This is a genomic window from Microvirga sp. Mcv34, from assembly GCF_024519725.1.
In the GTDB taxonomy this organism is placed as follows: Bacteria; Pseudomonadota; Alphaproteobacteria; order Rhizobiales; family Beijerinckiaceae; genus Microvirga.
On record NZ_JALJRK010000044.1, the window covers coordinates 1 to 42,577 of the forward strand.

Sequence of the window (42,577 nt, forward strand, 5' to 3'; positions counted from 1 at the left end):
GCGCTCTACGATCTCATCGATCCCGCCACGACCTTCGTGCTGCTCGGGGCCATCGCGGTCCTGACCATGGTGGCCGCGACGCTCCACGGCCCTGTTCTGGCGGCGCTCGGCCTCGTCGGCGCCATGGGAAGCCCGCTTCTGGTTTCCTCGACCGACCCGCAGCCCTGGGCGCTGGTGGTCTATCTCGGCTTCGTGGTGCTTCCCGCCTACGGGGTGGCCCGTCTCCGCCTGTGGCGCTGGCTGGCCCTGGCCGCCGCCGTGGGAGCCCTGGCCTGGACCCTGCCGATTTTCTTCCTCGACGCCGCCAACACGCTGCCCGCCATGGTGCATCTCGTGCTCCAGGCCGGGCTTGCCGCCTTCTTCCTCGGGGTCGATCCCTACCGCCATGTGCCAGACGAGGAGGCGCGGACGGACTGGGCGGCGAGCGCCGTCCTCGCCGCCTTCGCCCTGGCCGGGATCATCGTAACGAGCTCCGTCGCCACGGGGGACGGGCGCCCGGTGTTCATTGTGGCCTTGGCTCTCGTGCTGCTGGCGGCAGGGTTTCGTGCCGCTTCCGTCGCCTCGGCCACGGCGAGCGCGGCCCTGCTGGCGGCAGGTGCCCTCCTGGTTTGGCCCCTGGCGAGCGACATCGGGGATGCGCCGGAGAACCTGTTCTACCAATCCGGCGACGCCTTCGCTGTCCGGCCCTATGCTTTGACTACTTATCTGATCCTGGCCGCGCTCCTTCCGACGGCGATCGCCGCAGTCTCCCTGCTCCGGCTCGCGATGTCGCGGGGCCTGCGCCTGCCCATCGCCGCCTGGTATGCCGGTGCGGCGAGCGCCGGGCCGCTGCTGGCCCTGGTCGCCGCCTATTGGCGGGTCACGAGTTTCGAACCCAGCCTGTCCTTCGCTGTCGTGGCGGGGTCGCTCGGCCTCGCCTTCGTGCTGGCCACCCAATGGCTGATGCATCGGAGCGGGAACGGCGCCGTTCGCCTCGGCCTCGGCGCGACCGCCTCGGCGGCCCTGGGAGCACTCGCCCTGGGCCTCACCTTCGCCCTCGACAAGGGCATGCTCACGGTCGCATTCGCCCTGGCGGCCCTGGGTACGGCCTGGATTTCGGAAAGAACCGCCATTCCCGCCCTACGCTATGCCGTCGGGGCCGTCGGGCTGATCATCTTAGGCAGGCTGGTCTGGAATCCGACCATGGTGGGCGGAGACCCGGGCCCGATTCTGGTGAACTGGCTTCTGTGGGGCTATGGGGTTCCCGCCGTCTCGTTCCTGCTGGCGAGCCGCCTCCTGGAGCGCTCCGGGCGCGACCGCATCGTCCAGCTCACCGAGAGCTTGGGATTCGTCTTCGCGACCTTCCTGGTGTTTTTCGAGATCCGCCATGCACTCTATGCAGGCAATCCAGTGGCTGCCGATTTCAGCCTCATGGAGGCCGGCTTGCTTGCGACAGAAAGCCTCGCTTTCGCGATTCTGCTGACGCGTCTCGACGTGAGACGGGCCGATCCGGTCTACCGCTGGGGTTCCCTAATCTTCAAAGTCGCATCGTTCGGACTCGCCGCAATCGGGCTGCTCATGATCGCGAACCCACTCATCACCAACGACCTGATTACAGGCGGGATCGTCTTCAACAGCCTGCTGATCGCCTATCTCCTGCCTTCCATCCTGGCCGGAGCCTTGGCCTTGGCTGAGCGGAATGTTCGTCCGCGCTTCTATTCTCTGGCCTCCGCGATCCTGGCACTCATCCTGCAGTGGGCTTATGTGGCTCTGGAAATTCGCCTCGTTTTTCAGGGCCGGCACCTGGGCATCTGGCGAGGCTTCACTCAGGGCGAGCAATGGAGCTATTCGGTCGCTCTACTCCTTATCGGCATGGCCCTGCTCGGCTTCGGGCTCCTGCGGGACAACCGCTTCGCCCGCTTGGCTTCAGCCGCTTATCTGGTTCTGGCGGTCCTGAAAGTCTTCATCGTCGACCTCGCCAATCTGGAAGGCGTGATGCGCGCCCTGTCATTTATCGGGCTCGGCCTTGTTCTCATTGGCATCGGTCTCGTCTATCAGAGACTCCTCGCGCGCCGACCAAGCGATGCCGCAATTCCATCGTGAGATCGAGCAAGAACAGACACGGATACCCGCATGACCGACACCGCCTCCATCAAGACCCTCCCCTTCGAGAAGGCCCTGGCCGAGCTTGAGGACATCGTCCGCCGCCTCGAGCGCGGCGACGTGCCCCTGGAGGATTCGATTGCGATCTACGAGCGCGGCGAGGCCCTGAAGAAGCACTGCGAGCAGCTCCTCAAGAAGGCCGAGGCCCGCATCGAAAAGATCACCATCGGGCCCGACGGAGCCGCCTCCGGCACGGCTCCGCTGGACGTCGCGGAATAGCCCGGTCCGGCGAAGAAGCCTTGTGTCGCGTTTGACCAAGGCCCTCCGCGACCTTATCTCCTGGAGATGGCCTCCGGCTTAAAGCTTGGCGAGTAAAACGTTGTCCACACCCCTCCTCGACACCATCAAGACCCCGGACGACCTGCGTCATCTGCCCGAGAACCAGCTCCGGCAGGTCGCGGACGAGCTGCGGACGGAGACGATCAGTGCCGTGTCCGTGACCGGCGGGCACCTGGGCGCGGGCCTGGGGGTCGTCGAGCTGACGGTGGCGTTGCATTACGTGTTCGACACGCCCCGCGACCGGCTGATCTGGGACGTGGGCCACCAGGCCTACCCGCATAAGATCCTCACCGGGCGCCGGGACCGGATCAGAACCCTGCGCCAGGCGGACGGGCTGTCGGGCTTCACCAAGCGGTCCGAGAGCGAATACGATCCCTTCGGGGCGGCGCATTCCTCCACGTCAATCTCGGCCGGCCTCGGCATGGCGGTGGCGCGGGATCTGGAGGGTAATAAGAACAACGTGATCGCCGTGATCGGCGACGGGGCCATGTCGGCCGGCATGGCCTATGAGGCCATGAACAATGCCGGCGCCATGCATTCGCGCCTCATCGTGATCCTGAACGACAACGACATGTCCATCGCGCCGCCCACCGGCGCCATGTCGTCCTATCTCGCGCGCCTCGTGTCCGGCGGGACCTATCGCGGTATCCGCGAGACGGCCAAGCAGCTGGCGAAGAAGCTGCCGAAATTCATCTACGACAAGGCCGCCAAGGCGGAAGAATTCGCCCGCGGCTTCTGGACCGGCGGCACCATGTTCGAGGAGCTCGGCTTCTACTATGTGGGCCCCATCGACGGTCACAACCTCGACCACCTGCTGCCGATTCTGAAGAACGTCCGCGACAGCGAGACCGGGCCCATTCTCGTCCATGTGGTGACCAAGAAGGGCAAGGGCTACGCCCCCGCCGAGGCCGCCGCCGACAAGTATCACGGGGTCGTCACCTTCGACGTGGTGACGGGCGCGCAGACCAAGGCCAAGGCCAATGCGCCCGCCTACACCAAGGTGTTCGGCGAGAGCCTGATCAAGGAAGCGCAGGCCGACGACAAGATCGTGGCCGTCACGGCCGCCATGCCGTCGGGGACCGGGATCGACCTCTTCGGCAAGGAATTCCCCGCCCGCACCTTCGACGTGGGCATCGCCGAGCAGCACGCGGTGACGTTTGCGGCCGGCATGGCCACGGAGGGCTACAAGCCGTTCTGCGCCATCTATTCCACCTTCCTGCAGCGCGCCTACGACCAGGTGGTGCACGACGTGGCGATCCAGAACCTGCCCGTGCGCTTCGCCCTCGACCGGGCAGGCCTCGTGGGCGCCGACGGGGCAACCCATGCGGGATCCTTCGACGTGGCCTATCTCGGCTGCCTGCCCAACATGGTCGTGATGGCCGCCGCCGACGAGGCCGAACTGGTCCACATGGTGGCGACCGCCGCGGCCCATGATTCGGGCCCCATCGCCTTCCGCTATCCGCGCGGCGAGGGCGTGGGCGTCGACATGCCCGAGAAGGGCATCCCGCTCGCCATCGGCAAGGGTCGGATCGTCAAGGAAGGCAGCCGCATCGCGCTCCTGTCCCTCGGCACCCGCCTGTCGGAAGCCTTGAAGGCCGCCGAGGAGCTGGAGGCGCGGGGCCTGTCCACCACCGTGGCGGATGCCCGCTTCGCCAAGCCCCTGGACGAGGAGCTGATCTTGGCTCTCGCTCGCGACCACGAGGTCCTCGTGACCGTCGAGGAAGGCTCCATCGGCGGCTTCGGCTCCTATGTGCTGCAGCTCCTCGCCGACAAGGGCGCCCTCGACCGGGGCACCCTGAAGGTCCGCTCCATGGTCCTGCCCGACATCTACCAGGACCAGGACAAGCCCGAGCGCATGTACGCCAAGGCCGGCCTCGATGCCGCCGGCATCGTCACCCGGGTGTTCGAGGCCCTTGGCCAGGAAGGCGCCCGCAAGGTCAGGGCTTAAACCGTCAGCGTTCCCGCCTTGGCGGCGGCATACCGTTCCCCGATGCGGTTCCAGTCGAGCACGTTCCACCAGGCCTTGAGGTAATCCGGCCGGCGGTTCTGGTATTTCAGGTAATAGGCGTGCTCCCACACGTCGTTGCCCATGAGGACCCGTTGCCCGTCCATCAGGGGCGTGTCCTGGTTGGGCCGCGTCGTCAGGGCGAGCTTGCCCTCGCGGGACACGGTCACGAAGACCCAGCCGGAGCCGAACTGCTTCTCGCCGGCGGTGTTGAAATCCATCTGGAACTTCTGGAACCCGCCGAGATCCCGGTCGATGGCAGCCTTAAGGTCACCCGAGGGCTGGCCGCCCTGGCCGCCCATGATCTGCCAGAACATGGTGTGGTTGGCGTGCCCGCCGCCGTTGTTGCGGACCGCCGTGCGGATCGACTCCGGCACCTTGCTCAGATTCGCCAGCATGTCCTGGAGAGGCATCTTGGCCGCCTCGGCATTCTGGCCCAGCGCCGCATTGAGGTTGTTGACATAGGCCGCATGGTGCTTGTCATGGTGGATCTCCATGGTCTGCGCATCGATATGCGGCTCGTTCTTGGAGGGCGCATAGGGCAACGGATCGAGCTTGAACGGTCCCGCCGGGGCTTGCGCCCAAGCGCGGGGGATGGCAGCGCTGGCGGCCAGCAAGGTTGCACCGGTCAGAAGATGGCGACGGCTCAGCATGGGACCTCCGTTGGCCTGTTTGGATTGTGGACGAAAGATGTTGTAGGGCGGAACTTGGTTCCGGCACCTGAAGGGATCGTGATCCAGATGAGTTCGAGGCTTCCATGACCCGCAAGCGCGCCGATGTGGTTCTCGTCGAGCGCGGCTTCTTCGCGAGCCGGGCCCGGGCGCAGGAGGCCATCGCGGCCGGCCTCGTGACCGTGAACGGGGCCGTCATCCGCAAGGCGTCCGACGGGGTGCCGGACAATGCCGTCATCACGGCCGAGCAGCCGCACCCTTACGTGTCGCGCGGCGGCGTGAAGCTGGCGGCGGCGCTCGATGCCTTCCACATCGACCCGAGGGACAAGATCTGCCTCGATATCGGGGCCTCCACGGGAGGTTTCACGGAAGTGCTGCTGAAGCGCGGCGCCGCCCATGTCTACGCGGTGGATGTGGGACACGCCCAACTCCACCCCACCATCGTGGGCAATGCGCGGGTGACCAATCTCGAAGGCACGGACGCCCGCTCCCTGAACGCCGACCTCATTCCGCAGCCAGCCGATCTCCTCGTGTCGGACGTGAGCTTCATCTCGTTGAAGCTCGTCCTGCCTCCCGCCATCGCGTTCCTGAAACCCCGAGCGGACCTCGCCGTTCTCGTGAAGCCGCAATTCGAGGCCGGGCGCGATCACGTGAAGAAGGGCATCGTGCGCGATGAGGCGGTGCATCGCGCCGTCTGCGATGACCTGTCATCCTTCGTGACTTCCCTCGGCTTTGAGGTTATCGGGCTCATCCCGTCCCCCATCGAAGGTGGCGACGGCAATCGTGAATTTTTGTTGGGAGCCCGCCGTGGCTGAACAGGTCATCATCAGGCGCCTCGGCGCGAAAGCCGACGGCATCGCCGAGACGCCGTCCGGTCCCGTCTTCGTGCCCAAGGTGCTGCCGGGCGAGACCGTCACCATCGAGCGCGACGGGTCGCATGCGCGCCTCGTCAGCGTCGACGTCGCATCGCCCGAGCGCGAGACGCCGTTCTGCCCCTATTTCGACGATTGCGGCGGCTGCGCCACGCAGCACATGAAGCACGGTTTCTATCAGGCCTGGAAACAGGAAACGCTCGTCCACACCCTCAAGCAGGCGCGGATCGAAGCGCCCGTCGAGCCGCTCATCGACGCCCATGGCGAAGGACGGCGGCGCGTGACGCTGCATGTGCGCTTTCCCGACCGCGCCATGCATGTGGGCTTCATGGCCCCACGCAGCCACCAGATCGTCGAGATCGCCTTCTGCCCCATCACGGTGCCTGCCTTGAAGGACCGGGCGCCCGCCATCGCGCGCGCCATCGGCGAGCACCTGAAAGGCCCGCGCAAGCCCCTCGACATCCAGATCACCGCGACGCAGACCGGCTTCGACGTGGACGTGCGTGGTTACGGCCCCCTGAAGGATCAGGACCGCATCCGCCTCATCGATCTCGCAGCGAGCCTCGACCTGTCGCGCCTGTCGATCCACGGCGACGTGATCGTGGAGCGGCGTCCGCCCGCGATCACGATGGGCCCTGCCGCTGTCGTGCCGCCCGCGGGCTCGTTCCTGCAAGCGACGCAACTCGGCGAGGAGACGCTCGCCCGCCTCGTGACCGAGGCCTGCACCCGCGCCAAGCGCGTGGCCGATCTCTTCGCCGGAGCGGGCCCCTTCGCGCTGCGGCTGGCGGAGAAGGCCGACGTTCACGCGGTGGAATTCGACAAGGGCGCGATGGTGGCGCTAGAGAAGGCTGCCCGCGCGACGCCCGGCCTGCGCCGCGTCACGACGGAAGCGCGCGACCTCTTCCGCCGTCCGCTGCTGACGCCGGAACTCAGCGCCTTCGACGCCGTGGTGCTCGATCCGCCCCGCGCGGGTGCGGAGGCGCAGGCGAAGCAGCTCGCAGTTTCGAAAGTCCCCCTCGTGGTCAGCGTCTCCTGCGACGCCGCCACCTTCGCGCGCGACGCCGCGATCCTGATGGCAAGCGGCTTCCGCCTCGAACGTGTCATTCCGGTCGACCAGTTCAAGCATTCGCCGCATCTGGAAGTCGTGGGAATCCTACGGCGGGACGTGGTGAAGAAGCGACGGTAAAAAAGCCGTCATCCCGGCTCGGCTGACGCCGTCCGGGATGACGGCATTGAAATAATTCAAAACAAGCTCCCCTGCTCGTCCTCATCGCTGGAGAGCGGCTTCTTCGCCTTGGGCTTCTTCTCCTTCACCGGCGCGGGCTCCGGTCGGGCGAGCGGCTCCAACAGGCCCGGATCGTCGTTCTCGACCTTGTTCACGCGGCTTGAGACCGGCACCAGGTCGAGCCAGTCGTCGGGACAAGGACGCACGAGACGCATCACGTCGGCGCGCTCATCGCGGACATCGAGCCATGCGGCGATGTCGTCCTCGGAGAGGATCACGGGCATGCGGTCATGCACGGCGGAGAGCGTGCCGTTGGCATCCGTGGTGACGATGGCGGCCGTGTCGATCTCCGCCCCATCCGGGCTCATATAGGTCTCCCACAGGCCCGCCATTGGCATGGGCTTGCGGCTGCGCGGGCGGATCAGGAACGGGGTCTTCTCGCGTCCCTCGCGCCGCCATTCATAGAAGCCGTCGGCGAGGAAGATGCAGCGCCGGCGCTTGAGCGCGGCCTTGAAGGTCGGCTTCGTCTCCAGCGTTTCGCCGCGCGCATTGATGACGAGGGGAAAATCCTTCGGGTCCTTCACCCAGGATGGCAGGAAGCCCCAGCGCACCAGCATGAAATGCCGCTCGCCGCGGTCCTCCAGCACGATGGGGACCGGCTGCGTGGGAGCCACGTTGTAGCGCGGAGGAAAGTTCGGCTGCTCGGGATAGCCGAAGAAATCCCGATAGGTCTCGGGAGGAAGCGTGATCGCATAGCGCCCGCACATGGTGGTTTCCTCTCGTTCCTGCCCGTCATGGCCAGCCTTGTGCCGGCCATCTCGACTATTTGAGGCAGTGCGCTTTTCCTTATCGGGATCACCGGCACAAGGCAGGTGATGACGACCGTGGAGCCTCTCTCCTCCCTCATCCTGAGGAGCCTGCGCAGCAGGCGTCTCGAAGGAGGTTCCAGAGAGCATTGAAACCGCCCTCGTCCTTCGAGACGCTTCGCTCCTCAGGATGAGGGCTTAAGTGGGACTTGCTCCCAATGCTAAAGCCACCGCTTCCAGCGGAAGTAGAGATAGGGCAGCACGGCGGCGAGCACCATCAGCATGATGGCCCATGGATAGCCGAACTGCCAGTCGAGTTCCGGCATGATCTTGAAGTTCATGCCGTAGAGCGACGAAACCAAAGTCGGCGGCAGAAAGATGACCGACATGACCGAGAAGATCTTGATGATATCGTTCTGCTCGATGGTGACGAGGCCGAGCGTGGCGTCGAGCAGGAACTGGATCTTGTTGGACAGGAACGTTGCGTGCTCCTCGATGGATTGCACGTCGCGCAACGCCGTGCGCCATTCGGTCTTGTAGCCCGCCGTCTTCTGCGGCCGCGGCATGCTGGCCGACAGGAACAGCAGCATGCGCTCCACCGACACCATGCTCTCGCGCACGTTGGAGATGACGTCACCCTTGCGGCCGATGGATTTCAGCGCGACCCGGTAGGAGGCGGCGCGGCGCGCGCCCTGCTTCTCGTTCTCGAAGATCGATTGCGACAGGCGATCGATGCGCGTTCCCACGGTGCCCAGGATCTCGGCCGCGCGGTCGATGATGGTCTCGAGCAATCCGTCGAGCACCGCCTCGGGCTGGTGCCGGCAGCCGCCTGGCTTGACGGCGCGGGCCATGAACATGCTGAAGGATCGCGGCTCGCCGTAGCGCACCGTCACGAGCGCCCGCTCGGTGAGGATGAACGACACGTCGATCAGCTTCGGGTTGTCCGTGTCGGAACTGCACAGGACGCGGGCCGTCATGTAGCGCGCGTTGTTCTCGTGGTAGAGGATCTCGGAGGGCTCGATATCGGCCATCTCCTCCTTGGTCGGGATCTCGATGCTGAGGTGGGCCTCGACGAGCCGGTCCTCATCCTTGGTTGGATCGACCAGGTCGATCCAGAGGGCATCCTGGGGGATCGGATCGCCCGGCGGGAGCACCTGTCGGTCGAGGGACTCGCCCATAGGGCCCTTCACCTGCGCCGGCCTGTGGATCACAATCATACGCGTACTTGCCCTTTGGAAGCCATGTCATGTCCGATCGACGAGGGCTTTGTACTCCCGTGAGATCGCCCTGTCATTCCCGGCCAACGTCGCGGGGAATGGCACCCTCCCCGTCATGGCCGTCCCGGATTTGATCCGGGGACCAGTGCCTGCCAGCCCGATTGGAGGAGCACGGCGCTTCAGGCGATCGAGATCACCGGGACAAGCCCGGTGATGACGTGGGAGAGTATCCACCGACCGAAATAATACGGATCAACCTAACCCAACGATGACAACGGCGGCGTGTCGTCCGGCACAAAGAAATCGGGCGCAAGAGGTTGGCTTGGATCGACCCGGTATTTCTCGAAATCGGCCACGCCCTCACCGTGCAGGAACACGTCGTCGATGAGGAAATGGCCCGAGAAGCCGCGCGCGGGCTTCAGGAAGATCGCATGGGCCGCATCGGCCAGGATCTCCGGCGTGCGGCTCGCCTGTACGAGAGCATCGCCGCCGAGCAGGTTCCTGATGGCGCTCGTGGCGATGGTCGTGCGAGGCCAGAGCGCGTTGACGGCGATTCCTTTGGCCCGCAGTTCTCCCGCCAGCCCGAGCACGCACAGGCTCATGCCGTATTTGGCGAGCGAATAGGCCAAGTGCGGCGCAAACCATTTCTCGCTCATGTCGAGGGGCGGCGAGAGCATGAGGATGTGCGGGTTCTCGGCCTTTTCCAAATGCGGGATCGCGTATTTCGACACCATGTAGGTGCCGCGCGTGTTGATCTGGTGCATCAGATCGAAGCGCTTCATGTCGGTCTGGGGCGTCGGCGTGAGGCTGATGGCGCTCGCGTTGTTGACCACGATGTCGAGGCCGCCGAAGGTCTCGACCGTTGCCGCGATGGCGCCCTTCACGGCCTCCTCGTCGCGGACATCGACCAAGAGCGGCAGGGCCTTGCCGCCCGCCGCCTCGATCTCCTCCGCGGCTGTGAAGATGGTGCCGGGAAGCTTCGGATGGGGCTCGGCGGTCTTGGCCGCGATGACCACGTTCGCGCCGTCACGGGCGGCGCGAAGGCCGATGGCAAGGCCGATGCCGCGCGAGGCGCCGGTGATGAACAGGGTTTTTCCGTTGAGGCTCATGGGATCAGCCCGCCAGCGCGAGGTTTGCATCGTTGAGGAAGCCGGCGCCGGCCATCACCGTCTCCTCCAGGCCCCGGGCCCCGACGGCGATGTTCTCGGCGAAGAACCGGCACAGCGCGATGCGGCCCGCATGCGCTGGATCCGTGTCGCCGGCCTTGGCCTGCGCCTGCGCGGCGAGCGCCATCTCGGCCAAGGCCGTGCCACCCTGCGCCAGCGCAAACAGACGCAGATACGGCGTCGCCCCGGCCAGCGCCTCGCCCTGGGCATTCGACGCGACCGCCTCAAGCAGGTAACCCGTGGCCCGGTCCAGGCTCTCGACCGCATCGCGCAGGCGCGCCGCCGTGGCCCCGAAGGCGGGCGTGCCCTCCTTCAGGAGCCGCGCCACCGTGGCGCGCATGGAGGCGATCTGCCCGCGCACCGTCTCGCCGCGGGCGAGCGGCAGCTTGCGGGTGACCAGATCGATGGCCTGGATGCCGTTGGTGCCCTCGTAGATCGGCGCGATGCGCGCATCGCGCAAATGCTGGGCCGCGCCGGTCTCTTCGATGAAGCCCATGCCGCCATGCACCTGCACGCCGAGCGATGCCACCTCCATGCCGATATCCGTCGAGAACGCCTTCGCCACCGGCGTGAGCAGGGAAGCGCGCTCGTTCGCCTTCTTGCGGCGTGCCGGATCCTGTTCGAGATGCGCCCGGTCGATGGCCTCGGCGGTCATGTAGCAGATCGCCCGCGCGGCGGCGGTGAGCGCCTTCATGGTGAGCAGGTTGCGCTGCACGTCCGGATGCCCGGCGATCGGGCTCATGCCCTCCGCGGCCCCGATGGCGCGGCCCTGCCGGCGCTCTTTCGCATAGCCCAGCGCCTGCTGATAGGCGCGCTCGGCGATGGCCACTCCCTGCAGGCCCACGGCGAGGCGGGCGTTGTTCATCATCGTGAACATGCAGGCGAGGCCCCGGTTCTCCTCGCCGACGAGCCAGCCGATGGCGCCGCCCTCATCGCCGAAGATCATCGTGCAGGTGGGCGAGGCATGGATGCCGAGCTTGTGCTCGATGGAATGGCAGCGCACGTCGTTGCGCGTCCCGTCGGGCAGAAATTTCGGTACCAGGAAGAGCGAGATCCCGCGGGTGCCGGCCGGCGCATCGGGCAGGCGCGCGAGCACGAGGTGGACGATGTTGTCGGTGAGGTCGTGCTCGCCGTAGGTGATGAAGATCTTCTGGCCGGTGATGCGGTAGGTGCCGTCGCCTACGGGCTCGGCCCGGGAGCGCAGGGCCGCGAGATCGGAGCCGGCCTGCGGCTCCGTGAGGTTCATGGTCGCGGTCCACTCGCCTGAGACGAGCTTGTCGAGGTAGCGGCGCTTCAGGTCGTCCGAGGCATGGGCGGCGAGAGCCTCGATGGCCCCCATGGTCAGCACGGGCCCGATGCCGAAGGCCATGGAGGCGGCGTTCCACATCTCGACGCAGGCCGAGTTGAGCAGGGTTGGCAGGCCCTGCCCGCCATAGGCCACCGGCCCCGGCAGGGCATTCCAGCCGGCTTCCGCCCAGGCCCGGTAGGCCTGCGTCCAGCCGGGCGCGGTGGTCACCTGGCCGTCCTTGAAGGTCGCGCCGACCCGGTCGCCCTCACGGTTGAGGGGGGCGATCACGTCGTTGGCGAAGCGGCCGGCCTCGTCCAGGATGGTCTCGGCCAGATCGACGGACAGGTCGCCGTAGATGCCGTCGGCCACGGCCCGGTCGAGGCCCGCCACATGCTGCATGGTGAAGACAATGTCCGGTACAGGCGCGCGGTAGGTCATAAAGGTTTCCTCTCAAACACGGGGCTTTTCATATTGACGCGTGTTCTCGCGCCGTTAAACCCGCCCGGCAAGGGCAAAGGCCCCGTCGGAAAAGGATAGTTTAGACGTGAACGATCACGGGTCAATGCGCCAAACGGAGCGTCTGGCGGCCGATGCGGCGGGTCTGGCCCGGGCGGCGGACATCCTGCGGGACGGCGGCCTCGTGGCCTTCCCGACGGAAACGGTCTATGGCCTCGGTGCCGACGCGACCGACGCGGAGGCGGTGGCCGGGATCTATGCCGCCAAGGAGCGCCCGAGCTTCAACCCGCTGATCTCCCATCTGGACAGCTTCGAATCCGCCCGAAGCCAGGGCTGGTTCGACGAGACGGCCACCCGTCTGGCAGAGGCCTTCTGGCCCGGCCCCCTGACCCTGGTGGTGCCGGTCGCCCCCAGCTGCACCGTCTCGGACCTCGCCCGCGCCGGACTCGACAGCGTGGGCTTGAGAGTGCCGGCCCATCCCCTCGCCCATGCGCTTCTGGAACGGACGGGCCGCCCGGTAGCCGCGCCCTCGGCGAACCGCTCGGGCCGGGTCAGCCCCACCGATGCGGATCATGTGTTGGGGGATCTCGACGGACGGATCGACGCGGTTCTCGACGGCGGCGCCGCACAGGTCGGCGTGGAATCGACCATCGTCTCCTGCCTCGGCGGCACCCCGCGCCTGCTCCGTCCGGGAGGCGTTCCCCGCGAGGCCATCGAGGCCTTGATCGGCATGAAGCTGGAGGAGGGCGGCGAGGCAGGCTCCGGCCCGCTCGCGCCCGGCATGCTGGCCTCGCACTATGCCCCGCGGGCGCAGGTGCGCCTGAACGCGACAAGCATCCAGCCGGGAGAAGCCGCGCTGCTGTTCGGCCCCGGAGCGCCTCAAGGCGTCGAGGCGGCACAAGCCACCCTGAACCTCAGCAAAAACGGCGACCTCGTGGAGGCCGCCGCTCATCTGTTTTCCTATCTCAGGCAACTCGACGCCTCGGACGCCACGACCATCGCGGTGGGTCCCATCCCGGAGACCGGCCTGGGCGAAGCCATCAATGACCGTCTGAGACGCGCCGCGGCGGACCGGTAGACGCTCCAGACCGCAAACATGTCATCCCCGGCCTCGTGCCGGTGATCCCAATCGCATGAAACGCTGAGGCTCACCGTATCGAGATGGCCGGGACGGATCCCCGGATCAAGTCCGGGGACGGCCATGACGGAGCAGGATCTTACTTCGCAGCGAGCTTGGCAGCGATCTGGGCGACGTGGCGGCCCTGGAAGCGGGCGCCGTCGAGATCGATCTCGGTCGGCTGGCGCGAGCCGTCGGCGGCCGCGATCGTGGATGCGCCGTAGGGCGAACCGCCACGGATCTGGTCGACGCCCGACTGGCCCTGGAAGGAGTACGGCAGGCCGACGACCACCATGCCGTGGTGCAGGAGCACCGGCAACGTGGTGAGGATCGTGGCTTCCTGGCCGCCGTGCTGGGTGGCCGTCGAGGTGAAGACCGATCCGACCTTGCCGATGAGCTTGCCCTGTGCCCAAAGGCCACCGGTCTGGTCGAGGAAGTTCTTCATCTGCGCAGTCATGGTGCCGTAGCGGGTCGGCGTACCGATGATGATGGCATCGTACTCGGGCAGTTCCTCGACGGTCGCGATGGGAGCCTTCTGGTCGGTCTTGTAATGAGCCGCCTGCGCCACCTCCGCCGGGACGAGTTCCGGCACACGCTTGACCGCGACCTCGGCGCCGGCTTCGCGTGCGCCTTCCGCAGCAGCATAAGCCATCTGCTCGATATGTCCCCAGGACGAATAGTACAGAACCAGGACCTTGGTCATGTGAACTCCGATCGGTTGAGATGGGTGTGCGGAACGCCCGGCTTCCGACGCGATGTCTGGGCTGGAAGCGGGTCGCCGGCTGTTGTTGACGCTGGGGAGGATAATCTTTCCACGCTGCAAAACCAGTGTTAGATTTGCAGGAGCTCTCTTGCGGGAATGCAAACCAATGACCAAGCAGCAGCATCTCGACTGGGACGATTTCAAGCTCGTGAAGATCATCGCCGAGGCCGGCGGCCTCGGCGGTGCGGCGGAGCGGCTCGGCGTCAACCACTCGACGGTTTTCCGCAGGCTCGGTCAGATGGAGGAGAATCTCGGGGTCAAGCTCTTCGAGCGCCACCGCACCGGATACGTCCTCACCCCGGCCGGGGAGGAAATGTCGGCGCTGGCCGAGCAGATGGACGAGAACGTCACCGCCTTCACGCGCAAGCTCGCGGGCCAGGCCGTGGCCCCGACCGGTGAGTTGCGGGTCACGACCAACGACACGCTCCTCGTCCACCTCCTGACCCCGATCTTCGCCCGCTTCATCACCGCCTGTCCGGAGATGCGGCTCGACGTGGTGCTCGCCAACCAGGCGCTCAACCTGTCCAAGCGCGACGCGGACGTGGCGATCCGCGCCACCGACGATCCGCCGGAGACGCTGGTGGGACGCCGCGTGGCGACGATCGCCTGGGCGATCTACGGGCGGACGGCTGATTTCCCCGACGTTCAGGGCCCCGAAGACGTGAACCTCGCCGATCTGTTCGACCGTCACTGGGTCGCGCTCGGCGATAACCTGGCGGCCCTGAAGGCCGCCCGTTTCGTGCGCGACCACGTGGCGCCGGACAACATCGTCTACAAGGTCAACACGGTGCTCGGCCTCGCGGAATCGGTCCAGGCCGGAGCGGGCATCGGTCCCCTGCCCTGCTTCATCGCGGATGCGAAACCCGAACTCGTCCGCCTGTCGGAGGTCAAGCCGGATTTCTCCGCGGGCCTGTGGCTCCTGACCCATCCCGACCTGCGCCAATCGGCCCGCGTGCGCGCTTTCTTGGATTTCACGGCCGCCGAGATCGCCAAGCAGAAGAAATGGATCGAGGGGGCGGGGAAAAGGGCGCCGAGTCCCGCTCCGGTGGCTTAGCCGTTGATTTGAAACCCTTCCACGTCATGGCTGGGCCTGTCCCGGCGATGACGTGGAGAGGGAAGGCACCGTGACGTTGCGGGCTAGCCGATAACCACCACCACGCGCCCCTTGATCCTACCCTCGACGATTGCGCTTCCCGCCTCCAGCACCTGATCGAGCGGGATCGTCGAGGTCATGGCGGCGAGCTTGCCGTGGTCGAGGTCGCGGGCGATCCGGTTCCAGGCCTCGATCCGCAACGCCTTCGGGGCCATGACCGAATCGACTCCCAGCAGCGCAACGTTGCGCAGGATGAACGGCGCGACGGTCGTGGGAAGGTCCATCCCGCCCGCGAGACCGCAGGCCGCAATCGCGCCGCCGTATTTCGTCATCGACAGGACATTGGCGAGCGTCGTCGAACCGACCGTATCGATCCCTGCCGCCCAGCGTTCCTTGGAGAGCGGACGCCCAGAACCGGAGAGCTCGCTGCGGTCGAGGATCTCGGCGGCGCCGAGACCTTTCAGGTAGTCGGCCTCCTCGGGCCGTCCGGTGGAGGCGATCACATGCCATCCGGCTTTCGCAAGCAGCGCCACGGCCACCGAGCCGACACCACCGACCGCGCCCGTCACGATGGCGGGCCCGCGATCGGGGCTCAGGCCGTGGCGCTCCAGGGCCATCAGGCAGAGCATCGCCGTATAGCCCGCCGTGCCGACCGCCATGGCCTGGAGGGGCGACAGGCCCTGCGGGAGCGGGATCAGCCACTCGCCCCTGACGCGCACCTTCTCCGCATAGGCACCGAGATGGGTTTCGCCCAGGCCCCAGCCGTTGAGCACCACCGCGTCGCCGGGCTTGAAATCGGGATTCGAGGAAGCCTCCACCGTGCCGGCGAGATCGACGCCGGGAATCATGGGAAATCGGCGCACCACCGGGGCCTTGCCGGTGATCGCGAGGCCGTCCTTGTAGTTCAAGGTCGAGTGCGACACGCGCACGGTGACGTCGCCGTCCATGAGATCCGCCTCATCAAAGGCGCGAATTTCGACCCTTTGACCGGCTTCGTTCTTGTCGATGACGATGGCTTTGAACGTGCTCATGGTGCTTCCTCCCCGGACCATTTGTGGCGCGATGGAGGATCGGGGCAAGCAGAAAAGCCTCAGCCCTTCGGAGCAGTCCGAGGCCTACTCCGCCGGCTGAAGGGCCGGCCCGCGCTGCACGGGCTGCTCCTTGATCGGCAGGTTGATCAGGGCGGAGGCGAGACCGAGCAGAACCGAGAGCCACCAGACCGCGCTGTAATTGCCGTTGATCTCGTAGAGCAGGCCGCCGAGCCACACCCCGAGGAAGCCGCCGACCTGGTGCGAGAAGAACGCGAAGCCGTAGAGCATGGCCATGTAGCGCGTGCCGAACATCAACATCACGAGGGAGGATGTGGGCGGCACCGTGGATAGCCAGAGCAAGCCGATCGAGATGCCGAACAGGATCGACGTCACGGGCGTGGCCGGAACCAGGATGAAGGCGGCGATCGCCACCGAGCGGCCGAGATAGATCCAGGCCAGCAGCCAGCGCTTGGACATGCGGGTGGAAAGCCAGCCCGAGCCGAGGGAGCCGACCGCGTTGGCGAGGCCGATTACGGCCAGCGTCCATCCGCCGACCGCAGCGGACAGGCCCGCATCCTTGAGATAGGCCGGCAGGTGGACGGTGATGAAGGCGAGCTGGAAGCCGCAGGTGAAGAAGCCGAGCACCAGCAGCACGTAGGAGCGATGCCGGAAGGCTTCCGTCAGGGCCTGCTTGATCGACTGGTTCGGCACCGCGGCCGCTCCGGTCTGGCCGGCGTCGCCGGTAGGCCGCGTGGCGAGCGCCAGTGCCAGGGGCATGACGAGCAGGACGCTTGCGGCGAAGACGAGCAGGGCCTGGTGCCAGCCGAAAGAATCGATCAGCACGTTGCCGATGGGCGGGAACAGGAACTGGCCGAACGAACCCGCCGCCGTGCCGGCGCCGAAGGCCATGGGCCGCCATTGCTCCGGCAGGAGCTTGCCGAACGCGCCGAGCACCAGATTGAACGAGCAGCCGGACAGGCCGAAGCCGATGAGCACGCCGGCACCGAGTTGCAGCATGCCGGGCGTGGTCGCATAGGCCATCACGACGAGGCCGAGGGCATAGAGCAGCGCACCGAAGCAAAGCACCCGGAGCGCCCCGAACCGATCCGCCACCGCTCCGGCGAAGGGCTGGCCGACGCCCCAGAGCAGGTTCTGGACCGCGATGGCGAGGCCGAACGTGTCGCGACCCCAGCCATACTCCGTAATCATCGGGAGCTGGAACAGGCCGGACGACGCCCGCGGCCCGAAGGTGATCAGGGCGATCAGGCAGCCGCAGACGACGATGAGTTCCGGCGAAATACGGGATGGAGCAGGAGAAGCGGACATGCCCACGGCTCTCGGAAGAGGCAACAAGGCGCGCAGACTATCCCAACTCTGGCATCAGCAACATTGAAAGTTTGTAGGCTTTGGTATGAGAGAACGTGATGGATATCCGGTGGAGAACGGGAGCCCGACTCCTCCTGCGGGCTCCTCCGCCATCAGATCACAAAGAGATCCTGATATCCGAGCTTCAGGGTCTTTCCGAGGGTGGCGATCTTCACCTTAGCCGCAGCACCGGTCCCGTCCGCATCGTACAAGAGCGCGCCGGTTTTCCTGTCGTAAATGATTCGATCCTCACGATCCTGCGCTTTCGAGGCTCGGACGAACATGTCGACGTTGAACATCTTCGGACTGGATGGGCTGCCGGCGCCCAACTTGGTGAAGATCTTGTTGTCGAGCAGGATCGAATCGTAGGTCGGGTTGAAGTCGTAGATCCGGTCGACATTCGCCCCCTTGCCGACCTTGCTGTCGAAAACGAAGCTGTCCCGGCCCGCGCCGCCGTAGAGCTTGTCGTCACCGGCCCCTCCGTAGAGGGTGTCGTTGCCGACATCGCCGAAGAGCGTGTCGATGCCGTCGTTGCCCTTCAGCAGGTTCGCGGCGGCGTTACCCTGGAGCGTGTCGGCGAAGCGTCCGCCGTTGGCATTCTCGATCACGACCCCGTTGGCGATCGTGTAGCCGCCGGCGAACTCATTCTCCCGGGAGATGAAGCCTCCCGCATTCGGATCGCCCTCCCGCAACGTCGCGGCGCGGAGATCGATGACGACGCCACTCTGGGCCTGCGCCGCGGTGATCGTGTCCTTTCCGCCCGAATCCCAGAGGCAGAACCATCCGTGATCGCCCACATCCGCGTTTGAACCCGGCAATGTGTAGACGTCGTTCCCTTGGCCGGTTTTCGTGTTCTTTCCGTAGAGAGCCTGCAAGGCGGCAATGTCGAAAGCGCCGAGTCCCGCCTGGTTGCCGGAGGCCCTCTCATAGCCGGCTTTGTCCCACCCGGGATTGTAGGACATGACCGTCCAGATTCCCTGGTTCAAATCGTTTTCTCCGGTTGAGAAGGCGTCGGTGACGCCCGGAAAGGCCGTTGCGTCCTCGGCTGTTCCACCATCGTGCGGATGAGCCAGACCCATGCCATGGCCCAATTCGTGCAGGATGGTGTCGAGCGCCTCGCTGCCGAAAGAGAAGCCGGTCCATGTCGGCGCCGCGACGTTGAAATATCCCCAGCTTTGCTCGTCATACGGCAACTCGTGGATGCCGAGCGTGCCGCCGCTCAAGTCGGTCTTCCACCAGACGATGTTGGCTTCCGCAACGGTGTTGGCGCGCGCGAAGGTAAGCCCGCAGACGCTTTCGTAGACCCGCATCGCGTAGTCGAAGGCGGCCTTCTCGGGATCGGTCCAATTCCGAGCGGACGCGCCGCTCACGAGGACATCACTGGGGCCGTGGGCGACGTTCGCCGACGTAAAATCCCTGCCTTGCCCGAACCAGACCTTGATCGGACCACCTGCGATGTTCCAAGCCGATCCACCCCAGACGAGGGAATCCACATAGGGATTGCCATACCCTGAACCCGCAACGGAACTTCGGATACTCGCCACGATTTCCCCGCCTTCGACGCTACATCCTATCGTTATATTGATATGCAGTATCTTTGAAAGTGCCGAAGCGCACCCGAGAGGAATTCCTGAGGATCGAACGTAAAACGGGTCCCCGCTTACACGCTCGGTGCTTCAGGTCTGCCCGGGCTTGAGCTTGTAGAAGATATGGCGACCGATCACGTCCATCTTTTTCAGACGGCGGGCCCAGTAGGGCTTGACGTAGTCTGCATGATAATGGGTCGCGCCGCCGACATCGGCCAAGTACGTCTTGCCTTCGAGCACGGCGCTCGCGACGCTCTTGGCGCGTTCCCAGGATTCCGTGTCGCGGATGCGCAGAGCCTTGCCCTCGCAGGCGAAGGTGAACTGGCAGGCGAGATGGCGATGGCGGTTCTGGTAGACGACGCCGCAGATGCTGGACGGATACAGCCCGCTCTTCACCCGGTTGAGCACCACCTGGGCGACCGCCGCCTGCCCTTCGAGGGGTTCGCTGCGGGCCTCGAAGTAGACGGCCTCGGCCAAGCAGCGCTGCTCCTTGTTCATGTTGTCCGGATCGATCAGGTCCGCATAGCGCGGACGATCCGCCTCGTCGCCCTTCGGCAGGATGGTCAGGGCGCCGTAGCCGCTCCGGTCGAGGCGCGGCGATTGCAGGGACACGGGCGCCGCCGCGATCTCGACGGGCGTTGCCTCCATGGGAGCCGGCGTGGCCGAAGAGAGGGCGATGGCGCGCTTCACCATGGGGGTCGTCGGGCTCGCCGCTGCTCCGGTGGAGCCCGCAGCGGCAGCCGCTGGGGATTGGACGGAGGTGGTCTGGCGCGTCGTGGTGTATTCGGGCGTTTCCCAGGGCTCGAAGACCTGTTCGGTTTCCGGCGCTTCGAGCTGGCCCTCCATGAGAACGGTCGGCGGCAGGAGCCGTTCGTCGTGACTATAGAGCAGCCGCGCGCCGGTCGCGTGTTCGAGCGTGGGGCGCAGTTGCTTCGCCCGTCGGGACAGGGTGGCATGCGGCGCCACCAGCGGACTTCCCTTCAGGGCACGGTCCACGATGGGATCGGGCCCCGCATCGGCCTTCCTGTCGGCCTTAAGGGGGGCGGAATCAGTCATCTCATCCGGCAGGTCGTAGCGCGGCATGGAGCGGAGGATGTCGCGATCGATCCCAAGCTTCCCATCGGCGATGGAAGCGCCGGTCGGCGGAATGAGCGCGGTCTCGACGAGGCGGGCGGTGGCGCTGCGTGGCGTGAAGCTGACGCCGGAATGCAGGTCGTTGCTGGCCGAGGCGGTGAACGAGATTAGAAGCCCCGTTGCCAGCGCCCAGGGAGCCGTGGTGGCGCAGATCCATTTCACTCGAGAACGACGATACGGAAGACGCACGCGCAACACCCTGCAAAAACTCATGAACATCCCGGAGCATCCAGCAGGAGGGCTCCGATGCCTTAAAGTTATCGCGGGTTAAGGTTGATGGGTGGTTAAGGCCGGCCTCCCCTCATCCGGCCTTTGCTGCGGCAGCCTGACGCTTCTCGGCGAGGCGGCGCAGGGCCGCGCCGGTTTCGGGATCGGCCGGGAAGAAGGCCTCGATGGCGAGTTCCGAAAGCGTGACATCCACAGGCGTTCCGAAGATCGTCGTGGTGCTGAAGAGCGTCAGCACGCCCTCCTCCGTCTGGAGCTGGAGCGGCACGACGATGCCGGCATAATCGTGGTTCGTCTTAGGCGCCCGTGCGGCGGCATCAGGCGTCGGATAGGAGCGCAGCTCCTCGATCAGACCGGCCAGATCCGCATCGCCCGTCGCATCGACCTGACGATGCAGGCGGTGGACAAGATGATTGCGCCATTCGGTGAAGTTCACGATGCGGCGCGCCAGGCCTGCCGGATGAATGCTCAGACGCAGCACGTTGACGGGCGGTTTCATCAGGGCCGGATCCACCTCGCCGATCAGGGACACGAGGGACTCGTTCGCAGAGATGAGCGACCAGTGCCGGTCGACTGCGAGCGCCGGGTAAGGATCATGGCCCTTCAGGACGAGATCCACCGCCTGACGCATGCCGGCGAGGGCCGGATCGTCGAGGGAACGCTGCGAATAGACCGGCGCGAAGCCCGCCGAGACCAACATGATGTTGCGCTCGCGCAGAGGCATGTCGAGTTTCTCCGCCAGCAGCAGCACCATCTCGCGGCTCGGCTGCGAGCGGCCGGTTTCGAGGAAGCTCAGATGCCGCGTGGAAATCTCGGCTTCGAGCGCGAGATCCATCTGGCTGAGGCGGCGGCGCTGACGCCATTCGCGCAGGTAATCGCCTACATGTCGGTCGGTTGTCACGGGTCGAACGCTCGCTGTTGTCATGAGCGGACCATAACGTGACGCGCATTCATCTTCCATGACCTCGGAGGTAATCGACGGCTTTCGATCCATACGAAATCCTGCATCCACGGTTGAGGCCTTCAGCCGAGTGACGACAGGAGAGAGCCATGATGACGATCCAATCTTCCCCGCTTCTTCGCCAGGCCCTCGTGGCCGACGCCACCACCAGCGCCACCTTCGGCCTCATGCTGCTGATCGGGGCCGGAACCCTGAGCGGCATCTTCGGCCTGCCGGACATGCTCCTGCGCATCGCGGGCTTGGTTCTCCTGCCCTACGCGGCCTTCATCGGCTGGCTCGGTCTGCGGGAGCAGATCCACAAGCCCGTGGCTTGGGCCGTGGTGCTCGGCAACGCCCTCTGGGTCCTCGACAGCGCACTGCTGCTGATGAGCGGCTGGGTCTCCCCGACGAGTGCAGGCTATGCCTTCGTGATCGCCCAGGCGCTCGTGGTGCTGATGTATGCGGAGTTCCAATATGTCGGGCTGCGGCGCTCGACGGAGGCGTTGGCCTGATCATCGATGAACCGCCCTTGGCCAAATGCGATGGACAGACGGCCCTTCCATGTCATCACCGGCCTTGTGCCGGTGATCCCGCTTTCTTCGGAGTGCGGCGCTTCACACAATCGGAATGGCCGTGATGATCCCCGGATCAAGTCCGGGGACGGTCGTGATGGGGAGGGTTTAGCCCCTCGCATCCCGCCCGTTGAACGGGATCGCCTTGATCTCCGCCAGATCCACGGTTTCGAGGCAGCGCACGTTGATGGCGGCCATCGCCTCACCTGTCGGCTGCTTGCCTTCGCCGAAGGTCGCCGAGCCGCAGGTGGAGCAGAAGCGGTGCTGGATGGTGTGCGTGTTGAACGTGTAGGTGGAGAGATCTTCCTCACCACGAACGATGGTCAAGGCGCCGCGCGGCACGAAGGTGAGCAGATAGCCCTTCCGGCTGCAGATGGAGCAGTTGCACTCGATGACCTGCTCGAGATCCGTCTCGACCTCGTACGCCACCTTGCCGCAATGGCATGAGCCCTTGTGCAGCGCCATCTTCCGTCCCCTTGTTCAGTGTTGTCAGCTCAACGCTATCATCAGGGTCACGATCAAACCAGCGCCGATCACCGCCACGAACCGGTCGCCCATGGTGAGGGGCTCCGCCTTGCCCTGGGTCGCGAGCTGGCCGATTGCGAGATCGAGGGCCAGCGACACGGCGAAGGGCCATGCGGCCGGCGGCACGGCCGTCTCCTGCCATGCCGGATTGAGGCGCGCGACGTAGCCGAGGACGATGCCGGATACCAGCACCGTCCCGATATAGATCAGACGAGAGCGAGACAGGACCATTTATGCCTGGCTCGCGGCCTTGTTGCCGAGGGCTGCCTGCGCGGCCGCCAGACGCGCGATCGGCACGCGGTAGGGCGAGCAGGACACGTAGTCGAGCCCGACCGACTGGCAGAAATGGATCGATGCCGGATCGCCGCCATGCTCGCCGCAGATCCCGAGCTTGATGTTTCCGCGGGTCGCCTTGCCGCGCTCGACCGCGAGCTTCACCAGTTCGCCCACGCCCTCCTGGTCGATGGTCACGAACGGATCGGCCGGCAGCAGCCCCTTCTGCGTGTAGGGGCCGAGGAACGAGGCCGCATCGTCGCGCGAGATGCCGAGCGTCGTCTGCGTCAGATCGTTGGTACCGAAGGAGAAGAACTCCGCCGATTCCGCGATCTCGCCGGCGCGCAAAGCGGCGCGCGGCAGCTCGATCATCGTGCCGACCTGGTACTCGACCGCGACGCCGCTTTCCTTCGCCACCGCTTCCGCCATGGCGACGATGCGCGCCTTCACGAGGTCGAGCTCAGCCTTCGTCATGACGAGCGGCACCATGACCTCCGGCACGACCGGCCGGCCCGTCTGCTTGCCGGCTTCCACCGCCGCCTCGAAGATGGCGCGCGCCTGCATCTCGGCGATCTCCGGGTAGGCCACCGCCAGGCGGCAGCCCCGGAAACCGAGCATCGGGTTGAACTCGTGCAGCTCGCGGGCGCGGTGCTTGAGCTTGTCGACGGAGGCGTTCATGGCCTTGGCCACCTCCTCCATCTCCTCTTCCGAATGCGGCAGGAACTCGTGCAGCGGCGGATCGAGCAGGCGGATCGTCACCGGCAGGCCGCTCATGATCGAAAACAGCTCGACGAAATCCTGGCGCTGCATCGGCAGCAGCTTGGCGAGCGCGGCGCGGCGGCCGGCCTCGTCGTCGGACAGGATCATCTCGCGCACGGCCACGATGCGGTCGCCCTCGAAGAACATGTGCTCCGTGCGGCACAGGCCGATGCCTTCGGCGCCGAAGGTGCGGGCGGTCTTGGCATCGAGCGGCGTCTCCGCGTTGGCGCGCACCTTCATGTGGCGCACCTTGTCTGCCCAGCCCATCAGCGTGGCGAACTCACCCGACAGCTCCGGCTCCAGCATCTTCACCTGGCCCAGCAGCACCTGGCCGTTGGAACCGTCGATGGTGAGCACCTCGCCCTTCTTCAGCGTCTGGCCGGCGACGGTGAGCGTCTGCGCGGCATAGTCGACGCGGATCGAGCCTGCGCCCGACACGCAAGGCTTGCCCATGCCGCGCGCGACCACCGCCGCGTGCGAGGTCATGCCGCCGCGCGTGGTGAGAATGCCTTCGGCCGCATGCATGCCGTGGATGTCTTCCGGCGAGGTTTCGACGCGCACGAGGATGACCTTCTGGCCGGCTTTCTTGGCCGCTTCCGCATCGTCCGAGTTGAACACGATCGCCCCCGAGGCGGCGCCGGGCGAGGCCGGCAGGCCGGAGGCCAGGATCTTGCGCTCGGCCTTGGGGTCGATGGTGGGATGCAGCAGCTGGTCGAGAGCCGCCGGCTCGACGCGGGTGATCGCCTCCTCCTGGGTGATCAGGCCCTCAGAAGCCAGCTCGACAGCAATGCGCAGCGCTGCCTTGGCGGTGCGCTTGCCGTTGCGGGTCTGGAGCATCCAGAGCTTGCCGGTCTCGACCGTGAATTCCATGTCCTGCATGTCACGGTAGTGCTTTTCGAGGATGCCGTAGATTCGCACCAGCTCGCGATAGGCGTCCGGCATCGCCTGTTCCATGGAGGGCTTGTCGGAGCCGGAAGCGATGCGGGCCTTCTCGGTGATGTCCTGCGGGGTGCGGATGCCCGCCACCACGTCCTCGCCTTGGGCATTGATCAGGAACTCGCCGTAAAGCTCGCTCTCGCCGGTGGACGGATTGCGGGTGAAAGCCACGCCGGTGGCGGAGGTCTCGCCCATGTTGCCGAACACCATGGCCTGCACGTTCACGGCCGTGCCCCAGCTCGCCGGGATGGCGTGCAGCTCGCGGTATTTGATGGCGCGGTTGTTCATCCAGGAGCCGAACACGGCCCCGATGGCGCCCCAGAGCTGCTCCTCCGGCTCCTGCGGGAAGGGTTTGCCGAGCTCCTTCTCGACCAGCGCCTTGTAGCGCGGAAGGATCGCCTGCCAGTCCGTGGCGGTCATGTCCGTGTCGAGCGTATAGCCCTTGCGGTCCTTGTACTCGTCGAGGATCTCCTCGAAATGGTGGTGCTCGAGGCCGAGGACCACGTTGGAATACATGGTGATGAAACGGCGGTACGAGTCATAGGCGAAGCGCTCGTCGCCCGCGCCCTTGGCCAGAGCCCCGACCGTGACGTCGTTGAGGCCGAGATTGAGCACCGTGTCCATCATGCCCGGCATCGAAGCGCGGGCGCCGGAGCGAACGGAGACGAGGAGCGGGTTCTCGGCATCGCCGAAGGTGCGGCCGGTGAGCTTGCCGACGTAAGCCAGCGCGTTCTCGACTTGGGCTTTCAGCTCCTGCGGATAGGCGCGGCCGTGGTCGTAGTAATAGGTGCAGACCTCGGTCGTGATCGTGAAGCCCGGAGGGACCGGCAGGCCCAGATTGGACATCTCGGCCAGATTGGCCCCCTTGCCACCGAGCAGGTTCTTCATCCCCGCCTGGCCCTCGGCCTTTCCATCCCCGAAGGTATAGACCCACTGCGTCATCGCTCGATCCCCTGGCTCTGAATACGCCCTGCTGCCGCGCAGGTGATGGCTTGAAACATATGGAGCCCAAACGCAAGCTGAACAGCCGAGGTTTCCCTTCCTGCCTTCAGATTCCAGGCCCGGCAACCGGTATCATTTCACTGCTTATTAATTTATGTTATATCGTGCGAAAGAATTTCGCTGGGCCTCACCTTGGTTCTGTGAAGGGGTTCCACCTCGAAGCTTCGGCCTAGCCTCCCAATCCCCTAACGGAATCTAGTCGCCGCATACCACCAGTCTTGACATCCGTTTCCACGAAAGAGGCTTCCCATGCCAGCGCCACTTACCATCAATGATATTCAGACTACGAAGGTAACCTTGACCGAGAACGACTCGGATCTCATCGTCAACGCGGCGATCAATGTCCAGCCGTTCACCACCGCCATCGATCTTTCGGCCGGCGCGGGTGGTGAGCTAAAGCTTTCCGCCGATGTGACAGGATTTATCCTTTCCACGCAGTCGACGGCCTATGTGGTCACGGTCGACGCCGGAGTCACCGCACAGAGGTTTTCTCTCACCGAGGCCAGCATCACCAACCATGGGCGGATCACCGACAGAGTGAGGATCGGCGACCTATCCTCGGATGCCAGCACGCTCAGCAATCTCACGAATACGGGCTTTATCAACGAAGGGGCGGAACTGGGCTACCACACCCAGGTCTTCAATTCTGTCGTCGAAAATTCTGGAACGATTTCCACTTCATCTTCGACAGGCGTCGCCTTGAGCTTCCAAAGCGCCGCGGGCGGGATGGTCAACCTGACCAATTCGGGAACGATCAGTGGAAATATCGGAATCGGGTTCAGCAGTCCGATCAACATCACGATCACCAACACCGGCACGATCAAGGGCACTGGATGGGGGGGAGCCGCGATCTCGGGAGTGAGCGGCGGCATGATCGACAACCGCCACGGCATCATCGAGGGCCTCGTCAGGCTGGTCGACGGGAACAACACCTTCTTGGGTGGCACCGGCGATGAAATGATCGCAAGCGGGCGAGACAACGACATCATCAATGGCGGCGGTGGCATCGACACCGTCAGATTCGACTATGCGGACATGGATCTTACCGTCGATCTTCGCATTACCACGGCCCAGACCATCGACGCGCGGAGCAGCGACACATTGATCGGGATCGAGAACCTGATCGGCTCGTACGGAGCAGACCATTTCACCGGCGACGATAATGCCAATTCTCTGGCCGGCAAAGGGGGCGACGACACCTTGGTGGGCGGCAACGGAGACGACACGCTCGCCGGAGGCTACCAGAACGATCTCCTCCAGGGCGGGGCGGGGGTCGACACGGCGATTTTCGATTTATCAACCGGCGCCCGGATCAACCTCAGCCTAACGACCGCGCAGAACACAGGCCAGGGCAACGACGTGCTGGAGGAGATCGAGAACATCGTCACAGGAAACGGCAACGACACCGTGACGGGCAGCGCCGCAGCCAATGCGCTGACGGGAAATTACGGTGACGACAAACTCAGCGGCGGCGCGGGCGACGATACGCTGAACGGAGGAGACGGGGACGATCTCCTGACCGGCGGTGCCGGCACCGACCTTATCGACGGCGGCGCAGGCGACGACGTGATTTTCGGAAGCGGCCGCGACGTCGCGGTGTTTTCCGTGGCAAGTTCCGCCTATACGAAGGTCGACAACGGGGACGGCAGCGTTACGGTCATCTCGGCCGACGGCACCGACGAGTTGCTGGGCATCCGCTTCGCCAAGTTCACCGACAAGACGGTCGCCCTGATCAATGCCAATCCCGACAGCATCGCCCTGTCGAAAACGAGCGTTGCGGAAAACACGCTGGTCACCACCATCGTCGCGAGGTTGTCGGCGCACGACGCCGATGGGGACGCGTTGACTTACAGTCTGACGGACGATGCCGGCGGCATCTTCGCTCTCGACGACAACAACTTGATCCTAGCAAAAGCGCTTGATTTCGAGACACAGGCCCAGCACACGGTTACCATCACGGCGAAGGATGCATGGGGCGGCGAGACGAGTCAGAGCTTCGTAATCTCCGTCGTCGATATCGACGAATCCGCCACGACAGGCGGGGGCGACAAGCCCCTGACCCTCGTCGGAACGGCCGGCGCCGATACCCTGACGGGAAAATCCCTCAACGATGAGCTGAGAGGCCTTAGCGGCAACGACACGCTGTCTGGCGGTGCCGGCAACGACCTGCTTTTCGGCGGCGTGGGCAAGGATGTACTCACGGGGGGAGAAGGTCAGGATATTTTCGGATTCGACACCAAGCCCAATAAAGCGACCAATATCGACCGCATCACCGATTTTTCGGTTGCCGACGATACGATTCAGCTATCGAAGGCGGCTTTCAGCAAGATCACGAAGAAGGGCGTTCTGGCAAAGAGCGCTTTCTGGTCCGGCGCGAAAGCGCATGATGCAAGCGACCGGATCATCTACGATCCCAAGAAGGGCGCCCTGTTCTATGACAGCGACGGATCCGGAAAGGCCGCAGCCGTGCAGATCGCGATTCTGTCCAAGGCGCTTAAAATCAACGCTCTCGATTTTTTCATCACCTGATGGTGTCCGACCTTCGGGCTCGGCGGCAGGGCGACAAGACGAAAAGCGAAAAGGCCGGGCGATCTGCCCGGCCTCTTTTACTGTCGAACGATGAACAGGTTCAGACCCGGTAGCGTCCATTGCGCTTCACATAGACCGTCGCGCCGACGGGAACGCGCTCGTAGAGGTCGGCCACGTCCTCGTTGAGCATGCGCACGCAGCCCGAGGAGACCTGCTCGCCGATGCTCCAGGGCTCGTTGGTGCCGTGGATGCGGAAGAGGATGTCGCGGCCGTCCTGATAGAGATAGAGGGCGCGGGCGCCGAGCGGGTTGTCGAGTCCGGCCTCCACATAGCGCGGCAGCTCCGGCTTGATGCCGACCATGGTCTTGGTGGGCGACCAGTTGGGCCAGACACCCTTGCGGCCCACGGATGCGATGCCCTTCCAGGAGAAGCCCTGCTTGCCGACGCCGACGCCGTAGCGGATCGCCCTGCCCTCCGGCTGGACGAGGTAGAGCATGCGCTCGTCGATATCGACCACGATGGAGCCCGGCTTCTCGGAGCCTTTGTACTCCACCGTCTGGCGCGCGTATTTCGCGTCCATCCTGCGGCGGTCGACCAGAGGAATGTCGTGCGGCTTGTCCGGCATGGTGCCGATGTACCAGCCGGCATCGTCCGCCGAGGCGGCCTCGTAGGGCTGTTGCTGGGCAGTCTGGCAGGCAGCGAGGGGCGCGCTCAGGAGAGCGGCGATCAGCAGGCGTCGAATCATGGTCACTCAACCAGGTGAATCAGTTGCCGCTTACCTAGGGCGTAGGTGCCGGCTTGGCTGTGCCCCACGCGCAACACCTTAACATGAATTGACCCCGCCGCCCCCTCGGGGAGATGTCTCCAAAGGAGGAGAAACAGCTCTCTTCCGAGGCAGGCGAAGGATTTGCCCCACTTTGAGCTGCTATCCCTCGATGCGGGAGAAATCCGCCACCGTGCGGGTGGCTTCGCGGATATCGTTGAGGAGCCGCAGGCGGTTCGCCCGGAGGCCTGAATCCTCCGCATTGACGGTCACCTTGTCGAAGAACGCATCGACGGGCTGGCGCAGGCGCGAGAGCGCGCGCATCGCCCCCTCGAAATCCTCCGCCTCGATGGCCGCCTTGGCCTCTTCCTTGGCGCCGTGCAGCACCACGGCAAGCGCCTTCTCTTCGATCTGACCCTGGTCGTTCACGATCTGGAGGTCCGGCGCCTCGTTATAGGCGCACCCGTCCTTCTTCTCCTCGATGCGCAGGATGTTGGCGGCGCGGCGATAACCGGCGAGCAGATTCCGGCCGTCCTCCGTATCGAGGAAGCGGCCGAGCGCCTCCACCCGGCGAACAACCATGAGAAGGTCGTCCTGGCCTTCGAGGGCGAAGACCGCATCGATGAGATCGTGACGCGCGCCCTGGTCGCGCAGATAGACTTTCAGGCGGTCGGCGAAGAAGGAGAGGAGGTCGAGCGCCCGCACATACATGATGCGCGCAAGGCTCTCGGAATTCCCCAACTGCCGCTGGCGGAAAATGGATTCGAGATCCGGAAGGGTCGGATGATCGAGCAGCCCAGCAATGGCGCTGTCGTCGATCGCCTCGACGAGCTTCTTGGCCTGCAAGAACTCCTCGAAGAGAACGTCCTTCGCGTCGCGGGCGAAAAGCTTCGCGAACAGGGCAATCAGCGGCAGCTTGAGATTGTTCTCCAGCACCAGCCGGATCACGCCGAGCGCCGCACGGCGCAGCGCATAGGGATCCTTCGATCCCGTCGGCTTCTCGTCGATGGCCCAGAAGCCAACCAGCGTGTCGATCTTGTCGGCGAGCGCCACGGCCACGGAGACCGGATCGGTCGGCACGCGGTCGGACGGACCGAGCGGCTTGTAATGCTCTTCGATGGCCGCCGCGACGGACGGGTGCTCGCCCTGCAGGGTCGCATAATAGCGGCCCATGAGTCCTTGCAGCTCGGGGAACTCGCCGACCATCTCGGTGACGAGATCGGCCTTGGCGAGCCGCGCGGCCCGTTCTGCCAGCGCCGGATCGGCCCCGACAGCAGGCGCCAGTTCCCTGGCCAGCGCCGCGATGCGCTCCACGCGCTCGTATTGCGTGCCGAGCTTCTCGTGGAACACGATGCTCTTGAGCTTTTCGAGCCGGTCTTCGAGCTTCACCTTCTGGTCCGTCTCCCAGAAGAACTTCGCATCGGACAGGCGCGCGCGCACCACGCGCTCGTTGCCGCCCACGATGGTCTTGCCGCCATCGCCGGCGATGAGGTTCGAGGTGAGCAGGAACTTGTTCGCGAGCTTGCCGGTGTTGGGATCGCGCAGCACGAAGCATTTCTGGTTCGCCCGGATCGTGGTGCGGATCACCTCCGGCGGAATGTCGAGGAACGCTTCATCGAATGAGCCCATGAGCACCACGGGCCATTCCACGAGACCCGCGACCTCTTCGAGCAGGCCCTCGTCCTCGACGAGTTCGAGGCCCTGCGCGAAGGCGAGATCCTTCGCGTCGTGCAGGATCATGTCCTTGCGGCGGTCCGTGTCGATCACGACCTTGGCACGCTCCAGCGCCGGCGCGTAATCGTCGAAGCGCTTCACGCGGATCTCGCCGGGGGCGAGGAAGCGGTGGCCCTTCGTGACGTCGCCCGATGCGATCCCGTCGATCTCGAAGCGCACCACTTCCGGATCCTCGGTCTCGGGCCCGAAGGTGCAGATGACGGAATGGAGCGGACGCACCCAGCGCAGGCTCCCAGGCTCGCGCGACGCTGCACCCCAGCGCATGGATTTCGGCCAGGGGAAATTCTTGACGATGCCGGGCAGGATTTCCGCCAGCACGTCCGGGGTCGAGCGGCCGGGTTTCTCGATCACGGCGACGTAGAACTCGCCCTTCTTCGGATCGCTCTCGATTTTCGCCAGGTCGATGGAGGACAGCCCCGCCCCCTTCAGGAAGCCCTGGATCGCCGCATCGGGTGAGCCGACGCGCGGGCCCTTGCGCTCCTCGCGCACATCCTGCCCCTTCACCGGCAGGCCGGCCACATGGAGCGCCAGCCGCCGTGGCGTGGCAAAAGCCTTGGCGCCTTCATAAAGGAAGCCGCGCTCCACGAGCGCATCGGTCACAAGCTTCTTCAGATCCTCCGCCGCACGGCGCTGCATGCGGGCGGGAATTTCTTCGGAAAAGAGTTCGAGGAGAAGATCGGGCATCGGAGAACTTTATGTCTGAGGGAGATCAACGGATCGGGACGGCATTCACGCCGCCACGCCTCCGCCCTCGGTCTTCAGCCAAGCGGCACCGCAGGCCTTCGCCAGCTCGCGGACGCGCAGGATATAGCTCTGGCGCTCGGTGACGGAGATCACCCCGCGGGCGTCGAGCAGATTGAACATGTGGCTGGCCTTGATGCACTGGTCATAGGCCGGCAGCGCCATGAGGTGGCGGTTGTCGTTGAAGCCGGGCTTCGGCTCGCCGTCTTCGAGATATTTGCGGCAGGCGGCCTCGGCATCGCGGAAATGCCGGAACAGCATCTCGGTGTCGGCATATTCGAAATTGTGGCGCGAATATTCCTGCTCGGCCTGGAGGAAGACATCGCCGTAGGTGACCTTCCGGTCGCCGTCGAGCCCGTTGAAGTTGAGGTCGTAGATCGATTCCACGCCCTGCAAATACATGGCGAGACGCTCGAGGCCGTAGGTCAGCTCGCCGGCCACCGGCGAGCATTCGAAGCCGGCCACCTGCTGAAAGTAAGTGAATTGCGACACTTCCATGCCGTCGCACCAGCATTCCCAGCCGAGACCCCAGGCGCCGAGCGTCGGGCTTTCCCAATCGTCCTCGACGAAGCGGATGTCGTGGACGCTCGTGTCGATGCCGATGGCCTTGAGCGAGCCGAGATAGAGCTCCTGCAGGTTCGGCGGGTTCGGCTTCAGGATCACCTGGAACTGGTAGTAGTGCTGGAGCCGGTTCGGGTTCTCGCCGTAGCGCCCGTCCTTCGGGCGGCGGGAGGGCTGCACATAGGCGGCCCGCCAGGGCCGTGGGCCCAGGGCCCTCAGGGTGGTGGCTGGGTGGAAAGTGCCCGCGCCGACTTCCATGTCGTAGGGCTGGAGGATGACGCAGCCCTGCTCGGCCCAGTAGCGCTGGAGGGTGAGGATCAGGCCCTGGAAAGAGCGCGCAGGGTTCATATGCGCGGGTTCGCTCGTCATATCGGCGTCCGGTTCATCTCGAAAATGTCAGGCGAACCCTTGGGATGACGGGCGGCCCAAGTCAAGCGTCGGCGGCTCCTCCCGTCATCGCCGGCCTCACAAGCCCAAGCGCGCCCAGGCGGCCCGCTCCTCGAGGGCTCCGACGATCTCGCCCGGGTCGATCAGGCTGCTCTGCCCGAGGGACCGGCGGCCGAAGAGGCGGCCCAGCAGCGGCGGCCGGGCCGGCTCGATCATGCGGAACTGCACATTCTCGCCGAAGCGCTGGCGCAGGATGGTACGAATGTCCCCGAGCCCATCGATGAGGCCGAGATCGAGCGCCTCCGACCCGACCCAGAAGGCGCCGGAGAAGAGATCGTCATAGGAATCGTTGAGCTTTTCGCCACGGCGGTCACGGACGAGATCCTCGAAGACCTGATGGATCTGGCGCTGGAGCCCCTTCAGGCGCACCACGTCGTCCGGGTTCTCCGGCCGGAAAGGGTCCAGCATCGCCTTGCTCTTGCCCGCCGTATGAACCCGCCGCTCGACCCCGATGCGCTCGATCAGCTCATGAAAGCCGAAGCTCGCGGAGACGACCCCGATGGAACCGACGATGGAGGCCGGGTCGGCATAGATCTCGTCCGCCGCGCAGGCGATCATGTAGCCGCCCGAAGCCGCCGCATCCTCCACGAAGGCGATGACGGGGAGCTTCTTCTCCTCGGCGAAGGCGCGGATGCGCTTGAAGATCAGGTGCGACTGCGCGGCGGACCCGCCCGGCGAGTTGATGACCAGCGCCACCGCCTTCGCGCCCGGAACCGAGAAGGCGCGCTCCAGGAGCGGCGCCACGCTCGCCATGGCGAGCCCGGCCCTGAGAGGCATCACGGCGCCGATGGGGCCGGACAGGCGCACGACGGGCACAATGGGATCGGGATAGACGCGATATTTGCCCGGTAGGAGAAATTGAAGACGTGCCGGAAGCATGGAAGAGAACGATGTTTGAGCCATGGCCGTTATGTAGGGTGCACAGCCCGGCTTCCCAAGATGAACATACCGTTAGGGAAATTGTCGGGCTGCGTTCAGTTAGGTTCGTTTAAATCTTCATCATGGACAACAGCCCGGTCGCAACACCGTTTCATTTCGGTTTGCGGGCGAGGCGAGGAGAAGATGAAATGCGTAAGCTGATGTTCGGCCTTCTTGGTTTTGCAGCCCTGGGCTTCGGGGCCCTGTCGGTCCAGCCGGCGGAGGCGCAGCCCTATTACCCGGGCTATGGCTATCGGGAGCCGTCCGTGACGGTCCAGTACGGGGGACCTCGCTATGGCCGCCCTTATTACGGTCGTCCCTATTACGGACGTCCCTACGGCGCCTATCGCCCGATGCCCGCCGCGCGACGCTGCTGGGTCGAGCCGCGCCGGGTCTGGAACGGCTACCGCTGGGTGCGCCGTCCCATCGAGGTCTGCCGTACGGTGGGGCGCCCCGGCTATCGTTACTGAGTTCGGACAAGGGCGCCGCAAGGCGCCCTTTTCATAGGAGGTCCGCCTCCCCCCGATGCAGGGCGTCGGCCTGTGGGGTGAACCGCCCGTCCGGCCCGTTCAGGATCAGCGGCGGCAGAATGGTCAGGGGTGCCTTGCTGCCCTTGACCCCGGCCAGCAGGAGGCGAATCGCCGGCCGGTCGGCGCTCGGATGCACGAAGCGCAGTTCCAGACCCCCGAACCATCTGTCCACGATCCGAAGGCATTCGGAGGTGCGGTCGGCCCGATGGATGAGGACGAGTCGCCCCTTCGGCTTGAGCAGCCCCGCGCAGGCCTTCAGCCAAGCCTCCAGCCCACCCGCCGGCAGGGCATGAGCGGCCGCGCGAATCCGATTGGGCGAGATCCGGGCCTGCCCCTCCTCCAGGAACGGCGGATTGGTGAGGACGAGATCGGCGCTCTCAGGCATCAGTCCGACCGCAAGTCGCGCGTTCCTGTCCAGCAGGTCGGCGACGGCAATCCGCCCGTCCAGGCCGTTGTCCTGGCAGTTGCGGCGGCACAATTCGGCGAGATCGGGATCCCGCTCCACGAAGACGTAGCAGGCTCCCTTCGCCCGGGTCGCCGCCATGAGCCCGACGGCTCCGGTCGCGGCTCCCACATCCACCACCACATCGCCCGCTTTCACCGGTGCCGAGGCGGCGAGCAGGACCGCATCGGTGCCGGCCCGATGCCCCCTCTCCGGCTGGACGAGGCGGACGCGCCCGCCGAGCAATAAATCTTCCGTGATCTCAACCATGGCGCAGCTCGGCCTCGAGCCCCGCCTCGGAGATCAGCCGGCGCGCCTGGAGCAGATGGTCCTCGGGGACCAGGATCCGGCGCGGAAAGGCGCCCGTCATGCCTTCCAGGGCGCTCATATGCGCGTCCGCGACGAGAACGGGGATATTGGCGTTTTGCAACAGGGATTGTAGGAAACCGACCAGAACGAGATCGTTGGTGCGGACGATTTCGACCATCGGCGTGAGATCCTTCCCATGCGCTAAGCGTTTGCATTGCAGCATGGAAAGTGCCATGCCAAACCATATTCCTACCGGCCATCCCGGCCGGCAACCCGGGTAGTGACAGTGGGCGTCGTCGTTCCGTTCGAAGACAAGCATCCCGAGAAGAATGCGAGCATCGAGAAGCTCGTGTCCCTTGTGGCCTCCGATATGGAACGGGTCAATGCGATGATCCTGTCGCGCACGGGTTCTGAGGTCACGATGATCCCGGAAGTGGCCAATCACCTCATTTCCTCCGGCGGTAAGCGCCTGCGGCCCATGCTGACGCTCGCGACCGCGGGCCTCTCCGGCTACGAGGGTGACGGGCACGTGAAGCTCGCGGCGTCCGTCGAGTTCATGCACACGGCCACCCTCCTCCACGACGACGTGGTGGACGAGAGCGACATGCGCCGGGGCAAGATCGCCGCCCGAATCAAGTGGGGCAACGAGGCGAGCGTGCTCGTCGGCGACTTCCTGCTCGGCCAGGCCTTCCGCATGATGGTGGAAGTGGGCTCGCTGCGCGCCCTCGACATCCTCTCCGCCGCCGCGACCGTGATCGCCGAGGGCGAGGTGATGCAGCTCGCCGCCGCCAAGAACACCGAGACGACCGAGGATGAATACCTCGCCGTGATCCGCGGCAAGACGGCGGAACTCTTCGCCGCCGCCTGCGAGGTCGGGCCCGTGATCGCCGGCCGCCCCAAGGCCGAGCAGGCCGCCTGCCGCTCCTACGGCATGAATCTCGGCATCGCGTTCCAGCTTGTGGACGATGCTCTCGATTACGGCGGCAAGGCCGCGACGCTCGGCAAGAACGTGGGCGACGATTTCCGCGAGGGCAAGATCACCCTGCCCGTCGTCCTCTCCTTCCGCCGCGGCACGGACGAGGAGCGCGCCTTCTGGAAGCGCGTGCTCGAGCAGGGCGAAATCGAGGATGCGGACCTGGAGCAGGCCATCGCCATCATGCGCCGCCACCGGGCCCTGGAGGACACGGTCGAGCGGGCCCGCCATTACGGCGCCATGGCCCGCGACGCCCTCGCCCTCTTCCCGTCGGGCCCCATGAAGCAGGCCCTCCTCGACACCGTCGATTTCTGCATCGCCCGAGCGTATTGAGACGCCGGCTCGATCATTCGCTGAGTGTGTCTGGCTCATCCGCCGGCATGGATCCGAGCCTTCATCCTGAATGTATGTCCGGACATGCGCTGCGAGCCCCTCTCAGGTCATCACCAGCCATGTGCCGGTGATCTCAATTGCTTGAAGCACCGAGCCTCTCCGGATTGGGATAGCCGGCACAAGGCCGGCCATGACGTAGTGGGCGACTGGATCGGCCAGGCAACAAGGATGAGGTGAGAGAGGGCTGAGCCCGCCGCTCTGGCGCGAACCAACTCCCGCCTTCCGTCAGATGACGAAGAGGTCCTTGTAGGTCATCTTCAGGTTCTTGGAGAGTGTAGCGATCTTTATCTGCGCCGCGCCACCAACGCCGTCGGCATCGTAGTATACGACGCCCTTCTTGCTGTCGTAGATGATCCGATCATCCGCGTCATGCGCCTTCGCGCCTTTGTAAAAGTACTTGCTCGCCATCTGCTTAGGCTTCGAAGGTGTACCGGAGCCGACCTTGAAGTACTTGTTCTCCAGATAGATCGAGTCGTCCGCGACATTGAAGTCGGCGATCTTATCGACGTTCGTTTTTGCGTTCGGCTTGGTGTCGAAGACGAAGATGTCCTGACCGGAACCGCCTGTCAGAACATCCTTTCCAAGCTTGCCATAAAGCACGTCGTTTCCAACGCCGCCGACAAGTTTATCGGCTTTCTTGGTGCCGATCAAAATTTGGCCGTTCGCTCCAATGCCACCGTCTATCAATGGATTGAGATTGCTTGACGCCACGATTCCGTCGGAGAACTCGAATACCTCGATTCCCGAGACGGTATCGCGCCCGTCGCCATTGACCCGGCTGTCCAGAAAAGCGAACGAACCATCCTGGCTCTTGGTCACGACATAATCCGCACGGCGGCCGCTCAAGACAGCCTTGTCCTGATCGCCCGTCCCACCATCAAGAGTATCGTCACCGGACCCGCCGATCAGAACGTCGTTCCCGTCGCCACCATTGACTCTGTCATGCCCGGCACCACCCCACAGCAGGTCATTGCCACCGGCTCCGTTGAGCGTATCGTTGTGATAGCCGCCATCGAGTTTGTCGGCATTGGCCGTGCCATTCCAGACAAGGCCGGTTACGTGGGCCGGGCTAGAATAGTTCGCCGTCACAATATCATTGGCGGGCTTATGCTGCGTGGTGTAGTCCGCCCAGGACACGCCCCGCCCGCCCTGGTTCACCGGGAGCATCGGGTTTTCGAAGGAATAGTAGCTCCAGAGGAACGACCCGGCGAGCCATTGGCCGCCGTAATTCTCCATTACATAGTAAAGAGCGTTGTAGGCGTCGACCTGCTCCTGGAAGTCAACCGGGGCGGTGGTATCGAAGCGACCGGGATCAAAGCTTGTTCCATCCATGCTTCGATAGCCAATTTCGGTGAAGATGATTTGCTTTCCATATCGCTCGGATAAGGACTTGTAGTAGTCGACTGCGGATTTTCCTCCATGCAGCGTGTCTCGAATCCAAGAATTAAAGTGCGGTTTCGTCCAGGCATCCACCATCTCGTTGACGGTTGGATTGTACGGTATGTAATCAGGTGCCGGCGGCTGCTGATGCTCCGGCGTCAGTGGCAGATAGGCATCGATGCCGATAAAGTCGAGCTTATCCCAGAACTTGACCTTCTCTAGCGTCCAATAGGTCGCCGCATAGGTGACCTTGCCGGAATAGACGGCACGCACGGCAGCGATGATCTCTTCCCACTTTTGGGTATAGGTCATGCCATCGCTGCAGACCCCCAGCGGATTGATCATGCTGTCCATTTCGGTGCCGACGCAGATCATGTCCGCACCGCCCGCCTGCGCCGCCCTGGCGTATTCGACCATCATGGACTTGTAGCTGGCGAACCATTCTTTCGCTTCATGAAATTGGCCACTGTTAGGTGTGATTTCTCCCCCAGGCGTGATTAATGCGCGCCAGACGCGAGGTTGGTCAGTTTCAAGGTGAGGCTTGAGTACGACCTTGAGGCCATGTGCCTTGGCCGAGAGAATGGATTGCCTGACCTGCTCGAAGCTGTCGCTCTCTTGGTCATAGAGATTGCTCGCCTCACCCTCGTTCAGCTGCGTCGAGCTGCTGTTCTCATCATGCTGGAAGAAGTTGGGGATGATCGTGACCGTGTTAGCCCCAGTGGCCACGATTTGGGACATTGCCGCCTGCCCCTGAGGATCAAGAATCTGTCCGTTGTAATAGGAAGGCTGGGTGATGCTCTCCCACTCGAAAATCTGCTCGGAACCGCTCATGATGTGCCCCTGTTATCAATGTCTGACGAATGTCACGACCTTGATCAGCCGAATCTTTAAAACTTTATAGCATTATAAATTGCTACTGCTATTAGACTGAATGGTCGAGCATCGTTGTGGCGCGGCAGAGATGTCAGCTGGAAGGGACATATCAGGAGTACAGTCCGATCAGGCTTCATGTCGACAGCAGTGAATGCCCCGAAGCCGATGAACCGGACGTTGCTGAGCCCGCCATGCATGACTGCTTTGTTCTTTTTACAGAACATTTTGATTGACTTAAAACCCGATAGCTTTAAATGAATCGTTGTCCCGAGGCGGTGCAAACCCTCTTGGGCCGCGGTGATTTGAGACGAGCAGCTTGCCCCGCGTGATCAAAGGCTAAAGCGCCACGAGCGGCTTCCGCCTCGTGGTTCACGAGGATCGAACGGCCATGATGCGTCCGACTTCCATGACGATCTCCCTGCCCCGGCCCTCGCCGGCCGAGAGCTGTCGTCGCCTCGCGGCCTGATCCTCTCCTTCCTTCCGAACCACATGTCCGGCTTCGAGTTGAAGCCCGATTCACTTTGCCTGAAAGGTCAACCCATGTCCGTTTTCACCCGCCGCAGCCTTCTGTCCGCGACCTTCGCGCTCGGCGCCGCTCTGGCCGCGGCCCTGCCGGCTGCCGCCCAGCAGAAGAGCATCAAGGTCGGCGTCATGTCGGGCGCCGAGGAAGAGGTCGCGCAGGTCGTCAAGAAGGTGGCGGCCGGCAAGGGCCTGAACGTCGAGCTCGTGCCGTTCTCCGATTACGCCCTCGTCAACGAGGCGCTGGAGCGCAAGGACCTCGACGCCAACGCCTTCCAGCACAAGCCCTATCTTGACGCGCAGATCGCCGCCCGGGCCTACAAGATCGTCCCTGTGGGCTTCACCTTCGTCCAGCCCATCGGCCTGTACTCCACCAAGGTGAAAGCCGTCGGCGACCTGCCGAAGGGCGCCAAGATCGGCATTCCGAACGACCCGAGCAATGGCGGCCGCGCGCTCAACCTGCTCGCCGCTGAGGGCGTGATCAAGATCAAGGAGGGCCAGGGCCTGTCGCCGAGCCTACTCGACATCGCCGAGAACCCGAAGGGCATCAAGTTCTCCGAGCTCGACGCCGCCCAGCTGCCTCGCGCCCTGCCCGATCTGGACGCGGCTGTGATCAACACCGATCACGCCATCAATGCAGGCCTCGACATCCGCAAGAACACGATCGCGGTCGAGAAGCGCGAGGGCAATCCTTACGCCAATTTCGTCGCCGCCCGCCAGGGCGACGAGAACCGCCCGGAGATCAAGACCTTCGTGGAATCCTACCAATCGCCGGAAGTGGCGAAGTTCCTGGAAGAGCGCTTCAAGGGCGCCATCATCCCGGCGTGGTAATGCTCTCCTGAGCGCCAGCATCTCGGCACTCCATGGCCGGACTCGGGCCGGCCATGATTCCGGCGAGTCGATTACCGTAGGCTCGTCGCCTTCACCCACCAGTCGGGGCGTGAGCGCCTGACGGCTTTTGCTGCCTCGGCGGCGGTCCCGCAATCGTCATAGAGCCCGAACACCGTCGCGCCCGACCCGGACATGCGCGCCAGGCGGCAGCCTTCGGTCTGCCGGAGTAAGCTGAGCGCTTCGCCGATCAGCGGCTGGACCCTGAGCGCAGGCGGTTCGAGATCGTTGCGGGCGGTCTTCAGCGTCTCTAGGAGCGCACCCCGCTCGATGACCGGGTGTCCTGCACCCGCCAGGGCCTGCCCTGGATGCAGCCCAAGCGCCCTGAACACCGCCGGCGTCTCCACCGGCACGCGCGGATTGACCAGTACGGCGAACAGGCGCGGCAGGTCGAGCAGCGGCCCCAGCGCCTCGCCCGCGCCCCGCATCATGCGGGCTCTCGGCTCCAGGCAGACCGGCACGTCGGCTCCGGTGAGGCGGGCGGCCTCGCGCAGGGCGGGATGAGACAGCGGCAGGCCGTTGAGCCGGGCCAGGAGTCGCAGGGCGGCAGCCGCATCCGAGGACCCGCCGCCGATCCCGGCCGCCACAGGCAGGCGCTTCGTCAGATGGAAGGTGCCGAGCTGCAGGTCCTCCACGCGATCCGCCAGAAGACGCGCGGCCTTCAGGACGAGATTGTCGGCATCGTTTCCGGCAAGGGAGGCGGTCGGGCCGCTGACGTCGAGCGCCAGCCCCGCCCCGGGCTCGAGACGCAGATCGTCACCCGTGCCGGCGAAGGCCACGAGGCTTTCCAGCTCATGATAGCCGTCGTTCCGTCGCCCGAGCACATGGAGCGTCAGGTTGATCTTGGCGGGAGCGCGGGTGGCGAGCGGCTGGGACATGGCGCCTCCATGCCCGAGAGCGGGCCCATTGGAAAGGGCCCGTCGTCATGGCCACACTTGCTGCGACCATCCACGCCTTGGAACCATGGCGCCAAAAACGTGGATGCCCGGCACAAGGCCGGGCATGACGTGAGAGGGTTTTGCTAACCGCCGTTCTGCTTCGGCGCTTCCGGCTGCGGCGGAGGCGCGTTCTCCGCCGCAGCCGGCTTAGGGTCCTCTTCGAGGCCGTTGTCGATCTTCTTGAGGATCTTCACCAGCTCCTCATGCTCGGGATCCGAGTTCTTGGCGTGGTCCCACTGGAACTTCGCCTCGAGCTTGCGGCCGACCTTCCAATAGGCATCGCCCAGGTGGTCGTTGATGGTCGGATCGCCCGGCTTCAGCTCGACGGCCTTCTCCAGCTCGCGCACGGCATCGTCGTAGCGGCCCATGCGGTAATAGGCCCAGCCGAGGGAGTCGATGATCATGCCGTCGCGGGGCGCGAGCTCGACGGCCTTCGTGAGCATCTTGAAGGCCTCGTCGATGTTCATGTTCTGGTCGACCCAGGAATAGGCGAGGTAGTTCATCACCTGCGCCTTGCCGGCCGGAAGCCCATCGGGGACGAGTTCCAGGCTCTTCTTCAGATCGGCTTCCGCCTTGCCCCACTGCTTCGCGCGCTCGTAGGACGTGCCGCGATAGAAGTAGAGGATCCAGTGGCCGCGTTCCGGCTGGCCGATCAGCTTGATGGCCTTGTCGTAGGTCTCGGCCGCTTCCGCGAACTTCTTGCGCGAGCGCTGCACGTTGCCCAGCGCCATGACCACTTCCACGTCGTCCGGGCGATCCTTCATGAGCTTTTCGAGGTGGGCGATGGCGTCGTCGCCGCGCCCCATCAGCTCGAAATTATGCCCGATGGAGATGTCGGCGCTCGGCCGGACCGGCGACTCCTTGGGAATACGCTCGAAGATCACATTGGCCTTGTCGTATTGCTTCAGGCGCTCATAGACGTCGCCGAGGGTCACGAGGGCCAGCGGATGATCGGGCTTCAGGTCGAGGCCGAGCCGCAGGTAGATGATGGCGGTCAGCTCGTCCCCTTGCGTGTTGCCGACGACGCCGAGCCCGTAGAGCAGCTCCGCCGCCCCGTCCTGGGCATTGGTGACGAGCGGCAGGAGGGGCTTGTCCTCCTCGAGCGCCTTCATGGCGGCGCGCACGATCGGGTGGCGCGGCGCCACTTCGTCGAAGGCCTTGTAGATCTTCAGCGCCTCGTCCTTGCGGCCGCGCTTGGCCAGGAAGCGGCCATAGGCGTCGACCACCTGCAGGGTGTTACGCTCGCTCTCATAGGCCGCCTTGAAGCGCTTCTCGGCCTCGGTCGGGTTGCCCACCACGTCGGCGATGAGCGCCGCGTGGTATTCCCGGAACTGGTCGAAGGCGCGCTCGTTCTTGAGCTTGTCGACCGTGGCGAGCGCCTGCTTGCCGTCCTTGGAGCCGGCATAGGTCCAGGCCGTGAGAAGCGTTGCCGTCAGATCGGCCTGGCGACCGCGCGTCCCCTTGGACAGGCGGGTGCGCGCATCGGCGTATTTCTGGCTCTTCATGGAGCGGACCGCGAGAGCGAACTGCGCCAGGTTGTTGGTCGCATCCTGGGCGGAGAGCCGCTCGGCCGCGCGCACGGCCTCGCTCATGGAGCCGTTGGCCAGGAACGCCACGAAGGCCCGCTCCAGAAGCTCCTGGTTGCGGGGATCCTCCTGGATCGCCTCGCGGAAGAAGATCGTCGCTGCCTCGGTATCTCGCGCGGAACCCGCCACATAGGCCGACAGGAAGTTGCCTTCGAGACTCTGGGCTGGCGTCAGGGGCTCGTCCTGGGCCGTGTTGGCCGCGACGGCCGGGGCCGCGAGCAGACCGGCGGCCAAAAACATCAATGCAGGCAGACCCTTGGGGGCCAAAGGCAGTTTCAAAATGGGCACGAAGCGCGGCTCCAATCATCGCAGCATCTCTGGATAGCCGAGATGTGCGCCAAATCAGGCCGGAGAATGACGTTTCCCTCTTATAGCCGCAAGGGGAAGATTGCCGCTGGCCCCGTAAAAGCGTCGTGAGGAGGATTGCCTCCCCCGTTATGGGCGGCCCTGTGCCAAGGATCCACGCCTGGGCGGCACGGCGGCTCCAGAGACGGAGGGAGCCCATGACGGGCGGGTGCTGATCGGTTCATGTCAAAGAGCCAGCACCTTCGGGCCCGCAGCTTGCGCTGCGAGCCTTCGGGGGTCGAGGGAGGGTGCTCAGGGCC

At 64.9% G+C, this 42,577-nt stretch carries 35 protein-coding genes; 12 read left to right on the plus strand and 23 right to left on the minus strand.

The window, feature by feature from the left end; genetic code table 11:
* The 3 genes from OC446_RS20145 to dxs form a co-directional block, all read left to right on the plus strand.
* Positions 1-2,082, plus strand: a 2,082-nt coding sequence (locus OC446_RS20145) for a DUF2339 domain-containing protein (protein WP_262030807.1), incomplete at its 5' end; no start/stop codon positions are given.
* Positions 2,083-2,112: 30 nt separating this feature from the next.
* Complete coding sequence (locus OC446_RS20150; protein ID WP_009764792.1) at positions 2,113-2,361, plus strand: exodeoxyribonuclease VII small subunit; 249 nt, start codon at positions 2,113-2,115, stop codon at positions 2,359-2,361.
* A gap of 100 nt (positions 2,362-2,461) precedes the next feature.
* Positions 2,462-4,369: a 1-deoxy-D-xylulose-5-phosphate synthase gene (gene dxs / locus OC446_RS20155; protein WP_262030808.1), complete on the plus strand. Its 1,908-nt coding sequence runs from the start codon at positions 2,462-2,464 to the stop codon at positions 4,367-4,369.
* Here dxs and OC446_RS20160 read toward each other — a convergent pair.
* Positions 4,366-5,079 carry a superoxide dismutase gene (locus OC446_RS20160; RefSeq protein ID WP_262030809.1) on the minus strand — a complete coding sequence of 238 codons (714 nt, stop codon included), beginning with the start codon at positions 5,077-5,079 and terminating at the stop codon, positions 4,366-4,368. The two genes, dxs and OC446_RS20160, sit on opposite strands and share 4 nt — an antisense overlap.
* Positions 5,080-5,183: 104 nt before the next feature.
* Here OC446_RS20160 and OC446_RS20165 point away from each other — a divergent pair, with 104 nt between their 5' ends.
* Together OC446_RS20165 and OC446_RS20170 are read left to right on the plus strand one after the other, a co-directional pair.
* Positions 5,184-5,912, plus strand: coding sequence for a TlyA family RNA methyltransferase (locus OC446_RS20165; protein WP_262030810.1), 729 nt, complete (start codon positions 5,184-5,186; stop codon positions 5,910-5,912).
* A complete protein-coding gene (locus tag OC446_RS20170; protein WP_262030811.1) occupies positions 5,905-7,155 on the plus strand; it encodes a class I SAM-dependent RNA methyltransferase in 1,251 nt (416 codons plus the stop codon). Before OC446_RS20165 ends, OC446_RS20170 begins: the two co-directional genes overlap by 8 nt.
* Before the next feature lie 56 nt (positions 7,156-7,211).
* On the opposite strand, the gene OC446_RS20175 is transcribed toward OC446_RS20170, so the two are convergent.
* From OC446_RS20175 to OC446_RS20190, 4 genes are all read right to left on the minus strand, one after another.
* Positions 7,212-7,961: an SOS response-associated peptidase gene (locus OC446_RS20175; protein ID WP_262030812.1), complete on the minus strand. Its 750-nt coding sequence runs from the start codon at positions 7,959-7,961 to the stop codon at positions 7,212-7,214.
* Positions 7,962-8,221: 260 nt separating this feature from the next.
* Positions 8,222-9,217, minus strand: coding sequence for a magnesium transporter CorA family protein (locus OC446_RS20180; RefSeq protein WP_262030813.1), 996 nt, complete (start codon positions 9,215-9,217; stop codon positions 8,222-8,224).
* A gap of 257 nt (positions 9,218-9,474) precedes the next feature.
* Positions 9,475-10,326: an SDR family oxidoreductase gene (locus OC446_RS20185; protein WP_262030814.1), complete on the minus strand. Its 852-nt coding sequence runs from the start codon at positions 10,324-10,326 to the stop codon at positions 9,475-9,477.
* A gap of 4 nt (positions 10,327-10,330) precedes the next feature.
* Positions 10,331-12,109, minus strand: coding sequence for an acyl-CoA dehydrogenase (locus OC446_RS20190; protein ID WP_262030815.1), 1,779 nt, complete (start codon positions 12,107-12,109; stop codon positions 10,331-10,333).
* A 124-nt stretch (positions 12,110-12,233) separates the two neighbouring features.
* Between OC446_RS20190 and OC446_RS20195 the strand changes: the two genes are divergently transcribed.
* Complete coding sequence (locus OC446_RS20195; protein ID WP_262030816.1) at positions 12,234-13,205, plus strand: L-threonylcarbamoyladenylate synthase; 972 nt, start codon at positions 12,234-12,236, stop codon at positions 13,203-13,205.
* 139 nt (positions 13,206-13,344) lie between these two features.
* On the opposite strand, the gene wrbA is transcribed toward OC446_RS20195, so the two are convergent.
* On the minus strand, positions 13,345-13,947 hold the full coding sequence (gene wrbA / locus OC446_RS20200; protein WP_262030817.1) for an NAD(P)H:quinone oxidoreductase: 603 nt from the start codon (positions 13,945-13,947) through the stop codon (positions 13,345-13,347).
* Positions 13,948-14,113: 166 nt separating this feature from the next.
* Here wrbA and OC446_RS20205 point away from each other — a divergent pair, with 166 nt between their 5' ends.
* Positions 14,114-15,061, plus strand: a complete 948-nt coding sequence (locus OC446_RS20205) for a LysR family transcriptional regulator (protein WP_262030818.1) — start codon at positions 14,114-14,116, stop codon at positions 15,059-15,061.
* 83 nt (positions 15,062-15,144) lie between these two features.
* Here the strand turns inward: OC446_RS20205 and OC446_RS20210 are convergent, their stop codons facing one another.
* The 5 genes from OC446_RS20210 to OC446_RS20230 all read right to left on the minus strand — a co-directional run bounded on the left by OC446_RS20210 (position 15,145) and on the right by OC446_RS20230 (position 21,366).
* Positions 15,145-16,131, minus strand: a complete 987-nt coding sequence (locus tag OC446_RS20210) for an MDR family oxidoreductase (protein WP_262030819.1) — start codon at positions 16,129-16,131, stop codon at positions 15,145-15,147.
* 84 nt (positions 16,132-16,215) lie between these two features.
* Positions 16,216-17,457, minus strand: a complete 1,242-nt coding sequence (locus tag OC446_RS20215) for an MFS transporter (RefSeq protein WP_262030820.1) — start codon at positions 17,455-17,457, stop codon at positions 16,216-16,218.
* A gap of 152 nt (positions 17,458-17,609) precedes the next feature.
* On the minus strand, positions 17,610-19,040 hold the full coding sequence (locus OC446_RS30860) for a M10 family metallopeptidase C-terminal domain-containing protein (protein WP_315986524.1): 1,431 nt from the start codon (positions 19,038-19,040) through the stop codon (positions 17,610-17,612).
* Between the two features lie 132 nt (positions 19,041-19,172).
* Positions 19,173-20,378 (minus strand): cell wall hydrolase, encoded by a 1,206-nt coding sequence (locus OC446_RS20225; protein ID WP_262030821.1) that lies wholly within the window; start codon positions 20,376-20,378, stop codon positions 19,173-19,175.
* A gap of 139 nt (positions 20,379-20,517) precedes the next feature.
* Positions 20,518-21,366, minus strand: coding sequence for a helix-turn-helix domain-containing protein (locus OC446_RS20230; RefSeq protein WP_262030822.1), 849 nt, complete (start codon positions 21,364-21,366; stop codon positions 20,518-20,520).
* 125 nt (positions 21,367-21,491) lie between these two features.
* Between OC446_RS20230 and OC446_RS20235 the strand changes: the two genes are divergently transcribed.
* Positions 21,492-21,893, plus strand: coding sequence for a hypothetical protein (locus OC446_RS20235; RefSeq protein WP_262030823.1), 402 nt, complete (start codon positions 21,492-21,494; stop codon positions 21,891-21,893).
* 168 nt (positions 21,894-22,061) lie between these two features.
* Here the strand turns inward: OC446_RS20235 and OC446_RS20240 are convergent, their stop codons facing one another.
* Genes OC446_RS20240 through ppdK form a run of 3 tightly spaced genes read right to left on the minus strand, consistent with a single transcriptional unit; the run spans position 22,062 to position 25,388 of the window.
* Positions 22,062-22,418 carry a GFA family protein gene (locus OC446_RS20240; protein WP_262030824.1) on the minus strand — a complete coding sequence of 119 codons (357 nt, stop codon included), beginning with the start codon at positions 22,416-22,418 and terminating at the stop codon, positions 22,062-22,064.
* Between the two features lie 24 nt (positions 22,419-22,442).
* Complete coding sequence (locus OC446_RS20245) at positions 22,443-22,709, minus strand: hypothetical protein (RefSeq protein ID WP_262030825.1); 267 nt, start codon at positions 22,707-22,709, stop codon at positions 22,443-22,445.
* Positions 22,710-25,388, minus strand: coding sequence for a pyruvate, phosphate dikinase (ppdK, locus tag OC446_RS20250; protein WP_262030826.1), 2,679 nt, complete (start codon positions 25,386-25,388; stop codon positions 22,710-22,712).
* A gap of 357 nt (positions 25,389-25,745) precedes the next feature.
* Here ppdK and OC446_RS20255 point away from each other — a divergent pair, with 357 nt between their 5' ends.
* Positions 25,746-27,977, plus strand: a complete 2,232-nt coding sequence (locus tag OC446_RS20255; protein WP_262030827.1) for a cadherin domain-containing protein — start codon at positions 25,746-25,748, stop codon at positions 27,975-27,977.
* A gap of 100 nt (positions 27,978-28,077) precedes the next feature.
* Here OC446_RS20255 and OC446_RS20260 read toward each other — a convergent pair whose 3' ends face one another.
* The 4 genes from OC446_RS20260 to OC446_RS20275 form a co-directional block, all read right to left on the minus strand.
* The gene (locus tag OC446_RS20260; RefSeq protein ID WP_262030828.1) at positions 28,078-28,722 is read right to left on the minus strand and encodes a L,D-transpeptidase; all 645 of its coding nucleotides are present in this window, start codon (positions 28,720-28,722) and stop codon (positions 28,078-28,080) included.
* Positions 28,723-28,902: 180 nt separating this feature from the next.
* Positions 28,903-31,158 carry a glycine--tRNA ligase subunit beta gene (glyS, locus tag OC446_RS20265; RefSeq protein WP_262030829.1) on the minus strand — a complete coding sequence of 752 codons (2,256 nt, stop codon included), beginning with the start codon at positions 31,156-31,158 and terminating at the stop codon, positions 28,903-28,905.
* A gap of 45 nt (positions 31,159-31,203) precedes the next feature.
* Complete coding sequence (locus OC446_RS20270) at positions 31,204-32,145, minus strand: glycine--tRNA ligase subunit alpha (protein ID WP_262030830.1); 942 nt, start codon at positions 32,143-32,145, stop codon at positions 31,204-31,206.
* 96 nt (positions 32,146-32,241) lie between these two features.
* Complete coding sequence (locus OC446_RS20275; RefSeq protein WP_262030831.1) at positions 32,242-33,102, minus strand: S49 family peptidase; 861 nt, start codon at positions 33,100-33,102, stop codon at positions 32,242-32,244.
* Between the two features lie 188 nt (positions 33,103-33,290).
* Between OC446_RS20275 and OC446_RS30865 the strand changes: the two genes are divergently transcribed.
* Positions 33,291-33,611 carry a hypothetical protein gene (locus OC446_RS30865; protein WP_315986525.1) on the plus strand — a complete coding sequence of 107 codons (321 nt, stop codon included), beginning with the start codon at positions 33,291-33,293 and terminating at the stop codon, positions 33,609-33,611.
* Between the two features lie 31 nt (positions 33,612-33,642).
* On the opposite strand, the gene OC446_RS20285 is transcribed toward OC446_RS30865, so the two are convergent.
* Together OC446_RS20285 and OC446_RS20290 are read right to left on the minus strand one after the other, a co-directional pair.
* Positions 33,643-34,383 carry a tRNA1(Val) (adenine(37)-N6)-methyltransferase gene (locus OC446_RS20285; RefSeq protein WP_262030832.1) on the minus strand — a complete coding sequence of 247 codons (741 nt, stop codon included), beginning with the start codon at positions 34,381-34,383 and terminating at the stop codon, positions 33,643-33,645.
* On the minus strand, positions 34,376-34,600 hold the full coding sequence (locus OC446_RS20290) for a DUF2007 domain-containing protein (RefSeq protein ID WP_262030833.1): 225 nt from the start codon (positions 34,598-34,600) through the stop codon (positions 34,376-34,378). The genes OC446_RS20285 and OC446_RS20290 overlap by 8 nt, the downstream gene beginning before the upstream one ends.
* A 108-nt stretch (positions 34,601-34,708) precedes the next feature.
* Here OC446_RS20290 and OC446_RS20295 point away from each other — a divergent pair, with 108 nt between their 5' ends.
* Positions 34,709-35,728, plus strand: coding sequence for a polyprenyl synthetase family protein (locus OC446_RS20295; protein WP_262030834.1), 1,020 nt, complete (start codon positions 34,709-34,711; stop codon positions 35,726-35,728).
* Positions 35,729-36,013: 285 nt separating this feature from the next.
* Here OC446_RS20295 and OC446_RS20300 read toward each other — a convergent pair whose 3' ends face one another.
* The gene (locus OC446_RS20300) at positions 36,014-37,999 is read right to left on the minus strand and encodes a glycoside hydrolase family 113 (RefSeq protein ID WP_262030835.1); all 1,986 of its coding nucleotides are present in this window, start codon (positions 37,997-37,999) and stop codon (positions 36,014-36,016) included.
* 582 nt (positions 38,000-38,581) lie between these two features.
* Between OC446_RS20300 and OC446_RS20305 the strand changes: the two genes are divergently transcribed.
* Positions 38,582-39,391: a MetQ/NlpA family ABC transporter substrate-binding protein gene (locus tag OC446_RS20305; protein ID WP_262030836.1), complete on the plus strand. Its 810-nt coding sequence runs from the start codon at positions 38,582-38,584 to the stop codon at positions 39,389-39,391.
* Between the two features lie 71 nt (positions 39,392-39,462).
* Here the strand turns inward: OC446_RS20305 and OC446_RS20310 are convergent, their stop codons facing one another.
* Positions 39,463-40,326: a 4-(cytidine 5'-diphospho)-2-C-methyl-D-erythritol kinase gene (locus tag OC446_RS20310; protein ID WP_262030837.1), complete on the minus strand. Its 864-nt coding sequence runs from the start codon at positions 40,324-40,326 to the stop codon at positions 39,463-39,465.
* Positions 40,327-40,469: 143 nt separating this feature from the next.
* Entirely contained in the window at positions 40,470-42,212 is a 1,743-nt protein-coding gene (locus OC446_RS20315; protein WP_262030839.1) for a tetratricopeptide repeat protein, read from the minus strand.
* Between the last annotated feature and the right edge of the window lie 365 nt (positions 42,213-42,577).

Coding starts and splice junctions, on each gene's coding strand:
- OC446_RS20150 (WP_009764792.1), top strand. CDS start 2,113: ATGACCGACACCGCCTCCATCAAGACCCTCCCCTTCGAGAAGGCCCTG.
- OC446_RS20160 (WP_262030809.1), bottom strand. CDS start 5,079: ATGCTGAGCCGTCGCCATCTTCTGACCGGTGCAACCTTGCTGGCCGCC.
- OC446_RS20165 (WP_262030810.1), top strand. CDS start 5,184: ATGACCCGCAAGCGCGCCGATGTGGTTCTCGTCGAGCGCGGCTTCTTC.
- OC446_RS20175 (WP_262030812.1), bottom strand. CDS start 7,961: ATGTGCGGGCGCTATGCGATCACGCTTCCTCCCGAGACCTATCGGGAT.
- OC446_RS20180 (WP_262030813.1), bottom strand. CDS start 9,217: ATGATTGTGATCCACAGGCCGGCGCAGGTGAAGGGCCCTATGGGCGAG.
- OC446_RS20185 (WP_262030814.1), bottom strand. CDS start 10,326: ATGAGCCTCAACGGAAAAACCCTGTTCATCACCGGCGCCTCGCGCGGC.
- OC446_RS20190 (WP_262030815.1), bottom strand. CDS start 12,109: ATGACCTACCGCGCGCCTGTACCGGACATTGTCTTCACCATGCAGCAT.
- OC446_RS20195 (WP_262030816.1), top strand. CDS start 12,234: ATGCGCCAAACGGAGCGTCTGGCGGCCGATGCGGCGGGTCTGGCCCGG.
- wrbA (WP_262030817.1), bottom strand. CDS start 13,947: ATGACCAAGGTCCTGGTTCTGTACTATTCGTCCTGGGGACATATCGAG.
- OC446_RS20205 (WP_262030818.1), top strand. CDS start 14,114: ATGACCAAGCAGCAGCATCTCGACTGGGACGATTTCAAGCTCGTGAAG.
- OC446_RS20210 (WP_262030819.1), bottom strand. CDS start 16,131: ATGAGCACGTTCAAAGCCATCGTCATCGACAAGAACGAAGCCGGTCAA.
- OC446_RS20215 (WP_262030820.1), bottom strand. CDS start 17,457: ATGTCCGCTTCTCCTGCTCCATCCCGTATTTCGCCGGAACTCATCGTC.
- OC446_RS20230 (WP_262030822.1), bottom strand. CDS start 21,366: ATGACAACAGCGAGCGTTCGACCCGTGACAACCGACCGACATGTAGGC.
- OC446_RS20235 (WP_262030823.1), top strand. CDS start 21,492: ATGATGACGATCCAATCTTCCCCGCTTCTTCGCCAGGCCCTCGTGGCC.
- OC446_RS20240 (WP_262030824.1), bottom strand. CDS start 22,418: ATGGCGCTGCACAAGGGCTCATGCCATTGCGGCAAGGTGGCGTACGAG.
- OC446_RS20245 (WP_262030825.1), bottom strand. CDS start 22,709: ATGGTCCTGTCTCGCTCTCGTCTGATCTATATCGGGACGGTGCTGGTA.
- ppdK (WP_262030826.1), bottom strand. CDS start 25,388: ATGACGCAGTGGGTCTATACCTTCGGGGATGGAAAGGCCGAGGGCCAG.
- OC446_RS20260 (WP_262030828.1), bottom strand. CDS start 28,722: ATGATTCGACGCCTGCTGATCGCCGCTCTCCTGAGCGCGCCCCTCGCT.
- glyS (WP_262030829.1), bottom strand. CDS start 31,158: ATGCCCGATCTTCTCCTCGAACTCTTTTCCGAAGAAATTCCCGCCCGC.
- OC446_RS20270 (WP_262030830.1), bottom strand. CDS start 32,145: ATGACGAGCGAACCCGCGCATATGAACCCTGCGCGCTCTTTCCAGGGC.
- OC446_RS20275 (WP_262030831.1), bottom strand. CDS start 33,102: ATGCTTCCGGCACGTCTTCAATTTCTCCTACCGGGCAAATATCGCGTC.
- OC446_RS30865 (WP_315986525.1), top strand. CDS start 33,291: ATGCGTAAGCTGATGTTCGGCCTTCTTGGTTTTGCAGCCCTGGGCTTC.
- OC446_RS20285 (WP_262030832.1), bottom strand. CDS start 34,383: ATGGTTGAGATCACGGAAGATTTATTGCTCGGCGGGCGCGTCCGCCTC.
- OC446_RS20290 (WP_262030833.1), bottom strand. CDS start 34,600: ATGGTCGAAATCGTCCGCACCAACGATCTCGTTCTGGTCGGTTTCCTA.
- OC446_RS20300 (WP_262030835.1), bottom strand. CDS start 37,999: ATGAGCGGTTCCGAGCAGATTTTCGAGTGGGAGAGCATCACCCAGCCT.
- OC446_RS20305 (WP_262030836.1), top strand. CDS start 38,582: ATGTCCGTTTTCACCCGCCGCAGCCTTCTGTCCGCGACCTTCGCGCTC.
- OC446_RS20310 (WP_262030837.1), bottom strand. CDS start 40,326: ATGTCCCAGCCGCTCGCCACCCGCGCTCCCGCCAAGATCAACCTGACG.
- OC446_RS20315 (WP_262030839.1), bottom strand. CDS start 42,212: ATGTTTTTGGCCGCCGGTCTGCTCGCGGCCCCGGCCGTCGCGGCCAAC.